Raw genomic sequence first — 57064 nt, 5'->3', positions numbered from 1 at the left:
CGCGCTCGGTGTGCCGCAGCATGATGTCGATCGGGCTGGCCTCGGACAAGCCCTTGATGTCGCCCCCGGCAGCAAACACCTGCCCGCCGCCGGTGAGCACGATCGCGCGTACGGATTCATCCGCGCTCAGCGTGGTGAACGCCTGCGACAGCGCCGCCTGCAGGCTCAGGCTCAGGGCATTGGTGGCATACGGCCGGTTCAGGCGCACGACCGCGACGCCGCCATCGAGTTGTTCGACCAGTACTTCCTGCTCAGCGGCTTCGGGCACGACTGACTCCTCGGGTCATTGTGATACGCGCCATCCTCGGCGATAGGCACTGCGCGGGCATCGTCCTTTTGGACGTGTGAGGGGCTGTGCAATTCGCCTAAATTGGCTCCCAACGCAACTTGTCTTCGGGGGCACCGATGGTGCAGCAATCAGAGTTCAGTGACCAGGTGGTGCTCGTGACCGGCGGCACCAAGGGCATCGGGCGGGCCATCGCGCAAGCCTTTCTCGCCGCCGGCGCCAACGTGATCGTCTGCGCGCGCACCGCACCGGCCGACTTGCCGCAGGCTGCGGGCCGCGAGGCCCGCTTCGTCGGCTGCGACCTGCGTGACACGGAGGCCGTGGCAGCGCTGGTGGCACGGATCCGATCCGAACATGGACGTCTCGACGTGCTGGTCAACAATGCCGGCGGCAGCCCGATGGCTGATGCGGCCACCGTTTCGCCGCGCTTTCATGAAGGCGTCATGCGGCTGAACCTGCTGGCGCCGCTGCACCTGGCGCAAGCCGCCAACGCCCTGATGCAGCAGCAGGAAACAGGCGGCGTCATTGTCTTCATCGGCAGCATCAGCGCCTTGCGTCCGTCTCCCGGCACTGCCGCCTATGGCGCGGCCAAGGCCGCCGTGCTGAGCCTGGTGGCTTCGCTGGCGGTGGAGTGGGCGCCCAGGGTGCGCGTGGTGGCGGTCAGCCCCGGCCTGGTTCGCACCGAGCAGTCTCACCTGCACTACGGCGACGAGTCCGGCATTGCGGCCGTCGGCGCCACCATCCCGGCCGGCCGCCTCGCGGAACCGGGCGAGATCGCCGAAGCCTGCCTGTACGTGGCGTCGCCGCGTGCGTCCTACATGAGCGGCACCAACCTGCTGCTGCATGGGGGCGGAGAGCGGCCTGCATTCCTGGTGGCGGCCACGGCCGGCCAGTCCCCAACCCACGCTGCGTGACACTGCCCGAGGCAGCGCGCGTACCCAACACAACGAGGAGCAATCTCTTGGCTGATCATGCATGGATGAACGACATCCGGGCGCTGGTAGGCAAGCAGTACGGCCGTGTCTACGCCTGGGATCCCGTCAATACCCCGATGGCGCGCCAGTGGTGCGAGATCATGGGCATCGAGAATCCGGTCTACGCCGATCCCGAGCGCGCCGCCGCGTCGGTGCACGGGGGCCTGGTCGCGCCGCCGGCCATGCTCCAGGCGTGGTGCGAAACGGGGCCGCTGCTGAACCACTACGCACCGGGATCCACCAGCGAGTATCCGTACGAGGCGCTCAAGCTGATCGAGGCGCACGGCTATCCGTCGGTGGTCGCGGTCAATTCCGACCTGGAATTCGATCGCTACCTGCGTCCGGGCGACAAGCTGTACTACACCACCCGCCTCGACGCCATCAGCGAAGAGAAGAGCACCGCGCTCGGCACGGGCTACTTCGTGACGTTCCTGATGACCTACCATGCGCAGCACAGCGCCGGCAGCAGGGCCGGGGACGAAGAGGTTGGCCGCCTGCTGTTTCGCGTGTTCAAGTTCCGCCCGGCCACCGTCCAGGCGAGTGCGCCGGCGGCGAGCCAGCCGGACGCAGCCGCGGCCGCCGGCAAGCCGGCGCCGCGCCGGCCCGCACCGGGCATCAGCGATGACACCCGCTTTTTCTGGGACGGCGCGCGTGAGGGCAAGCTGCTGATCCAGCGCTGCAAGGGCTGCGGCACGCTGCGGCACCCGCCCGGCCCGGTCTGCCCGTCCTGTCATTCGTTCGAATGGGACACGGTGCAGGCCAGCGGACGCGGCACCGTCTATTCCTTCGTGACGATGCACTACCCCGAGGTGGCGCCCTTCGACCACCCCAACCCGATCGCGCTGGTCGAGCTGGAGGAGGGGACCCGGCTGGTCGCGCAACTGGTCGGCGTGCAACCGGCCGGGATCGAGATCGGGCAGGCCGTGCAGGTCGAGTTCAACCGCTTCGACGGTGACCTCGTGCTGCCGCAGTTCCGCCCGGTCCAGGCCTGAGGCTCGCCATGAACTTCGACCTGACCGAAGACCAGCGCGCCTTTGCGCAGAGCGCCCAGTCCATCTTCGCGGACTATTGCGGCGACGAGCAGCTGCGGGCCCACGATCTGGAAGGGGCGCCCTATATGCAGGCGCTGTGGCAGCAATGCATCGCCGGCGGCCTGCATGCGATCACGGTGCCGGAGACCGCCGGCGGGCTTGGCCTCGGCATGACCGAGCTGATGGCCGTCCTGGAACAGCAGGGCCGCGCGCTGGCGCTGGTGCCGCTGTGGGAGCACCAGCTCGGGCAGACCGCCATTGCCGCCTTCGCGCCGGCTGACGTATGCGAGCGGCTGCTGCCCGCGGCGCTGGCCGGAGAGGCCTTGCTGACCGTGTCGCTGGCCGGACTGCAGGACCCCGGGAGCGTGCCGCGCGTGCACGATGACGGCAACGGCCTGCGCGTGCAAGGGCGCGTCTGCGCGGTGCCGCTGGGCGCCCAGGCTACCCATGCGCTGGTGGTGGCCGAGCACGCGGGCGAGCAGGGCCTGTTGCTCGTGGCGCTGGGGCAGGCCGGGGTCGCGCGCACCGAAGGCGTCGCGCAACACCGCCTCGCCGTGGCCGACCTGCATTTCGACGGCCGTGCCGGTGCCGGCGTCTGGCTGGGCGAGCGCGGGCTGCGCTGGCTGGAGCCGCGCGCGATTGCGTGCCTGGCCGCGCTGCAGCTCGGGGTCTCCGCGCGGCAGATCGAGCGCACCGTCGAGTACGTCAGCGAGCGGCGCCAGTTCGAGCGCCCGATCGGCTCGTTCCAGCTGGTGGCCGGTGAAATGGCGGATTGCCAGATCGCGCTGGAGGCAATGCGCGGCCCGCTGTGGCAACTCGTCTACCGGCTCGACGCCGGCCAGGGCGCCTTGCCGCAGGCCTGGTCGACCCGTGCCCTGGCCTGCCAGGCCGGCCACCGCATCGGCCATATGGCGCAACACGTGCACGGCGGCATGGGCGTCGACGTGACCTTCCCGATTCATCGATTCCTGCTCTGGAGCCGGGCCCTGGGCCTGGCGCTGGGCGGGGCGGAATACAACCTGGCCCGGCTGGGCGACTGGCTGGCGGACAACGATACCCTGGGCTGGAAATATGACCTCGCAGAAGACCAGACAGTTTGACGAAGTCAGCGTCGGCGATACCCTGCCGCCGCTGTCGATTCCCATCACCGTGCCGCAGATCGTCGGCGGTGCGATTGCCACGCGCGACTTCTTCCCGGGGCATCACGACCAGGAAGCCGCGCGTGCGCTGGGCTCGCCCCATATCTTCATGAACATCCTCACCACCAACGGCCTGGTGCAGCGCTATGTCGAAGACTGGGCCGGCATCGACGGACTGGTGCGGTCCATCCGCATCCGCCTGGGCATGCCCAATTATCCCGGCGACACCATGGTGTTCAGCGGCGAGGTCAGCGACAGGCGCGCCGAAGACCGCACCGTGGAGGTGACGCTGAAGGGCAAGAACGGCATGGGCAACCATGTCACCGGCACGGTCCGCGTACAGCTGCCCTGAGCGCGCAGGCAAAGGAGAGATAGAGATGAGCGATACATTGTTGCCGGGGCGCGCGGCCATTGCCGGGCTGGGTGCCACCGAGTTTTCCAAGAATTCCGGCCGTACCGAACTGCGTCTTGCCATGGAGGCCACGCTGCAGGCGCTCGGCGATGCCGGGATCGATCCGCGCGAGGTAGACGGTTTCTGCTCGTATGCCGTGGACAAGGTGCCGGAATACGAGATCGCGCGGCTGCTTGGCGCGCGCAACGTGAAGTTCTTCTCGCAGATTCCGCATGGCGGCGGCGCTGCCTGCGCGCCGGTCATGCACGCCGCGATGGCGGTCGCCTGCGGGGTGGCGAAGACCGTGGTGGTCTACCGCGCCATGAACGAGCGTTCCTGGTACCGCTTCGGTTCCGGCAGCTACGGCTTTGCCGCCACGCCCATCTTCGACAACGTGAACTACGGCTGGTACATGCCGCATGGCTTTCATACGCCGGCAGCATGGGTCGGCATGTTCGCGCGCCGCTACATGCATGCCTATGGCGCGACCAGCGAGGATTTCGGCCGCGTCTCGGTTGCCGCGCGCGATTTCGCCGCGACCAATCCGGCAGCCTTTTTCCATGGCAAGCCGATCACGCTGGCGGACCACCAGGCCTCGCGCTGGATCTGCGAGCCGTTGCGCCTGCTTGACTGCTGCCAGGAGTCGGACGGGGCGGTGGCGATGGTCATTACCTCGGTCGAGCGCGCCGCCGACCTGAAACAGAAGCCGGTCGTCATCAAGGGCGCGGCGCAGGGCATCGCGCCGGGCCAGCAGAGCATGACCTCGTTCTATCGGGACGATATATCCGGCCTGCCGGAGATGGGCCTGGTGGCGCGGCAGCTGTGGGCGCAAAGCGGCCTGTCGCCCGCCGATATCCAGACCGCCGTCATCTACGACCACTTCACGCCGTTCGTGCTGCCCCAGCTCGAGGAATTCGGCTTCGTTGCGCGCGGCGAGGCGAAGGACTTCGTGCGGGCCGGCCATCATGCCCGTGGCGGCAAGCTGCCGATCAACACGCACGGTGGCCAGCTCGGCGAAGCTTATATCCATGGCATGAACGGGATTGCCGAAGCGGTGCGCCAGGTGCGAGGCACCGCCGTCAACCAGGTCGGGAACGCGCGCAATGTGCTGGTCACGGCCGGCACCGGCGTTCCGACCAGCGGCCTGATCCTCGGCCAGGCCTGACGGGATAACGCCATGTTTGCAGACCTGACAGCAGAACAGCATCGGTTGCGGCACCAGGTGCGTGACTACTTCAATGCCTTGATGACGCCCGAGCTGCGCCTGCGCATGCGCGGTGCGGAAAGCGGCGAGGACTATCGCCGCCTGGTGCGGCAGATGGGCCGTGACGGCTGGCTGGCGGTTGGCTGGCCGAAGGAATTCGGCGGGCAGGGCTATGCCGCCACCCACCAGCTGATCTTCTTCGAGGAAGCCAATATCGCCGGGGCGCCGCTGCCCTTCGTGACCATCAGCACGGTCGGGCCGGCGCTGATGCAGTACGGCACCGCGGCCCAGAAGGCGCGCTTCCTGCCCGGCATTGCCGCGGGCGAGATCGTCTTCGCGATCGGCTACTCGGAAGCGGGCGCCGGCTCCGACCTGGCCGCGCTCAAGACCCAGGCGCGCTTGCAGGACGGCCGTTTCGTCGTCAGCGGCAACAAGCTCTGGACCTCGGGCGTGGAGTCCGCGGACTACGTATGGCTGGCGGCCCGTACCGATCCCGAGCTGCCGCGCCACAAGGGGGTCTCGATCCTGATCGTCGACACCCGCTCGCCCGGTTTCTCCCACACCATCATCGAGACCCTGAGCAATCCGACCGCGGCCACCTATTACGACGACGTCGCGGTGCCGGCGGACATGCTGGTGGGCGAGCTGCACGGTGGCTGGCGGCTGATCACGGCCCAGCTCAACCACGAGCGGCTTGGGTTGGGATCCTGGTCGGACAAGGTGGTGGCTCAGTTCCGCCGGGTGTTCCTTTGGGCGCGCACCCCGGACGAACAGGGGCGGCGCGCCATCGACCGGCCCTGGGTGCGGCGCGCGCTGGCCGAATGCTATGCGCGGCTCGAGGCCATGCGGCTGATCAACTTCCGCATCGCGGCCCAGCTTGAGGCAGGCCATGTCGAAGTGGCGCTGGCGTCCATCACCAAGGTATTCGGCTCGGAGAGCGCCATTGAGGTGTTGCGGCTGCTGACCGAAGTGGTTGGCAGCAGCAGCCTGGTACGCGCGGGCTCGGCGGCGTCGCTGCTGCTGGGCGAACTCGAGTATGAGACGCGCGCTGCCACCACGCTGACCTTTGGCGGCGGCACCAATGAGATTCAGCGCGAGCTGATCGCGCAGTTCGGCCTGCGGATGCCGCGTCCGCTGCGCTGACCCGTGGCAAGAAGAATCGAAGATCCGAAGATCCGGTTATGGGACCCGACCAGATGAATCACAATGTGATCAGGAAACAAGACGCGCAACAAGACGCGCGCGAGGCGCCGGCCTGGCCGTCGCGCGAAGAGACCCAGCGTAAGCTCGACCGGCGCAGCGCCATCGCGCAGCGCCATCGCAGCGATGACAGCCGGGGTGTCGCCGAGCGTTTCCAGCAGAGCGTGCGGGACCATGCCGGGCGGGTCTGCCTGCGTTACGGCGACACCACCTTCACCTACGCCCAACTGAATGCGCTCGCCAACCGGGTCGCGCACGCGGCCCATGCCCAGGGCGTGCGCTGCGGGGATACGGTGGCGATCTGCATGGAGAACCGGCCGGCCTTCTTTATCCTGCATCTGGGGTTGGCCAAGACCGGCGCGACGGTTTCCTTCCTCAATACCAATCTGCCCGGCAAGCCCTTGCGGCATGCGCTGCAGGCCACCAGTGCCCGGCTGGTCGTGGTGGGCGAGGAGTGCCTGGCCAGTTTCGACAACCCGGAGTGCCGCGAGTTGGTGCCATGCTGGCTGTGGCCCGACGATGAACGGCCGGCCAGCGAGGCATTGCGCGCGCTGTGCGCGCTCGACCTGGCGGCGCTGGCCGACGCGGCCCCGGACCACGACCCGCCCGCTGCCTGGCGCGCCGGCCTGATGGCAGGGCAGGCGGCCGTGCATATCTTCACCTCCGGCACGACCGGGCTGCCCAAGGCCGCCGTGATCAGCCACCAGCGCTGGCTGGTCACCGGCGACGTGATGCAGGCCACCATGGACGTGCGGCCCGACGATGTCTTCTACTGCTTCCTGCCGCTCTACCACGGCGCGGCGGCATTGTCGGCAGCGGCCACCGCCTTTGCCGCCGGTGCCAGCCTGGTGCTGCGGCGCAAGTTCAGCAGGCGGGAATTCTGGAACGAGGTGCGCCGCTGCCGCATCACCATCTGCCAGTACGTGGGCGAGATCTGCCGCTACCTGTTGAGCGAATCGCCGCGTGCCGACGACCGCACCCACTCGCTGCGTGCACTGGTTGGTGCCGGCATGTCGACGGAGACCTGGGAGGCCTTTGTGCGGCGCTTCGGCGAGCTCGACATCTACGAAGGCTGGGGTGCCACGGAAGCCAATGTCAACACGATCAATGTGGATAACCGGGTCGGGTCGTGTGGCCGGGTACCGTTCTGGAACAAGACCAGCCTGCGCATCGTGCGCTATGACGTCGAGACCGATAGCCACCCGCGCGATGCCAACGGCTTCATGGTCCCCTGCGCCCCGGGCGAAGCGGGCGAGGCGCTCGGCATGATCGAGGATGGCAATGGCAACCTGATCAGCCGCTTCGATGGCTATACCTCGGCCGAGGCGACCGAGCGCAAGATCCTGCGCAATGTGCTGGGTCCCGGCGACAGCTGGTGGGCGTCGGGCGACCTGTTGCGCTACGACGAGGACGGCTATTGCTTTTTCGTTGACCGTATTGGCGACACCTTCCGCTGGAAGAGCGAGAACGTCTCCACCACGGAGGTGGCGGACAGCCTGGGCGATCTGCCGGGCCTGGAATCCATCACCGTCTATGGCGTGGCGGTGCCCGGCATGGAAGGACGCGCAGGCATGGCGGCGCTGGTGATGCAGCCTGACCGCGCCTTCGATCCGGGCGCCTTCTATGCGCTGGTCCGCGAACGCGTGCCGCGCTACGCGGCGCCGGTCTTCGTGCGCATTGCCGCCACCGCGGACCTGACTTCCACCTTCAAACTGCGCAAGGTCGACCTGCAACGCGAGGGCTACGACCCCGCGCTGGTGCGCGATCCGCTCTATGTACGCGACGAGCGCGCCAGCACCTACGTGCCGGTCTCGGCCGATGCAGTCCAACGCGCGCTCGGCGCCTGAGGAGAACGATCATGGCCGAAATCCAGGACAGGCCCAGACGCCCCGCGCGGCCCTCCGCACTGACCTACCCGCTGGCGCCGCCGGCGCCGGACGGCAGCGTGGTCGAGGTGGCACCGGGCATCGGCTGGGCCCGGATGCCCATGCCGATGGCGCTGGACCATATCAATGTCTATCTGCTGCGCGATGACGATGGCTGGTATCTGGTCGACACCGGGCTGAGCACGCCCACGACGCGGCAGCTATGGGAAAAAATCGCGCGCGAGCACCTGCAGGGCCTGCCGGTCAAGGCCGTGCTGTGCACGCACTTCCACTATGATCATGCCGGCCTTGCGCACTGGCTGTGTGAACGGTTCGCGGTGCCGCTGTACATGACGTATGGCGAGTACTACATGCTGCGGGCGACGTACAATCCCCTGCCCGATCCGCTGCCGGGGCCGCAACAGGCCTTCTACAGCCAGGCAGGGATGCCCGGGGATGCGCTCGGCGCGATGCTCGCCGCACTGCGTTCGGACCCCTTCCTGCCGGCGCAGCCGATGGCGTTCCGGCGCCTGCGCGGCGGCCAGGCATTGCGGATTGGCGGGCGCCACTGGCGCGTGGTGATCGGTGAAGGGCACTCGCCCGAGCATGCCTGCCTGTATTGCGAGGAGGACCGGATCCTGATTGCCGGGGACCAGCTGCTCCCGGGCATCAGTTCCAACATCCAGGTCACCAGCGTGGAGCCCGAGGAGAACCCGCTGCAACAATGGCTGGAGTCGCTAGGCCGGCTGGAGCAGCTGGCGCCCGATACGCTGGTGCTGCCGTCACATCAGTCCGTCTTCCGCGGCGTGCACCCGCGCGTGCAGGAATTGCGCGATCATCATGCCCGGCATCTGGCGAGACTGCGGGCGTTCATCAATCGCGAGGAAGGCTGCAATGCCTACGAGGCGATGAGGTGGATGTTTCCGCACGTCAGCCAGCCCATGGATACCCTGCTGGCACTTGGCGAGACGATTGCCCATTTGTCATGGCTGCGTCATGACGGCGATGTGATGCGTACGCTGGATGCCGGTGGCGTCTACCGCTTCATCGCGCCTTCCGCACAGGCAGCCGACGGCGCTGGCGAGGCGCTGCTGCACAGTTGAGCCAGAGCGATTTGAGCCAGAGCGATTCGAAAGGAAACCAAGGTGAACCAGATCGAACCCGAGATCGAGCTGTTCCGCGCGCAGACGCGGCAATGGCTTGAGGAGAACTGCCCGCACCCGATGCGTACCCCCATCGTCGCCGACGACATGGTATGGGGCGGGACGAACGTGTCCTTCGGCAGCGAAGACCAGCGCCTGTGGTTCGAGCGCATGCGCGATCGCGGCTGGTTTGCGCCGGACTGGCCGGCCGAATATGGCGGCGGCGGCCTCTCGGCGGCGCGCGCGCGCGTGCTGGCCGAGGAAATGGCGCGCCTCGGCTGCCGCCAGCCGCAGTACAACCTGGGCGTCTGGATGCTTGGCCCGGTGCTGCTCAAGTACGGCACCGAGGCCCAGAAGCGCCAGCACCTTATCCCGATGGCGCAGGGCAGGGTGCGCTGGTGCCAGGGATTCAGCGAACCGAACGCCGGCTCCGACCTCGCCAGCCTGAGGACCGCCGCGCGCCGGGAGGGCGATGCGTTTGTCGTCAACGGCGCCAAGATCTGGACCTCGTATGGCGACAAGTCCGACTGGATGTACGCGCTGGTGCGCACCGATCCCGCTGCGCGCAAGCAGGAAGGCATCAGCTTCCTGCTGATCGACATGCGCAGCCCCGGTGTGACGGTCAAGCCGATCGAGCTGATCAGCGGCAAGTCCAGCTTTTGCGAGGTCTTTTTCGACGATGTGCGCGTGCCTGCCGAGAACCTGGTGGGCGAGCTCAATGGCGGCTGGACCGTAGCCAAGGCGCTGTTGCAGCACGAGCGCGCCGCCATGTCGAAGTTCGCCGAGGGCGGCGTGCCGTCGCACGACGCGCTCGAGGTCGCGCTGCCGTTGCTGCGCGATGCGCAGGGCCAGATACGCGAGCCGGTCTGGCGCGACCGGCTGGCCGGCCTGTTGATGGAGGCACACGCCTTTGCCCTGACACACCGGCGCGTCGGCGAGATGGCGCTTGCCGGCGACGACGTGAGCGGACCAGCGTCGATCATGAAACTGGTGCAGACCGAACAGGAGGTGGCCAAGCAGGAACTGCTCAGCCAGCTGATGGGCCAGCGCGCGCTTGGCTGGGAAGGCGACGCATTCAGCGAACGCGAGCGCGACATCTGCCGGCTGTGGCTGCTGAGCAAGGCCGAGACCATCGCCGGCGGGTCCTCCGAAATCCAGTTGAACATCATTGCCAAGCGGGTGCTTGGGCTACCCGCCTGATCGGCCGCCGGAAGAGAAGCCATGACGATGCGATTGAATGAAGAACAGCGCCTGCTGCGCGACAGTGCCCAGGCGTTCCTGGCGGCCCGGGCGCCGGTGACCGCGCTGCGCCGCCTGCGCGACACCCGCGACCCGCTTGGCTACGACCCCGCGCTGTGGCGCGAGGTGGCCGCGATGGGCTGGACCGCCGCAGTGGTGCCCGAAGCCTGGGGCGGGCTGGATTTTGGCTACAAGGGACTTGGCGCGGTGTTCGAGCAGGCAGGGCGCACGCTGGCGGCGTTGCCGCTGTTGTCGTCCGTCGTGCTTGGGGCCGGCCTGCTGCTGGAGGCCGGCTCCGACGCGCAGCGTGCGGCCTGGCTGCCCGGCGTCGTCGGCGCGCAACGGCTGCTGGCCCTGGCGCTGGAGGAGCAGCCACGCCATGATCCGACCGGCATCGCCACGCAGGCGGTACGCGCCGGCGATGGCTGGGAGCTGAGCGGCGAGAAGTGGCTCGTGCTGGACGGCCATGTCGCCGACTGCCTGATCGTGGTCGCACGCAGCGCAGGCAAGCCGGGGGACGCTGACGGTATCAGCCTGTTCCTGGTCGACCCGCGCGCGCCGGGCGTCAGCGTGGAGCGAACCTGGATGGTGGATGCGCACAATGCGGCAAGGGTGCGGCTGGAGCGCGCGCGGGTCGGTGCGGACGCCGTGCTGGGCGAGCCGGGCATGGGTCACGCAGCGCTGGAAACGGTGCTCGACCGCGCCCGCATCTGCCTGGCCGCGGAAACACTCGGCGTGGTGCGCGAGGCGTTCGAGCGTACCTTGGCCTACCTGCAGCAGCGGGTCCAGTTCGATGTGCCGATCGGCTCGTTCCAGGCGCTGCAGCACCGCGCCGCGCGCCTCTATACGGCGATCGAGCTGGCGCAAAGCTGCGTGGCCGCCGCGCTCGACGCCATCGACCGTGGCGCCGCGGACCTGCCGTTGCTCGCCAGCCTGGCCAAGGCCAGCACGGCTGATCTCAGCGAAAAGGCGCTGAACGAGGCTGTGCAGATGCATGGCGGCATTGGCGTGACCGATGAGCTCGATCTCGGCCTGTTCCTCAAGCGTGGCAGGGTCCTGCAGCAGTGCCTGGGCGACGGCGTGTACCATCGGGCCCGCTATGCCACGCTGAAGGGGTTTTGATGCCGGATGTGCATCCGGGTCTTCCTTCGCGGCGCGCATCGGCGCAATCATTGACGAGGCGACAGACCTCAAGGGGACTAATGCAATGAGTCATATCACCGAGTTGCTGGTGCAGGGACGGGCGCAGCTGACCGCGCCCGGCGCACCGTTCGAACTGGCGCAGGCCCATGTGCGCGGGCGCGATGTCGCTGTCTTCCGCCACGCGGCGCGCACCTTGCCGGAATTCCTGGCGGCCGGACGGGCCCACGGCGACAAGCCGTTCATGGTCTACGAGGACCAGCGCTGGAGCTTCGCCCGCTTCTATGCCGCCGTCGACGCACTGGCCTGGCAGCTGCGCGAAAAGCTGGGGGTCCGGCGCGGCACGCGGGTTGCGATTGCCATGCGCAACCGTCCCGAGTGGGCCGTGGCCTTCACTGCCGTGGCGGCGCTCGGCGGCGTGCCGGCGCCGGTCAACAGCTTCGGCCTGCGCGACGAACTGGTGGCCGCGCTGGGGCTGGTGGACGCCGAGCTGCTGATCTGCGACCAGGACCGCCTGGCACGCGTGGAGGGCGACCTCCCGCGCCTCGGTTGCCGCGCGGTGCTGGTCGACGGCGAGCCCGGCCCGGACAGCGCGGTGCTGTCGCTGCGGGCGCTGCTCGACGGCGCCCCCGCGGATGTCGGTCCGGCCGCACCGGCCACGGAGGTTTCACCCGACGACGACGCCCTGATCCTGTTCACGTCGGGCGCCAACGCCCAGGCCAAGGGCGTGTTGTCGAGCCAGCGGGCGGTCTGCCAGGCGCTTTTCAATATCGACTACATCGGCGCGCTCGCCGCGCTGAGCTCGCCCGAACTCATCGCGGGGCTCATGGCCCGGGGTGTCGCGCCCGCTGCGCTGACGGTGGTGCCCCTGTTCCATGTCAGCGGGCTGCATGCGCAACTGCTGGCCAGCCTGCGCCACGGCCGCCGCGTGGTCTTCATGCCGCGCTGGGATCCGGCCGCGGCACTGAAGCTGATTGCGGCCGAGCGCATCACCCAGTTCAACGGCGCGCCATCGATGGTGATGCAGTTGCTGGCCGAGGCGGGTTTCGACGATCCCGCCCGGACCGGCAGCCTCGCGGGCATAGGCTTTGGTGGCGCAGGCCTGCCGCAGCGTGTGATCGACGACGTGCTCGGCAGGCGGCCCGATTGCATTGCCGGCGTCGGCTTCGGCCTCACCGAGACCAACGGCGTCGGCGCCGGGGTCTCGGGCGACGCCTTCCGCTTGCGCCCCAACAGCGCGGGCACCGTGTCACCGATCATCGAGTTGCGGGTCTGCGACTTCGACGGCAGCGAGTTGCCGCCAGGCGAGCGGGGCGAGATCTGGCTGCGCGGCGTGACCGTGATGAATGCGTACTGGCGCAACCCGCAAGGCACGGCCCAGGCCATGCACGATGGCTGGTTCCGCACCGGCGACGTCGGTTATGTCGACGCGGAAGGCTATCTCTTCGTGGTCGACCGGATCAAGGATGTGATCAACCGCAATGGCGAGAAGATCGCGGCCGCGGAGATCGAATCCTGCCTGCTGCAGCATGCCATGGTGCGTGACGCCGCCGTGTTTGCGCGGCCGGATCCCGATACCGGCGAGGCGGTGGTCGCGGTGGTGGTGGCCCGGCTTGATGGCGGCATCACCGCGGCTGAACTCCAGGCGCATGTGCGTGCGCATCTCGCCGCGTACAAGGTGCCCGCGCAGATCCACATGCGCAGCGAGCCGCTGCCGCGCAATCCGGCCGGCAAGCTGCTCAAGCCGGTGCTGAAGGCGCAATACCTGGCTGCTGGAGGATAGCGGTAGCCACATGCGGTGGCCGCCACAGGCCATCGCGCCACGCGCTTCCGTGCCGCCCGGGCGGGAGCGAACTCGGCGCTCGCTGAGTGCTCGCCATGCCCGGCCATGGCATGAGGCGTCATACGTATGACGCCGTTCACGTCGCCCCCAACGGGTAACGTCAGGGCAACGTCAGCCCTTCCCACTCCTGCATGACCCAACTGCCGGCGCCCCGGTGAGCCGGCGCATCGCATGGCATCGGCCAGTGCCTGCGCGACTTGCCTGGATCGGGTCTCTGCCTAGTCCCTACAGACGATGGATAGCGCTCGCCCTCGACCAACAATGCAGGCATCGCTGATGTACTCGTCGACGCCGCACGGATGACGGCGTGCGCGCAAGCGGCAGCGATCGAATCCAATTAGTGCGTAACCGCAAGGAGACTGTGATGCGTCGTACGATGTTGCACACCCCGCTGGCCATGGCGGCCCTGTTGATCACGATGTCAGGCCACGTGGTGGCCAAGGCGCCGCCCGCCGAAGTTGAAAAGCTTGGCAAGGAGCTGACCTGCGTGGGTGCGGAGAAGGCCGGCAACAAAGCGGGCACCATCCCCGAGTTCACCGGCAAGTGGCTGGGCACGCCGCCGGGCATCAGCTACCAGAACGGCACGGGCCAGCATCCGGTCGATCCCTATGCCAGCGAGAAACCGCTGTTCGTGATCACCGCCGAGAACCTGACGCAGTACGCCGACCAACTGTCGGACGGACAGAAGGCCATGTTCGCGAAGTACCCCAAGACCTTCCGCATGCCGGTCTATCCGGGGCATCGCGACTTCCGCTACGACGACTCGATCTGCGCCATCGCACGCAAGAATGCGCTCGAAGCCGAGCTGATCGACGACGGCATGGCGGTCAAGGGGAGCAAGGGCGCGGTCCCGTTCCCCATCCCGAAGAGCGGGCAGGAAGCGCTGATGAACAACCTGCTGCCCGCACGCGCCTGGACCGAGAAGGTCACGCGCGATACCGCCAACGTGAACCCGGATGGCAAGATCACCTGGGGCCGTGCGCTCAACATGAACCTGGACATGACCAACGATCCGGCGCAGCGCGGCCAGCCGCTGGAAGGGATCATGGCCTACAGCCAGAATCGCACGCTCAAGCCAGAGCGCGACAAGGGCGCGATCGCCAATTCGGCCGAACCGCTCAATTTCGCGCACAACAAGCGCCTGGCCTGGTCGTATGACCCGGGCACCCGCCGCGTGCGGCAACTGCCTGAGTATGGCTTCGACCAGCCGACCGCTGGCACCAGCGGCAAGATGACGATCGATTCCGACCGCCTCTTCAACGGCTCGCCGGAGCGCTACACGTTCAAGCTGATTGGCAAGCGCGAGATGTACATCCCGGCCAACGCCTACAAGATCCACGGCAATGAGGTGAAGTATGCGGACCTGGTCAAGCCCGGCCACGAAAACCCCGATTACATGCGCTATGAGCTGCGCCGGGTCTGGGTGGTGGAAGGCAAGCTCAAGGAAGGCTTCCGCCATGTCTACGGCCGGCGCGTGCTGTTCCTGGACGAGGACACCTGGCAGGCAGTGATGTCGGACTTCTACGATACCCGCGGCCAGCTCTGGCAGTTCGGACTGATCAACTACTACTACGCCTATGACATGAAGGCGTGGCAGGCAGGTTCGTCGTTCTACCACGATCTCAATTCCGGCTCCTACCTTGCGTACAACCTGTTCCAGGAGGCACCGCTGGGTCCGATCCTGAACAAGGGTGACCTGACGGCAAGCATGTTCACGCCGGAAGCGCTGCGATCCATCGGCAACTGAGCCTTCCGGGGAGGAGGAAACCATGAAAGAACGGCTGATAGCCGGTGCTGCCGCTACGGTAGCCGGATTTGCCCTGGCGAGTCCGGCCTATGCCGGCGATTCCATTGAGTTTGACAACGGGGTCAAGCTCGACTGGCGCCTGAGCACCACCTACACGGTGGGTGCGCGTGTGGAAGGGCAGTCCGGCCTGCTGACGGGGGCAAAGAACGCCGGCGCCAATGACGGGGACAATAACTTCAGGAAGGGCGCGCTGACCGCGAACCGGGTCAGCGCGCTGCTTGAAACGGCACTGAGCAAGGGGGACAGTGGCCTGGTGTTTTCCGGCAGCACCTTCTACGACAATGTCTACCACCGCGGCAACGACAATCCGGGCCCGGTCAACAAGGCAGGTTCGGTCGACTCGTTCACCGGCGACGCGCGTTATTACCATGGCGGGTATACGCGGCTGCTCGACCTGTATGGCTATACGTCATTCGACGTGGGCGATTCAAGCCGCGCCACGGTTCGCCTCGGGCAGCACGTGGTGAGCTGGGGCGAGGCCCTGTTCTTTCCCAGCATCTCGCTGGCACAGGGGCCGGCGGATGGCACCAAGACCGGCATCCCGGGCACCGAGACCAAGGACCAGCTGCTGCCCGAGGACCAGATCTCCGGCACGTTGCAGCTGACACCGAAATGGTCTGTGCTGGCGCATTACCAGTTCAATTTCCACGAGACCCTGGCACCGGCTCCGGGCTCCTATCTGAACAGCTCAGACGGCGTCGGCCCGGGCGGCGTCTGCCTGTCGCCCTACATCAACGGCAAATGCTCGTTCGGCTCGCGCCTGGGCGATATCCGTCCGCCCAACGCGCAGCAGTGGGGCGTGGGCACGCGCTATCGCATCACCAACGAGACCGAGCTGGGGCTGTACTACCTGAACTACCAGGACCGTACGCCCATCCCGGAGATCAATGCCTTTGCGCCGGGCGGGACCTACCAGATCCGCTATTTCGACAACATCAAGCTGACTGGCGCCACGTTCAGCACCACCTTCGGCCCGCTGACCATGGCGGGGGAGTTCTCGTACAAGCAAGGCGCGCCGGCGCTGGTCAACACCGTGGTGAATCCCGCCACGGGCGCCACCATCGCCAACCCGACCCGCGCCAACGTTGCCCAGCTCAACCTCAACACCTTCGCCAACCTCGGGCGCACGCCGTTGTCCGACCAGACCACGTTCCTCGCCGAGGTGGCCTGGGTCAACGTGGCGAACGTCGATGCGCGCAAGGCGCCTGGTGTCGATGCGCTCGGCAGCGCCGCCGCCTTCTTCCCGGCCAGCAACCAGCTCAGCTTCACCAACAACGGCGTGGCCGCATCCGCGACGCTGATCCTGGGCTACCCTGGCTTGTTCGGCGACTGGGACATGAGCGTACCCATCTCTTATGCCCAGCAGATTGCGGGACGCACGCTAACCGGGGGCGTGGGCGGGCAGGGTGACAAGCGCTTCAGTATCGGCGCCAACTTCACCTACCGCAGCAACTTCCAGATCGGGCTGACGTATCTGGGCTTCTTCGGGTCTCCGTCGCTGGATCTGGTGCATCAGCGGTTGCTGACGGACCGGGACCAGATCTCGTTGACGATGAAGTACGCGTTCTGACGGAAGGGCCTGGACGGTTCCTGCTGCCGGCAATGTACCTTCGAGCTTTCGCTCGAAGGTACATTGCCGGATTTTTTTAGTGGACCGCGCCGTCACTGTGCGGTCATGACTTAAATGGGTGCGGCATGCTGCACTACCTGGGGAGCTGGGCGCGAGCATGCCGGGTGGCTGCACTGGGCTGGCGCCCCAGCAATTGGCTTGACGCGAGCTGAATTTTGTGCCCCAATATCGGGGTACAATTTTGGTGGCCGCCATGCAAACCTTCACCATCCGCGAACTGCGCGAACGCTCCGGTGACCTCAGTCGCGAGGCTGAGGAGGGGCGGCTTGCGCTCGTCACCCGCCACGGGCAACCGCTGTTCGTCAGCGTGCCCTTCACAGACGAGCTGTTGCAGATGGGCGTCCACACGGCGCTGGCCGTCAACCTGTTCAAGAGCGGCGATATCACCTGCGCGCGCGCGGCCAAACTGGCACGGATGAGTCTGCCGCAGTTTCTGGCGCATCTAAGCGCACAAGGCATCGCCGTTGTAGATTACGATCCCGCTGAGCTGGTGCAGGAACTCGCCGCCTTCGATGCGGCGCAATGAGTCGGCCCGTCGTCGTTTCCGATTCCGGGCCGCTGATCGCGCTGGCCGGTTGTGGCCATCTGGAACTGCTCGTTGCCGTTTTCGATGCCATTCATGTCCCGCAGGCAGTGTTGGACGAAACCACGACGGATCGGTCGCGTCGAGGCGCCACCGATATCGTTGCCTTCGTGCAGACCCATGCACAGGTGCATCCCAATCGCAATGATGCCATCTACGCCGCAACAGCCAGTTACCTCGACGAAGGCGAAGCGCAGGCGCTGAGCTTGGCGCACGCGCTGGGGTGCGGCGTGTTGATAGATGAACGCCGTGGCCGCCAGACCGCTGCCCGCCAGGGAGTGCAGTTATTCGGCGTGTTGGGTGTGCTGCTGCAAGCCAAGCGCATCGGCAAGATTGAGCGCATCGCTCCGGCGCTGGATCGGATGCAGGCGAACGGATACCGCATTTCCCAGGCGCTCTTTGCCCAGGCTATGAAGCTCGCGGGGGAACCAAGCTAAATTCTCAGACGGACAAATTGCCGAAATCGCGCCTCAAAGCCCGAATCGGGAATGCCCATTGCGTTGACATTGACCCTGCCAATGTTAGCGAGCCAAATTCACTTCGAACATCGACGGGCACAACAAAGGCGACATCTTCGTTCAGGGCCGTGGATCGAACTCATGCTGCGTCGGGCCGCGCAAGCGCTAGCGAGGCCACCCTGGCGGAAGCCCAGGCCACGGCGCTGACACCGGCGCCGGAGGGCGAAGGGCGGTGACCGTCCCTTCTGCGCCCTTCGGGCGCTCCGGGGCAAAAGACTGAACATTGTGCCGAAGCGGTCGTTCGCGCCCTTCGGCAAGTTGTGAAAACAAGGCCCGTCCCGGAGCTAGAATCGTGAATCGACCAGATGATCTGGCTATGCCTGCGTCGTTAGTAGAATTTTCGTGCGTTACGGTAACTCGTCGACCTAGGGTCCCACAAAGCCTTTGAAGGATTCCCGCTGCCAGGACGTGCATGTCTGGGTTTGTCGCGCACTAGGTCAGTATCGTGGAGGACCACTCAGGCTGAGGAAAGGTTGGATGGATTTGCTGTAGCCATGTTGAATGCCGGACGAGAAGAAACCACCGCAGTCCGACTTCCTGATGCAAGGCCCGCATTCCGTCGCATACTCGTTCTTCCAGTCAGAGATGGACTTGACGTAGGAGGGCTCGACGTCACGATTCACAAGGCACAGCGGATGGTTATACACGGATGTCCTTAGGCCATATCCAATAGCAAATTGACCGAAAGGCCGAAAGGCGAGTTTCAGCCATTTGTCGAGGCCGGGCGAACGTCGCTTCCTGGCCGACAGCGGTCGTGCGCTGTCCGGGGCTTCTGGACCATACCTCTGGAGCAGCCGCGCCCCCATCGGGCTGCAAGGCAATCCAGCCAATGCCGGATTTCTAGTCCAGCAAAAGCGCACGTAGTCCAGCTGATTCCAATTCCCTACAGAGCGCAAGGAAAACCTGCAGGCGCCGGGCGGCAGGGAGTGCGCGGCGCCTTTTGATTTTCAGATACCAGCCACTATAATGACAGTTATCATATATTTTCTAACATAACAGCTATTTAAATGCTCTTTAAGCTGGCAACCCCCCAGGAAGTCGCGGGCGAACTCGGACAGCGCCTGCGGACACGTCGTCTGTCCCTCAATCAGTCACAGTCGGAGACGGCCGCGCGGGCCGGTGTTTCGCTTGGCGCGCTGCGCAATCTCGAGCGGACCGGGCTCGTTACCGTCGAGGTCCTGCTGCGCGTGGCCACCACTCTGGGGGTCATCCAGCAGCTCGAGCCGGTGTTCGTCACCCGCCCGGCCAGTATCGAACAGATGGAAGCCGCCAGCCACTTGCGCCGCCGCGCCGGCCGCAAAAAAGGATGATGCATGAAGAGGCTTACCGTGATGTACGCCGGCTGGGGCGAACGCTTCCCGCTGGCGCAGCTGGCCGACGACGGACGCGATCTGCTGTTTCAGTACACCCCGGAGGCACTGGCCCGCGGGCTCGAACTGTCGCCCTACAACCTCCAGCTCTCCCGCGAGGCGTATCGCGATTTTCCGCAGCACCAGCAACGCCTGCCGGGCCTCGTGAGCGACGCGCTGCCGGACGGCTGGGGCCTGTTGATGATGGACCGGCTCTTTCGCAAAAACGGCATCGATATCGCCACCGTTTCGCCGCTCGACCGGCTCGCCTTCATCGGGGAGCATGCGATGGGCGCGCTGGCATTCGAGCCGCCGTCCCCGCAGGCGCTTGAGAAACGCGACGTCGATCTGCTCCAGGTCGCCAACAGCGTGCGCAGCGTCCTGTCCGGCGACGGCGAGGACATGCTGCGCGACCTCGCGCTGATGGGCGGCTCCCCGCAAGGCGCCCGCCCGAAGGTCCGCGTGAACCTCGATCGGACCAGCGGCATCGCCTCGCGAGCGGAAGATGGACCGGGCACGCCGTGGCTCGTCAAGTTCCCCGGGCAGAACGAGGACCCGGAGGTCTGCGCGATCGAACACGTCTATGCGGACATGGCCCGGCGGGCCGGCATCCCGATGCCGGCGACGCACTTCTTCGCCCTCGCCAAGGACCTGACCGCGTTCGGCATCGAACGCTTCGACCGCGAAGACGGCATGCGCGTCCCGGTGCATACGGTTTCCGGTCTGGCGCAAGCCGACTTCCGGCACCCGGCACTCGACTACCTGTCCGTGCTCAGGCTCACGCGTTTCCTGACGGCCGACGAGCGCGAAGTCCTCGACATGTACCGGCGCTGCGTGTTCAACGTGGTCTTCCACAACCGGGACGACCACTCGAAAAACCTGTCGTTCCTGATGCGTCGCGATGGCAGGTGGTGTGTCGCGCCGGGATACGACCTCACGTTCAACGAGGGGCCGGACGGCTACCACCAGATGGACGTCTGCGGCGAAGCACTGCGAATCGAGCGATCGCACCTGATCGATCTGGCGTCGAAGGCCGGTCTTAAAAAGGACGAAGCCGTGGCGGTCCTCGACCAGGTGTGCGAGGCTGCGGAATATTTCCCGCACGCCGCGCAGAGCATGCCGATCAAGCTCTCGACCTGGAGCCGCATCGGCGCGAAGGTCGCGCACTCGCGCAAGCTGGTCGGCACGCAGGCGTAAGCCGCTAGCTTCGTTGCCTGCCCTATTCTGCTGTTTCCGATAAGACAAAGCCTCGCCGGCGTCCGAAGAACGCCGGCGAGGTTCCCGCGATGTTGTCAGCGCAACCCGGACGGCACGGCCTCCGGCAAACGCACCTCGCGTTTCGCGCGCACATCCAGCCAGCAGGCCAGGGCGGGCAGCAGGAAGATCGCTCCCAGCACATTGACCAGGAACATGAACGCCAGCAGCACACCCATATCCGCCTGGAACTTGAGTGCCGACAGCGCCCAGGTGCCGACCCCGATCGACATGGTCAGCGCCGTAAACACCGCGGCGGTGCCGCGCTGGCGCATGGCTTCGAAGAACGCCTCGCGCAGGTTCGCGCCATTGTGTTCGATTTCATGCTGCAGCCGCTCATAGAGGTAGATGCCGTAGTCGACGCCCACCCCGACGCCAAGCGCGATCACCGGGAGGGTGGCCACCTTCAGGCCGATGCCGAGCAGTGCCATCAGCGCATTGCAGAGGATGGACACGACGGTCAGCGGCACGATGATGCAGAGCACCGCCTTCCAGGAGCGGAAAGTCAGCAGGCACAGCAGCGAAATGGCGCCGAAGATGGAGGCCAGCATCTGGATCTCGGCATGCTCGACGGCTTCGTTGGTCGCCGCTGCCACGCCGCCGTTGCCGCCGCCGAGGCGGAAGGTGACGTTGGGCGTATGCTCCTGGGCAATAAAGCGCTGCACTTCGCTGACCACGTGCTTGAGCGTGGCGCCCTGGTGATCCTTCAGGAAGACCACCAGGTTGAGCGTGGCGCAGCCCTCGTCATTGAGGCCCAGGTCCGGGTTGGCGGCATGGGCGCCGGTGCGCAGCGCCGCCTCGGAGCGAGGCAGGCCGCCCCAGCGCGGGTTGCCCTCGTTATTGCCCGCCACCGCCCGCCTGGCCAGCCCGGCAACGGTCGCGACCGAGCGCACGCCATCCACGCCGCGCATGAACAGGTCGAAGCGCTCGACCGCGTTCATCACCGGCCAGTTCAGGCAGGCCTCGTCGAGATTGCTGGTCTCCGCGTAGACCGAGAGCGTGTCCATGCCGATCGAGTACTGGCTGGCGATCTGGGCATTGTCGCGGTTGTAGCGCGAATCCGCGCGCAGCTCCGGCGCGCCGGCGCCGATATCGCCGGTTTGCAGGTGGCGTGAGAAATGCACGCCTGCCGCCAGCAGTCCGAGCGCGACCGCGATGGTGACAAGCCCGGCACCGGGCTCGGCGAGCGCCGAGAGCTTCCACCATTTCCCGGTCCGCGCCGCCTGCGCCGCCGGCGGGCGGCCGGACGCCGCGGCCTTGCGGGACACCAGCGAAAGCGCGATCGGCAGCATCACCTTGTTGGTGACGATCATCAGCATCACGCCAAGGCAGGCAGTCATCCCGAGTTCATGCACGATCGGGATATCGATCAGCATGATCACCATGAAACCCAGCGCATTGGTGAGCAACGCCAGCGTGCCGGGAATCGCCAGCTTGCGGAAGGCCTGCCCGGCGGCCTGCTGCGGCGTCATGCCGGCGGCCACATCCCGCTTCCAGGCATTGGTCATCTGCACCGCATGCGAGACGCCAATCGAGAAGATCAGGAACGGCACCAGCACCGACATGGGATCGATGCCGTAGCCCAGCAACGACAGGATGCCAAGCAGCCACACTACGGGCAGCAGCGCCACCAGCAGCGCCACCACGGTCAGGCGCAGCGAGCGCGAATAGCCCCACAGCATCAGGGCGGTCACGCCGAACGCGATCAGGAAGAAGGTCATCACCGTGGTCATGCCCTGCATCACATCCCCGACCACCTTGGCAAAGCCGACGATATTGATCTCGATATCAGGGCTGGCGAAGCGCGCACGGATCTCGTCCAGCCTGCGCGCCACCGCGCCATAGTCAAGCTTGTTGCCGGTCTGCGGATCGACTTCCAGCAGGTCGGCCCGCACCATGGCGGCTTTCAGGTCGTTCGACACCAGGTTGCCGATCTGGCCGGACTTGCCGATATTGCTGCGCACCTGCGCAAGCCCGTTGGCGTCGGCGGTGAAGCGCGAGGGAATGACCACCTCGCCGACAAACCCGTTCTCGGTCACCTCGACGTATTTGACGTTGGGCGTAAACAGCGAATAAACCTGGGCACGGTTGACCCCGGGCGTGAAGAAGACTTCGTCGGTGACGGCATGCAGGACCCGGAGGAATTCGGCGTTGTAGATGTCGCCCTTGCCCTTCCAGCGGACATTGACCAGCACCCGGTTGGCGCCGGAGAAACTATCGCTGTGCTTGAGGAACGCGCTCATGTACGCATGCCGCAGCGGGATCAGCTTGTTGAACCCGGCGTCGAAGCGGGTGCGGGTGGCCGCATAGCCGAGCGCCAGGGTCAGGGCGAGCAGCAGCAGCCCGATCGGCATGCGCCAGCGGATCAGCCCCTGGGCGCAGGCGGCGATCAGGCGCTCCAGGCGGGTACGCGGCTTGGTGGAGAGGTCAAGGCTCATTGAGAGGCTCCGGAAGCAGGCCGGCCGGCGCCGGCGGTATTGACGAACTGCGCGGATTTCTGCGTCAGGCCGATGTCGCTGGCGAGCAGCCAGCCGCCAGGGGTGCGCAGCAGGTCGGTGAAGGTGGCGCGGGCGCCGCCGCGGGCCACGGTGAAGTGCTGGCCATCGTCCGCGCTGTCGAACACCATGCCGTTCTGGCCGGCCAGCAGCAGGTGTCCCTCAGGCGTGCGGGCACTGCCGAACAGCGAAGCCCTTGCCGGCAGCGGCACCTCCGTCCACTGGCCGGCGCTGCCACCATCCGCGGTGCTGCGGTAGACATGGCCGCGCATGCCATAGACCAGCCAGCCGTCGTGGTCGAGCGCAACCGCGCCATAGAAGGAACCGTCATAGAAAGGCGGCGTCGTGCGCCAGGTCTCTGCGCCATCGTCGGAGCGCAGCACCAGCCCGCGCTCGCCGACGATCAGCCAGTGGCGCCCGTCGGGGGCGCCGACGATGCGGTTAAGGTGGCGGTCTTCCACACCGGGCAGCGATACCTTGCGCCAGTGACGGCCGTCGTCGTCGGAACGCATCACGCGGCCGAAGGCCCCGACCGCCAGCCATTGGCCGGCGGGCAGGCGCGCCACGCTCATCAGCGGCTCCCCGCCGTCGGCGTCGAATGCCGCCTCCTGCCAGGTGGCGCCGCCATCCTCGCTGCGCAGGATCCAGCCTTCGTGCCCGACGGCGATGCCGGTGCGGTTGCCGGCGAAGACGACCTGCGTGATCAACGCATGGCGTTGGGCCGGCATGCCGGCGTCGCGCCAGTGCGCGCCCTGGTCGGCGGAGTAGAGGAGGTGGCCCGCCTCGCCGCCAGCCACCAGTCCCTCGGCCGAACGCGCCAGCGTATTGATGTGCATGCGTTCCACCGCGATGCGGCTGGGTTGCAGCGGCGGCGTGCCGCGCGGTGAAAAGGCATAAGCCGCGGCGGCTGCTGTCACGGCCGTCACGGCCAGGCCGACCAGTATTCGCATTGTCTGTCTCCTTCTGTCGAGCTGCGGCCGGAGGCCTTCGCTCACATTGTCTTGATCGCATTCTTTCCGACTGGCGCGCGAGAACATCGTCCGAAAGGGTTATGCGGCGACCGTGGGCACGGGATAACCTGCAGCCATCGGGTCGCCGCGAACGGCAGGGCGGCACCGGTAGGGGGCTGCAGGGCAGGGATTACCCTGTACCATTTGCCGGGGGTTCCATGGGTTGCGTCCCGGGTGCAGCGATGCCGGGAGACAAGGCCGGCGAACAAGGCCGGTGAACAAGGCCGACGAACCAGGCCGAGGAGATACGGAGATGGGATTGAGAGGCGAAGCCGCGCTGGTTGGCGCGGCGCAGTACAAGCCGGAAAAGTACGCGACCGCGCCGCGCATGTTCCACCTGCAGCAGGTCGCGGAACTCGCCGGCATGGCGTTGGCCGATGCCGGCATGGCATTGGAAGAGATCGACGGCCTAGTGGTGACCGGACCGCACTTCCACGAGGCGGGCAGCTTCGTGCCGGCCATGGTGGGCGAGTATCTCGGCGTGCGCCTGAATTTTGCCGAGGTGGTGGATCTCGGCGGAGCCAGTTCGGTGGGCATGGTCTGGCGTGCCGCCGCGGCGATCGAACTCGGCTTGTGCGAGAGCGTGCTGTGCGTGATTCCGGCGCGCCTGGCGCCGGAAGGGGCCAGTGACGATCATGCCCGCGAAGTGATGCGGGCCTCTCGCTACGGTGGCCACAGCACGCGTTTTGGCGCCCCCGAAGCCGAGATGGACCTGCCCTACGGCCATATGGCGCAAAACACCGGCTACGCCATGATCGCGCAGCGCTATGCCGCGGTGCATGGCTACGACGCCGGGGCCATGGCGGGCATCGCCGTCGCGCAGCGCTTCAATGCCTGCCACAACCCGCAGGCCATGTTCCACGGCCAGCCGCTCACGATCGACGATGTGCTGAACTCGCGCATGGTCGCGGACCCGCTGCACGTGCTGGAAATCGTGATGCCGGTGGCGGGCGGCGCGGCGGTCATCGTGACTCGCGCCGACCGCGCGCGCAGTTGCCGGCACCGCGCAGTGCAGGTGATCGGCTGCGGCGAGCATGTGCAGACCAAGTCGCCCACCTATGCGCGCGACATGCTGGCCACCCCGATCGGCCCGGCCTCGCGCAAGGCCTTCGCCATGGCCGGCCTGCGTCCCACGGACATGCATATGGCGCAGATCTACGATTGCTACACCATTACCGTGCTGCTCACGCTCGAGGATGCGGGCTTTTGCGAGAAGGGGCAGGGCATGCGCTTCCTGCGCGAGCACGACTTCACCTTCCGCGGCGATTTCCCGATGAATACCCACGGCGGCCAGCTCAGTTTCGGCCAGACCGGCTCTGCCGGCGGCATGACACAGGTGATCGAAGCCCTGCACCAGGTCCAGGGCCGGGCCGGCGAGCGCCAGTTGCAGCGGCATGACCTGGCCTATGTCTCCGGCACCGGCGGCGTGATGAGCGAACAGGGCGCCTTGATCCTGAGGGGAGCGTAATGATGAAAGTGATGATGAACTGGAACAAGCCACTACCGCAGCCGACACCGATTTCCGCACCGTTCTGGGATGGGCTGAAGGCACACCAGGTCAAGCTGCAGTGCTGCGAGGACTGCGGGCACTGGGTGTTTTTTCCGCGCGCGCACTGCCCGCACTGCGCCTCCCAACGGCTGGCCTGGCGCCAGGTGTCCGGCGAAGGCACGCTGTACACCTGTACCGTGGCACGGATCCCGACCTTGCCGGAATTCACCGACGAGATGCCGCAACGGCTGGCGGTGGTGGAACTCGACGAGGGGGTGCATCTGAACACGACCCTGGTCGGGCTCGACGAGGCACAGATCCGCATCGGCATGCGGGTGCGTCCGGTGTTCGACGAGCGGCCGGGCGAGGTAACGCTGCTGCGCTACACCGGCGCCGACTCGGACCATCCCGCGGTGCTCACGGCGGCGGTGCAGCCGGAAGCACCGGAGCCGCCCGCGCAGGCCCCTTCCGCGCCGCGGCGCCAGATCTCCTGCAAGGACCTGGACGCGATGCGCGCACTGGTCTCGGAGGCGTTCTCCGGCTGGTCCAACAGCATCCCGGTCACGCAGTCGCTGATCGACCAGTTCGCCGAACTCAGCGGCGACGACTACTGGCTGCATACCGACCCCGTGCGCGCGCGCGCGGAGAGCCCGTTCGGCACCACCATCGCCCATGGCGCGCTCGTGCAGGTATTGATGAGCCGGCTCAAGGTGCCAATGGATTATGAAATCGCCGGCTGCAACACCATGGTGAACTATGGCTCCGACCGGCTGCGCTTCCCGACGCCGGTGCCAGCGGGCTGCCATATCCATGCACGCTATCGGGTCAAGGCGGTGGAGGCAGTCAAGAGCGGCGTGCAGATGACGATGGAATTCAATATCCATGTCGTCGGCCAGGATCGCCCGTCGGTGATCAACGACCTGGTCGTGCTTTACATGTAGCCGCGCCGCCGCCCGGCACGGCGGCACCGTCGCCACGGTGTAGTCAAGGGAGCCTTTTGATGGATTTCCAACCCGATGCCAGCCTGGACGCCTTCCGTGAGGAAGTTCGTACCTTCCTGCACGAGCAGCTTCCCGCCCGACTGGTGAACCACCGGGAGAGCGTGCGCGCAGCACCTGCCGACCTGAGGCAATGGCAGCGCACTCTCGATGCCCACGGCTGGGGCGCACCGTACTGGGCCGCGGAGCATGGCGGCACCGGCTGGAGCGTGCCGCAGCGCATGGTGTTCGACGAGGAGTGCACCGCGGCCGGAGCGCCCGCGCAGGACGTGTTCGCGCTCAAGCTGCTGGGCCCGGTGCTGAACCACTTCGCCACGCCCGCCCAGCGGGCCGAGCATGTGCGCCCGATCCTCGCCGGCGAGCGCCTCTGGTGCCAGGGCTTCTCCGAACCAGGGGCAGGCTCCGACCTGGCGGCGCTGCGCACCCAGGCAGTGCGCGAGGGGGCGCACTATGTCGTCAACGGCCAGAAGATATGGACCAGCCATGCCCACCACGCGGACTGGATCTTCCTGCTGGTGCGCACTGGCTCCACGGGCAGGAAGCAGGCGGGCATCAGTTTCCTGCTGGTGGACATGAAGACCCCCGGCATCACGGTACGGCCCATCGTCAGCATCGACGGCTGCCATCACCTGAACGAGGTCTTCTTCGACGAAGTGCGCGTGCCGGTGGACAACCTCGTCGGCGCCGAGGGCGAGGGCTGGAAGATCACCAAATTCCTGCTCAACAATGAGCACGCCGCCAATGCCGACCTGCCCACCTTGCTGCGGCTGCAGCGGCAGCTGCGCGAACTGGGCTACGCGCAGCGCGTAGGGAGCGGCTCGCTGGCGCAACATCATGCTTTCGCACTGCGGCTGGCCCGCCACGAGGCGGAGCTGCGCGCGTTATCCATGCTCGGGCAACGCGTCGCGGCGATGGAGGAGGACCACAGCCTGGCCGCGCATGCGATGGGCTCGATCCTGAAGATCCGTGGCACCGAGTTGCAGCAGAAAATGAGCGAGCTGGCGGTCGAGGCCCTGGGGGACCATGGTGCCGTGGCCTACGCGCCGGCCACGGCGGGCACCACGACCGCAGAGGCGCTGCCGATGGAGGCCATGGCCGGGGGCATTGCCGCCGAGATGTTCTTCCGGCGTGCCGCCACCATTTACGGCGGCACCAGCGAGGTACAGCGAGGCATTGTCGCCAGAATGATGTTCCAGCTCTGACCCAAGATCCGCCAAGATGAACTTCAACCTGGAAACGGACCAGCAGTTGTTGCAGGACAGCGTGCGCCGCTTTGTCGAAAAGGCGTATGCCTTCCACACGCGCGCCGCGATGGTCGCCGCACGGCAGACCGGCGGACCACAGACCTGGCGGATCCTTGCCGAGCAGGGCTGGCTGGCCGCCGCGCTGCCTGAAGCCTGCGGCGGCCTCGGCGGATCTGTCCTGGATACGGCCCTGATCGCGCAGGAGTTTGGCCGCGGCCTGGTGATCGAACCCTATCTTGGCTGTGCGGTGCTGGCGGCGCAGACGCTGGCCGCCGCCGCGACGCCCGCGCAATGCGCGCAGTTGCTGCCGCCGCTTGCGCACGGGTCGCAGCGGCTGGCGCTGGCTTACAGCGAGGCCGGCTCGCGCGGCGATCCCGCCGTGTCATCGCTGAGCGCTTCAGTCGCCGAAGGCGGCTACCGCCTGCACGGGACCAAGACCCTGGTGCTCGGGGCAGTGGGGGCCGACGCGCTGATCGTATCGGCGAGAATCGCCGGCGCCGATGCGGCCGAAGGCGCAGGGGACCCCGCCGGCATCACACTCTTCCTGGTCGATGCGGAAAGCCCCGGCCTCAGGCTGCGGCCCTTGCCCCTGCACGATGGAAGATGGGCGGCCGAACTGCAGTTGGATGGCGTGCACGTGCCGGCCGCCGCCGTGCTGGGCGAGCCTGGCGGCGGCCTCCCGGCCTTGCGCCACGGACTGGCGCATGCGGTGGCGGCGCTGTGTGCGGAGCTGGTCGGCGCCATGGAGAAGGCGATCGGGATCACGGCCGACTACCTGAAGGTCCGCCACCAGTTCGGTGTGCCGATCGGCAGCTTCCAGTCGCTGCAGCATCGCCTTGCCGACATGGCCGCGGAGCTGGAAGTCGCCCGCTCGATGCTCTATGTGCTGCTCGCCTCGATCCAGTTGGACAATGCGCACGCGCGCGACCTGACGGTATCGCAGGCGAAGGCCCTGATCGGCCGCGCGGCCCGGACCGTTTGCGCGCAGGCCATCCAGCTGCACGGCGGCATCGGGATGACCGAGGAATGCCCGATCGGGCACTACTTCCGGTACGCCGTCGTGGCGGACATCCTGTTCGGCAGCAGTGACTGGCACGAGGCTGCCTGCGCGTCGGCATTGGCAGGTTGATCGCTCCGAAGGCCGCGGCTTGTTTCCCTGTGTTCCCTGTGTTCCCTCTCCCGCAGGCGGGAGAGGGACGCCAACACTTCAGTCCGTGAACGCGACCGAGCAATCGCCAAGGCCTTCGATCCGCATGGTGAAGCGATGACCGGCGGCAGCCGGCACCAGCGGCGCCAGCGCGCCGGAGAGGATCAGTTCGCCCTGCCGCAGCGCAATGCCGAAGCGGCCCAGGGTGTTGGCCAGCCAGGCCACCGCCTCGGCCGGATGCCCTTGCACTGCCGAGCCCAGGCCCGAGCCGGCCGGGACGCCATCGCGCCACAGCTGCATCGATGCCGCGGCCAGGTCGAGCACGCGCGGGTCGGCATGGGTATCGCCGACGACGAAGATGCCGCAGGAAGCGTTGTCCGCCACGGTGTCCTGGATACGGATCTTCCAGTCGTCGATGCGCGAGTCGACGATCTCGAAGCAGGGCGCGACCCATTCTGTCGCGTCCAGCACTTGCTCGCGCGTCACGCCGGGACCCTGCAGGTCGGCCTTCAGCAGGAAGGCGATTTCGCCTTCCGCACGGGGCTGGATCAGGCCGGCGGCCCTCAGGCTGACCGTTGCGCCGCTGGGATATTGCATGGCGTCGGTGAGAAAACCGAAGTCGGGCTGGTGGACATCGAGCATCTCCTGGACCGCGCGCGAGGTCACGCCGATCTTCTTGCCGATCACGCGCTCGCCTTGCTGCTCGCGGCGGCGCAGCATGTGCAGCGAGATATGGTAGGCGTCGTCGATGGTGATGTCCGCGTGCCGGCCACTTAGCGGCGCGACCGTGCGGCGCCCGCGCAGGGCTTCGAACAGCGCGTCGCCGAGCGCCGCAATCGAGGTGGGGTCGAGATGATCAGCCATGTTGCAGGAAATCCAGGCAGGTGCGGTTGAATATATCGCGGTGCTCGACCTGGACCCAGTGGCCGCAGCGGTTGACCAGCACCACGCGTACGGCAGGGCAGTGCGCCAGCAGCTTGTTGGCGCCGGAGGCCGGATTGAACTGGTCGTCGACGCCCCAGAAGCCCAGCACCGGGCAGCGCAGCTCGTGCAGGCGCGCGGTCATGTCGGGCACCTTCAGGATCGAGCGCGCGGCCTGCGTCTGCATGGCGGCGATGGGCGCCCGCTCTGCGAGAATGTCATCGGTGAGCTGGGACGGGTCGAACAGCTGCATGCGCATGACCGCGCGCATGGCTTCCACGCCGGTCTGGCCAGACTGGTAGACGGCGAACATATTGGCGACCCCCGGCATGGCCAGGTACGTGTCGAGCGCCTCGACGCCGCCCGGCGCCATCAGGATCAGGCGGCTCACATCGTCCGGGTAGGCCAGCGCATAGCCGAGCGCCACCGCCCCACCCAGCGAATTGCCAAGCAGCACGACATCGCGCAGGCCGAGCGCGTCCACCAGGCCCTTGAGGCCTCGGATGAACAGGTCGAGGTCATACTGCTCCAGGTCAGGCTTGCTCGACAGGCCGTAGCCAGGCAAGTCCGGCACGATGGCACGAAAGCCAGCGGCCGCGAATGCCGGGTAGTTGCCCTTGAAGTTGCTGTAGCCGCTGGCGCCGGCGCCGGCGCCATGCAGGAAGATCACCGGCTGGCCGCTGCCTGCTTCGTGATAGTGGATACGCTGGCCGTGGCCAATGTCGGCATAGTGCCCTTCGGGAATGGGGAGGGGTGTGTGCATGGGAGCGACAAGGGTGGAAGTGGAAACCATGATCTGCGCGCCATGGGGGCGCGGCATCGTCCGGAAGGACCAGGGCCTGTTCGCCTATGGAACGTATCCCTCTTGCCCTCCGGACAGATCCTGGGGCCGTTCACGGCGCCGGCCATAGCATGGGCAGGCCGGGATCGCTGGCTGCCACCAGACGCTTGAGCAGGTTGCGCAGCGCGGCCGTCTCGATCGGCCCGAGACGTTCGGCCAGCTCGGCCTCGGTCTGCCTGGCCGCTGCCAGCACCTGCAGGATGGCGGCGCGGCCGGACCCGGTCAGTCGGTAGCGTGCGGCGGGCTCCGCTGCGAGCAGGTCGCGCGCGCACAGTCCCGCCAGCATGGCGGCGCCGGCATCGCAGCCGGTATAGGCCATGTGCTGCGCGATATCGCCGGCGCTGAGCGGCGCGCGGACCGCCAGCAACGACAGCACGAAGAACTCGGTATCGGACAGGTCCTGTCGCGCCAGCACGCGCCGGAAGCCCGCCATGAACTGGTAGTGGCCGCGGCCCAGCAGATAGCCGAGCATGTCTTCGGAGTAGGGGTGGTTGGCTGCCACCTCGGCAATGTCAGCCGGATTGGCCGGATCCGCGCCGGCTTCGGTCGCGATGGCGCCGGCCATGCGCACCGCCAGCGCATAGTCGCCGGTCACATAGAGCAGCGGCGGCCGCTCGCTGCGGTCGTAGGCGATCACCTGCCCGACGAAGATGACGTGATCGCCGCCGTCGTACTGGAACAGCGTGCGGCACTGGAAGCGGGCGCTGCAGCCGCGCAGCAGCGGCGTGCCATCGCGGCCCTCGTCCAGTGCGAGGTCCGCGAACTTGTCGGTGCCGGCGCGGGCGAAGCGGCTGGACAGGGCATGCTGGTGGTTGGCGAGGATATGGACGTTCCAGTGCTGCGCCGCGCTGAACGCGGGCTGGCTTTTGGCGTTCCTGGCCAGGCTCCACAGCACCAGCGGCGGGTCCAGCGATACCGAGTTGAAGCTGTTCGCGGTGATGCCGATGGGGCTGCCATCCGGCGCGCACGTCGTCACGATGGTGACTCCGGTGGCGAACATGCCCAGGGCGTGGCGGAAGTCTTTCGGATCGAAGCTGCTGTCCATGGTACGGCTCCTTGAGGCGCGATGGAGCTGGCAGCTTGCCGCCCCGGGCGCGAGCCCGAATCCCTCACTCGGACTAGCGGCGCGGTCGCAGCGGCCGCCATGCTGTCCAGTCTGTCCGGAAGCGCTTTTCCCTGCCGCCGGTCCTGTCCGCAAGTCCGTTAGTCCGTTCAGACGATGATGGGGCAAAGGCGCGATGGGAGCATGTTTGCACACCAGGGGCCGGCAGGTGCCGGGCTTCATCGACAGTACGACGCGAAGGAAGGAGCAGACATGAGCGCGCATCGAGAGGATTACCAGTCGGACCAGGCCGCGGCGCTGATTGCGCGGGCACGCGCCATCGTGCCGCGCCTGGCCGAGCGGGCGGCAGCGGCGGAACACGCCGGCATGGTGCCGGCCGAGAGCGTGCGGGAGATTGCCGAAGCCGGCTTGTTCCGCATCCTGCAGCCCAGGCGCTGGGGCGGGTTCGAGCTGGATCCGCGCGTGTTCTACACCGTGCAGATGACGCTGGCCGAAGGCTGCATGTCCACGGCCTGGATCTACGGTGTGATCGGCGTGCACAACTGGCAATTGCCGCTGTTCCCCGAGCAGGCCCAGCAGGACGTCTGGAGCGACGACAGCAGCACGCTGATCGCCTCGACCTATATGCCGACGGGCAAGGCGGTCAAGGTCGATGGCGGCTATCGTTTCTCGGGGCGCTGGGGCTTTTCCAGCGGCGTGGACCATGCCGAGTGGATCCTGCTGGGCGGCCTGCTGCCGCGCGAGGACGGCGTCGACGGGCTGGAGCACACCACGTTCCTGCTGCCCAAGGCCGACTTCCGGATCGAGCGGAACTGGGACGTGCTTGGCCTGCGTGCCACCGGTAGCCACGATATCGTGGTCGAGAACGTCTTTGTGCCGGAACATCGCACGCAACGCACCAACAACCATAGCGACGCCGGCTGCCCGGGGCGCGCGACCAACCCCGGCTGGCTCTACCGCATACCCTTCACCCAGGTGTTCCAGCGCGCGGTGTCGAGCGCCTGCATCGGCGCCTTGCAGGGGGCCCTTGACCACTTCCGCCAGCGCGCCGCGGCGCATGTCGGCAAGCACGGCGCCAGGACCGCGGACGACCCCAATGCGCAACAGGCCGCCAGCGACGCTATGATCGCCATCGACCAGCTCAGGCTGGTGCTGATGCGCAACTACGAGCAGGTGGCCGAATGCGCGCAGCGCGGAACCACCATGCCGGTGGAAGATCGCCTGCTGCAGCGGGCCCAGTCGGCGCTGGTGCCGAAGCTCTGCGCCGATCGCGTCGATGACCTGCTGCGCGCCTGCGCGGGCTCCGGCCTGTACAAGGTCAATCCGATCGAACGCATCTTCCGCGATATCCACCAGGCGCGCGGCCATGTGGCCAACAACGCTGACGCCTACACGCGGTCCTATGGCGCGGTCGCGCTGGGGCTGCCCAACGCCGATCCCTTCGTCTGAGCGCGGCGAGACCATGGATGTGCGGACAGAAGCCGGCGCGGGAGCCGGCCAGCCAGGCGGAGACACAATGGCAGACCAGGAATTCGATGTAGTGGTGGTGGGCTCGGGCGCAGGCGCCATGCTGACGGCGATCCGCGCGGCCGATGCGGGCCTGCAGGTGCTGGTGGTTGAAAAGGCGGAGGTGGTCGGCGGCACCTCGGCCACCTCGGGCGGCGGTATCTGGATCCCGGACAACCACGATATGGGCCGGGCCGGCCTGCGCGACAGTATCGACGCCGCATTCACCTATGTGAAGGCATGCGCGCGCGGCATGGCCAGCGATGACCGCGTGCTGGCCTACGTGGAGACAGCGCGCCACACGGCCCGCTACCTGGCGCAGATCGGCGTGCCTTATCGCAGCATGCCGAAGTATTCCGACTACTACCCGGAAATGGCCGGCGCGCTGCCGGGCGGGCGCACCATGGATCCGCTCGATTACGATGCGCGGCGCCTCGGCGTCGAGGGGCTGCTGCAACTGCGCCCGACCAATCCCGGCCAGCTGATCATGGGCCGCATGCACATCAACGCCTTCGAGGCGCGATCGATCCTCGCGCGCGAGCGCAAGGCCAAGCTGCTGATCCTGTGGATCATGCTGCGCTACGCGATCGATTACCCGTGGCGCCGGTGCACCACCCGCGACCGCCGCCTGACCGGCGGCCAGGCCTTGCTGGGCGGCTTGTGGGCGGCGCTGCGCAAGCGCAAGGTCACGGTGTGGCTGAAGGCGCCGCTGCAATCGCTGCACTTCGATGGCGAGCGCATCGGCGCCGTCACGCTCGAACGCGATGGCGAGCGGGTGCGGGTCAGGGCCCGGCGCGCCGTGATGCTGGCCGCCGGCGGTTTCGAGCGCAACCAGGCAATGCGCGAGCAATACCTGCCGCACCCCACGGAACAGGCCTGGACCGCAACGCCGCCGGGCTGCAATACCGGCGACGCCATCCAGGCCGGTGCCGGGGTCGGCGCGGCGCTGCACCTGATGGGCCATACCTGGGGCGTGCCCACCATGGCGGTGCCGAAGGAGGACAAGTTCCGCGGCATCTTCGTCGAGCGTTCACTGCCGGGCTGCATGGTGGTCAATGCGCACGGCGAGCGCTTCGTCAACGAATCCTGCCCCTATCCGGAATTCCAGCAGGCCATCTATGCCGAGCACATGCGCATGCAGGGCGCGATACCGGCATGGATCGTCTTTGACGCGGATTTCCGCCGCAAGTACCCGATCGGTCCGATGGCGCCGGGCGAGGCGCTGCCCGACAGCCGCCTGCGCAAGAGCTGGCTCGGCCAGGTGTACTGGAAAGATGAGACGCTCGAAGGACTGGCGCGCCAGATCGGAGTCGACCCGGCCGGCCTGGTGGCCAGCGCCGCGCGCATGGGCGACTACGCGCGCACCGGCAAGGACCCCGAGTTCAACCGGGGCGGCAACGTCTTCGACCGCTACTACGGCGATGTCGGCGTCTCGCCCAACCCGAACCTTGCGCCGATCGCCAGGGGTCCGTTCTATGCGATGAAGCTCTACCCCGGCGAGATCGGCACCAAGGGCGGCCTGCTGACCGACCGCGATGCGCGGGTGCTCGACAGCGCGGGCGAGCCGATTCCGGGCCTCTATTGCATCGGCAACAACTCGGCCTCGGTGATGGGGCCGTCCTATCCGGGCGCCGGCTCCACGCTCGGCCCCGCGCTGACCTTCGCGTTTCGCGCGGTGGCCGACATGACCGGGCACCCCATCGCGCTGGAGCGCACCGATCTGCTGGAGGTCCGGCCATGACGGCCGCGATGCCTGCCACGGCCGCGCCGCCGGCGCGCTATCACGCGCTGCGGGTGCGTGCCGTGATCGATGAAACCGAGGAAGCGCGCTCGCTGGTGTTCGAGGTGCCAGCGGAACTGGCCGAGGTGTTCCGCTATCGCCCCGGCCAGTTCCTGACACTGCGGCTGCCCTCGGCCCATGGACACCTGCTGCGCTGCTATTCGATGTCGAGCGCGCCCGCGCTGGATGACGCGCCGCGTGTCACCGTCAAGCGCGTGCCGGGCGGGCGCGGCTCGAACTGGATCTGCGACCGGGCCGGCGCGGGCGAGACCATCGAGGTCATGCCGCCGGCCGGCGTGTTTACACCGCGCTCGCTGGAGCAGGATTTCCTGCTGTTTGCCGCGGGCAGCGGCATCACGCCGGTGTTCTCGATCCTGCGCGCCGCGCTCGCCGCGGGCAATGGCAGTGTATTCCTGTGCTATGCCAATCGCGACGAGCGCTCAGTGATCTTCCGCGAGGCGCTGCGCGAGCTGGCCGCGGCGCACGGCGACCGGCTTCAGGTGGTGCACTGGCTTGACTCGTTGCAGGGCATTCCCGCTATCGCGCAACTGGCCGCCATGGCTCGGCCGTGGCGGCACGCCGAGGCCTTTATCTGCGGGCCGGCGCCGTTCATGGATGCCGCGGTGGCGGCGCTGGCCGCGCTCGGCATGGACGACACACGCATCCACGTGGAGCGCTTCGCCTCGCTGCCCGACGAGGGCTCGCCACCGCCGGCCGCCGACACGCCAGCCGCGGGGGTGGAGCAGGCGGAGCTGGAGATCTGGCTGGATGGCCAGCGCCATACCGTTGCGTGCGGCGGCAACGAGACCCTGCTGGAAGCCGCCTTGCGCGCCGGCCTGCAGCCCCCTTACTCCTGCCAGGCGGGCATGTGCGCATCGTGCATGTGCCGGGTCACGGCGGGCGAGGTCCATCTGCGCCATAACGAGGCGCTGGGCCAGAACGACCTGGCGCGGGCCTGGACCCTGAGCTGCCAGGCAGTGCCGCTGACCGCCAGGGTCAGCGTGAAATTTCCGGAGTGAGTGGGATGGACGAATATCGTGGGGAGCAGGCCGAAACCTTGCCCCAAACCTTGCCCCAGGCCGTGCGCCGGGCAGCGCAGCGCTTCGGGCAGCGCACTGCCATCGTCGATGGCGAGGTGCGCCTGAGCTATGGGGAGCTGGCCCAGGGCAGCGAGCGCGTGGCGCGGGCGCTGATCGCGCTTGGCGTGGCTGCCGGTGACAACGTGGCAATCTGGGCGCCCAACCTGCACGAATGGATCCTGGCCGCCTGTGGTGTGCATGCGGCGGGGGCGGTGCTGGTGCCGGTGAATACGCGCATGAAGGGCCAGGAAGTTGCCGAAATCCTGGCCCGCAGCCGGGCCCGGGTGCTGTTCTGCATCGGCGATTTCCTGGGCCAGCATTACCCGGACCAGCTTGCCGGCCTGTGGCCCGCCACGCTGGAACATCTGGTGGTGATCCGCGGCAGCGGGGACGACGGCCGCACGCTGGGCTGGCAGGCGTTCCTGGCGCATGCGGCGGACGTGCCGCCCGCGGCCGTGCACGCGCGCGAACAGGCGCTGGGGCCTGGCAGTGTGTCAGACCTGATGTTCACCTCCGGCACCACCGGACAGCCCAAGGGGGTGCTGGCGTGCCACGGCGCCGCCATTCGCGCCTTTACGGCCTGGGCCGGGGTGGTCGGGCTGGAGGAAGGCGATCGTTACCTGATCATCAATCCCTTCTTCCATACCTTCGGCTACAAGGCCGGGTGGCTCGCGGCGCTGCTGCGCGGCGCCACCATCTACCCGCACCAGGTTTTCGATGCCGGCAGCGTGTTGCAGAAGATATCGGATGCGCGCATCAGCTTCCTGCCGGGTCCGCCGACGCTGTTCCTGTCGATGCTGTCCCATCCGTGCCTGCGCGAGTACGACACCGGATCCCTGAAGGCATGCTGCACCGGGGCGGCCACCGTGCCCCCGGTGCTGATTACGCGCCTGCGCGAGGAACTGGGGTTCAGCAAGGTCACCACGGCCTACGGGCTGACCGAATGCGGCGGCTGCGCCACCGTGTGCGATCCGGACGACAGCGCGGAAACCATCGCGTCCACCTGCGGCAAGGCGTTGCCGGGGACTGAAGTGCGCTGTGCCGACGCCGACGGACGTACGGTGCCACCCGGCACAGCCGGGGAAGTGCTGGTGCGCGGCTATCACGTGATGCCTGGCTATTTCGAGGACGCCGCCGCCACGCAGGAGACCATCGATGCGCAGGGCTGGCTGCATACCGGCGACATCGGCGTGATGGACGAGCGCGGCTACCTGCGCATCACCGACCGGCTCAAGGACATGTTCATTGTCGGCGGCTTCAACTGCTATCCGGCCGAGATCGAGCGCGTGCTGGCCGTGCATCCGTCGATTGCCCAGGTGGCGGTGACCGGCGTGCCGGACCCGCGCATGGGCGAGGTTGGCTGCGCCTGCGTGATCCTGCGCCATGGCGCCACGCTGGCCGAATCCGAGCTGGTTGCCTGGGCGCGTGAGCGCATGGCCAACTACAAGGTGCCGCGTTACCTGCAGGTGTTCGACACGTTCCCGCTCAATGCCTCCAACAAGGTGCTCAAGCGCGAACTGACACGGCTCGCCGCCGACCGTTTGCAGGGCGCTTGCAGCTAGTTACCTGCCCCGTGGATGGCCTGGCCCGCCGGTTCCGCACCCTAGTCTCATCGGACGATGATGGGCCGGCAGCCCCCCCGTACTCTTGCTGCAAGCATGGCGGTCCGCCGCCATGCCGATCGCGACACGATCCACACACAGCAGGAGGAGATTCGATATGCGACTCGCGGGCAAGGTGGCACTGGTGACGGGCGCCGGGCAGGGTATGGGGCGGGCAATTGCGCGCCTGTTTGCGCAGGAAGGGGCGGCGGTGGCCGCCGTTGATCTGAACCTCGCCGCGGCGCAGGAGACCATCGGCGGTATCCCGGCCGAGGCGGGCTGCAGCGCACATGCGGTCAATGTGGCCGACAGCGCGAGCGTCAGGGCAGTGTTCGATGCATTGGTCGCCCAACACGGCCGCATCGATATCGTGGTCGCCAATGCCGGTACGGGCGCGGTCGACTCGCTCGCCGGCACCACCGACGAAAACTGGGCGCGGGTGATCGGCGTGAACCTGACCGGCGCCTTCCATGTGTGCCGCGAAGCGGCGCGCACCATGACCGCCGCGGGCGTGCGCGGCAGCATCATCCAGGTGTCCAGCACCGCCGCGCTCAACGGCGACGGCCCGGCACACTATTGCGCGTCCAAGGCCGGCGTGATGGGCCTGACCCGCAGCGCCGCGCGTGAACTGGCGCCGGCCGGCATCCGCGTCAACACCATCGTGCCGGGGCCGACCAATACCCCGATGATGCAGGGCATTCCGGACGAATGGACCCAGGCGATCGTCAAGGCGGTGCCGCTCGGCCGCATGGGCGAGCCCGATGAGGTGGCGCGCCTTGCCCTGTTCCTGGCGGGCGACGAGAGCAGCTTCATCACCGGACAGAACCTTGCCGTCAATGGCGGCCTGGCCTTTATCTGAGGAGCCGGCGATGAGAAATTCAAGCAGCAAGCGCCTGGCAGGCAAGGTGGCCTTCGTTTCCGGCGGCAGCGCCGGGATCGGCGCCGCGACGGTGATGCGTCTTGCCGAGGAGGGGGCGCACGTGGTGTTCTGCGGGCGACGCCCGGAGCCGCTCCAAGCGGTAATGGCCGCCGTCGAAGCGGCGGGCGGCCGCGCCGAGGCGGTGCAGGCGGATGTCAGCGACGAAGCGGCCTATACCGCGGCGATCGAGGACGCTGCCCGGCGCCACGGCCGGCTGGACATCCTGGTGAACAACGCCATGGCATTCTCGTGGGGCCCCATCGAGGAGACTTCCACCGAGACCTGGCGCTCCAACTTCGTCACGTCGGTCGACGGGACGTTCTGGGGCACCCGTACCGCCATGCGCCTGATGAAGGCGCGCGGCGGCGCCATCATCAATGTGTCGTCGATCTGCGGCACGCTGGGCACGCCGCAGATGGCAGGGTACTCGGCCGCCAAGGCGGCGGTCATCAATTTCTCCCGCAGCGCGGCCGCCGAAGGGGCTGCCGATGGCATCCGCGTCAACGTGGTGATTCCCGCCGTGGTGGAAACGCCGGCCACCGCAGGCATGCTGGCGGACGCCGCGGTACGGCGCAGCACGGAAGCGCTGATCCCGATGGGCCGCGTGGGGCAGCCGGCGGAACTGGCCAATGCCATCCTGTTCCTCGCCAGCGACGAGGCGTCGTACGTGACGGGCGCCGCGCTGCCGGTCGACGGTGGACGTTCCGCGCTGCTGGTCACGGCATTGGGCTGAGGAGCGTACATGGATTCGCTGACACCGGAAGCCACACTGCAAGCCCGGCTCGACCGGCTGGAATCGCTCGAGGCCATCCGCCAGCTGGCCGGCAAGTACGCGCTCTCGCTGGACATGCGCGACCTCGACGCGCATGTCAACCTGTTCGCGCCGGACATCCGCGTGGGCAAGGACAGGGTCGGCCGCGAGCATTTCAAGGCCTGGCAGGACGATACGCTGCGCGGGCAGTTCACCGGCACCTCGCACCACCTGGGCCAGCACATCATCGAATTCATCGATGCGGACCACGCCACCGGCGTGGTCTATTCGAAGAACGAGCATGAGTGCGGCGCCGAGTGGGTCATCATGCAGATGCTCTATTGGGACGACTATGCGCGCATCGACGGCCGCTGGTATTTCCGCCGGCGCCTGCCTTGCTACTGGTATGCGACGGACCTGAACAAGCCGCCGATCGGGGACATGAAGATGCGCTGGCCAGGGCGGGAGCCGTACTCCGGCACCTTCCATGACCTGTTCCCGAGCTGGATGGAATTCTGGGCCGCGCGCCCCGGCAAGGACAGCCTGCCCCAGGTGGCGCCGCCCGCGCCGCTCGAACAGTTCCTGGCCACCATGCGCCGGGGCACGCCCGCGCCGCGCATCCGCGTGCGCTGAACAACGGCCCGGAGGCGGTCCGCTCCGGCCGCCTCACTGCCTGGCTTTCCCGCCCGATCCGTTCAGCCAGGGCGCGCAAGGCGGACGCCGGCAGATCTCCCCACTCCCATAAAGACGGTAATCATGCCTGAATCCCTGTTCGAACCCGTGCAGCTCGGCGAGCTGCGACTGCGCAACCGGGTCGTGATGGCCCCCATGACGCGCAACCGCGCCGATGCCAGCGGCGTGCCCACTGCGCTGATGGCGCAGCACTACGGCGCGCGCGCCGATGCCGGCCTGATCGTGGCCGAAGGCACCTGGCCCAGTGCCGCCGGGCAGGCTTATTGCCGCCAGCCCGGCATTGCCACCGCGGCGCAGGTGGCCGGCTGGCGCGCGGTGACCGACGCGGTGCACGCGCGCGGCGGCCTGATCGTGCTGCAGGTCATGCACGCCGGGCGCATCGGCAGCCGTCACATCAAGGCGCCCGGCGCGCAGACCGTTGCGCCGTCGGCGCTGGCCGCGCGCGGCGAGGTCTTTACCGATTCCGTGGGCATGCAGCCGTTCGACATGCCGCGCGCGCTCGCCACCGACGAAGTCCGGCTGGTGGTGGAAGAGCACCGGCAGGCCGCCGTGCGCGCACGCGAGGCGGGTTTTGACGGCGTCGAGCTGCATGGCACCAGCGGCTACCTGCCGATGCAGTTCCTGTGCGCCGGCACCAATCTGCGTGACGACATCTATGGCGGCAGCGCGGGCAACCGCAGCCGGTTCGCGCTGGAGTGCCTGGCGGCCATGGCGGAGGCAATCGGTCCCGGCCGGGTCGGGCTGCGGATCAATCCGGGCAATACCTACAACGACACCAGCGACGACGACCCGCTGGGCAGCCATGCCTGCCTGATCGAGCATGCCGCGCGGCTGAACCTGGCCTACCTGCATGTCATGCGCGCGCCCACGCCGGCGCTCGACGCCTTCGCGCTGGCGCGCGATTGCTTTGGCGAACGCCTGATCGTCAATGACAGGCTGGAGGCCCCCGACGCGGCGCGCATGATCGCGCGCGGCGAGGCCGCCGCCGCGTCGTTCGCGCGGGCCTTTATCGGCAACCCCGACCTGGTGCGGCGGCTGCGCGAGGGGCTGCCGCTGGCGGGATTCGACCGCAAGACGCTCTACACCGCGGGCGCGGCGGGGTACACCGACTATCCCTGCGCAGCGTCCGCGCAGAACCGCTGAAATCCAGTCCTGGCCGGGCCTGGCGGGCGATTTCGTTAGTCCCAACGGACGATGCCGGCAAGGCTCCCATCCCGATAATTAGTCATGAGACCTAACGGGAGGCAATGCAGATGATGGATATACGTGGCCTGGCCTACGTGGTGGCGCAAGCGAGCGACCTCGGGCAGTGGCAGTCCTACGCTGAGGACGTGCTGGGCGCAATGACGGTGCCAGCGCCCGATGGCAGCCTGTACGTCAAGTTCGACGAGCGCCAGTTTCGCATTGTCGTGAGCCCCGGCGCGCGCAACCGCTATGTGGCGTCGGGCTGGGAGGTGGCGGATGCCGCCGCCTTCGAGGCCGCGCTGGCTGTGCTCGAACAGGCAGGCGTTGCTGTCGAGATCGCCGACAGCCGGCAATGCGCGCTGCGTTGCGTGCAGCAACTGGCAAGCTTCGCCGATCCCTCCGGCAACCACCATGAAATCGTCTGGGGCTTTCGCTCCGACTTCGCGCACTTTGCCTCGCCGGCAGGGGTATCACGCTTCGTGATGGGCGAGATCGGCATGGGACATGCCGTGCTGCCGGCGCCCGCATTTGGCGAAACGGTGCGCTTCTGCCGCGAGGTGATGGGGTTCGGCCTGTCGGACATCTTCAACTTCAAGCCCTCCGGCGACAACGGCCCGAGCGTGCCGATCCATTTCCTGCACTGCAACAACGGCCGTCACCACAGCCTGGCGCTGGCGGCCTTCCCGGTCGAGAGCGGTTGCGTGCACATCATGCTCGAGGTCGAATCGATGCCCGAGGTCGGCCGCGCGCTTGACCGCATGGCGGCCCACGGCGTGCGCCAGAGCGCCACCCTGGGGCAGCACACCAATGACCGCATGATCTCCTTCTACATGAAGTCGCCGTCGGGCTTCGATATCGAATACGGCTTTGGCGGCGCGGTGGTGGACTGGCAGCAGCACCTGGTGCACGAGTTCTCCCGGGTCAGCCTGTGGGGCCACGATTTCTCCGTCGGAGCACAGGGGTAAGCCATGGCAGACAAACAGATGACCGCGCAGCAGGCCGTTGCGCGTATCGAAGACGGCATGATCGTCGGGATCGGCGGCTGGGGGCCGCGGCGCAAGCCGATGGCGCTGGTGCGCGAGTTGCTGCGCTCGCCCGTGCGCGACCTGACGGTGGTGGCCTACGGCGGTGCCGATGTGGGCATGCTCTGCGCGGCGGGCAAGGTAAAGAAGCTCGTGTTCGCCTTCGTCTCGCTCGACTTCATTCCGCTGGAGCCGTACTTCCGCGCGGCGCGCCAGGCGGGCAGCCTCGACGTCATGGAAATCGACGAGGGGATGCTGATGCTGGGCCTGAAGGCGGCCGCCATGCGTGTGCCGTATATCCCGACCCGTATCGGGCTCGGCACCGACGTGCTCAGGCACAACCCGGAAATCCGCGTGGTGGCATCCCCCTACGACGACAAGGACTGGGTGGCCATGCCGGCGTTGCCGCTGGACATTGCGCTGTTGCACGTGGACCGTGCCGACGCGCGCGGCGTGTGCCAGGTCAAGGGCCCGGACCTCTATATGGACGATCTGTTTGCGCGCGCCGCCCGTGCGACCTATGTCAGTTGCGACGAGTTGGTCGACGGCAGCCATTTCGAGCAGGCCGACGAGGCCCGCTATGTGTTCTGGGAGCGCGCGCAGACCACCGGCGTGGTCCATCTGCCTGGCGGCGCGCACCCGAGCGCCTGCGCGCCGCTGTACGGCTTCGATGCCGCGCACTTCAAGACCTACGCCGCCAGCGCGCGCGAGGCCGGTGGCTGGCAACAGTACTACGACGAGTACGTCGCCTGTGGCGAAGCCGAGTACCTGCGGCGCGTGGGTGGCGTCGAGTCGATCCGTAAATTGCCGCTACCGGTGTTCTGAGAGGGCCTCAAGATGAATGAAGTCACTTTGGTCGATCGCGCGATCTGCGCCGCGGCCCGTGCCTGGCAGGACGATGGCGAAGTGCTGGCCACCGGCATCGGCATCGTGCCGCGGCTGGCCGCCTCGCTGTGCATGGCGTCGCTGAACCGCGACCTGATGATGACCGACTCCGAAGCGTGGCTGGTCCGCGAGCCGGTGCCGCTGGGCCCGCGCGGCGACTATCAGGTGCGGCGCGAGAGCTGGATGGGCTTTGCGCGCATCTTTGACAACGTATGGGGTGGCAAGCGCCACGCCATGGTCGGGCCGACCCAGATCGACCGCTTCGGGCAGGCCAATATCTCGATGGTGGGCAGCGATTACCGGCAACCCAAGGTCCAGATGCTGGGCGTGCGGGGCTTTCCCGGCAATTCGATCAGCCACGCCAACTCATTCTTCGTGCCGGCCCACAGCCCCAAGGTGTTTGTCGCGGGCGAGGTCGACATGGTGGCGTCGATCGGCTACAACCCGGCGCGCCTGCCGCGTGGCTACGGCATGGACGAGATCGATATCCGTCTGGTGGTCACCAATCTCTGCGTGATGGATTTTGGCGGGCCCGGCCACGCGCTGCGCTTGCGCTCGCTGCATCCCGGCATATCCGTCGCGCAGGTCCAGGAGGCCACCGGCTTTCCGATCGCGGTCCCGGCCGACGTGAGCCAGACGCCCGCGCCCACGCCGGAGGAACTGGCCCTGCTGGCGCGGCTCGATCCCCACAACCTGCGGGCGACGGCGTTGGGCGCCTAGTCGCGGTTCCACTCCCGGGTCCGTTCACGGGTCCATTCACGGGTCCATTCACGGGTCCATTCACGGGTCCGTTCGCGGACTGATTGCCGGGTCATTCGGCGGGTTCCGCCAGCAGGAGACAGACATGAGTTTTTCATTACCTTCATCCGACCAACTGGTCACCCGCACCGACGAGTCTGTCTATGAGACGGATACGCCGGTGCTGTATGCAGTGCGTGACGGCATCGCCAGCGTGACGATGAACCGGCCCGGGTTCAACAACGCGCAGAACTCGCAGATGACCTACGCGCTGGACGCGGCGTTCCGCCGCGCCGTCGACGACGATGCCGTGCGGGTGATCGTGCTGCGCGGCGCCGGCAGGCACTTCAGCGCGGGCCATGACATCGGCACGCCGGGACGCGACGTCGACAAGTCGTTCGAGCGCGCGCATTTGTGGTGGGACCATACCAACAAGCCGGGCGCGGAATTCAACTATGCGCGCGAGCAGGAAGTCTATCTGGGCATGTGCCGGCGCTGGCATGCGCTGCCCAAGCCGACCATTGCCATGGTGCAGGGCGCCTGCGTGGCCGGGGGACTGATGCTGGCCTGGGTGTGCGACCTGATCGTGGCGGCGGAGGGTGCCTTCTTCCAGGATCCCGTGGTGCGCATGGGCATCCCCGGGGTGGAGTATTTCGCGCATGCGCATGAGCTGAATCCGCGCGTGGCCAAGGAGTTCCTCTTTCTCGGCGAGCGCATGGACGCGGGCCGCGCCCATGCCATGGGCATGGTCAACCGCGTGGTGCCGGCGGACCAGCTCGAAGCCGCGGTCTATGACATGGCGGCGAAGATCGCGCGGCAGCCGCGCCTGGGCCTCGCCCTGACCAAGCAGGTCATCAATGGCGTGGAAGAGCTGCAGGGCCTGCGCGCCACGATGGACATGGCGTACGGCTATCACCACCTGGCGCATGCACACAGCCAGGTGCTGGGCGAGGGACCCCTCGGTGGCCACGATGCGCGGTCGATGGTATCGGCCAATAAACAGGCGGCGGCTCCTGGCGCGGGAGAGCGGTCGTGAGTGCCGCAGGAGCACAGCACAACCCGCTGCATATGCCGCTGCACACGCCGCTGTGCGAGCTGCTGGGCTGCCGGTATCCGGTGATCCAGACCGCGATGGGCTGGGTGGCGGGCGCCGAGCTGGTGGCCGCCACCTGCAATGCGGGTGGCTTTGGCTTCCTGGCGGGCGCCACGATCGCGCCCGAGCGGGTCGAGGCGGAAATCGTGCGGGTCAGGGAACTGACCGGCGACAAGCCGTTCGGCCTCAACTTCCATATGTTCCAGCCCAATGCCCGGCAACTGCTCGATCTGGCGGTGCAGCACCGGGTGCGCGCGGTCAGCTACGGGCGTGGCCCTGACAAGCAGACCATTGGCCGCCTGCGTGACGCCGGCATCGTCTGCATGCCCACCGTCGGCGCGCTCAAGCATGCGCTGAAGGCTGTGGAACTTGGCGCCAACGTGGTCACGGTGCAGGGCGGCGAAGGCGGCGGCCATACCGGCTCGGTGCCCACCACGGTGCTGCTGCCGCAGGTGCTGGACGCCGTGCAGGTGCCGGTGGTTGCCGCCGGCGGCTTCTACGACGGCCGCGGCCTGTTGGCGGCGCTGGCCTACGGGGCGCAGGGCATTGCCATGGGCACGCGCTTCCTGATGACCAGCGACAGCGGCATCCCGCCGCAGACGCTGCAGCGCTATCTGGACGCCCGCGACCCGGAGCGCATCCGCGTTTCCCTGCTGGTCGACGGGATGCCGCAGCGCATGATCGAAAACGAATACCTGGCCGCGCTGGAACAGGCATCGCCACTGTCGCGCGTGCTGCTGGCGCTGCGCAGCGCCTTTGCATGGAAGGCGCAGACCGGAATGTCGGCCGGCCAGGCGCTGTCGGTGCTGTGGCAGGCGCTGCGCTCCGATGCGGCCTCGGTGGCGCAGACCGTCATGGCGGCCAACGCGCCGATGCTGCTGCAGCGCTCCATGGTCGATGGGCGGCCTGCCGAGGGGGTGATGTCGGCCGGGCAGGTGGCCGCGCTGATCGGGCAGCTGCAATCGTGCCGCGAGGTCATAGAGGGCATCGTTGCACAGGCCTGCGCGCGCCGCGACGCGCTGGCGCCGTGAACCAAGGCAATTCATACGAGGTACGACATGTCCGAGCAGTTTTCATCCGAGGTGCATGACAACGGCGTGGCGGAAGTGGTGCTGCGGCACCCGCCGGTCAATGCCCTGAACAACGCCGGCTGGCACGCGCTGGCCGCCGAAATCGAAGCGCTGGGAGAGCGCGCCGACGTGCGCGTGATCGTCATCCGCGCCGAAGGCCGCGGCTTCTGCGCCGGCGTGGACATCAAGGAGCTTGCCGCCAACCAGGGGCTGATCGTTGCGGTCAATGCGGGCAACTACGCCACGTTCCGGGCCGTGCACCGCAACAAGGTACCGGTGCTCGCCGCCGTGCACGGATTCGTGCTCGGGGGCGGCATCGGCATCTGCGGCGCCGCCGACTTTGTCATCGCGGCCGACGATGCGAGCTTCGGCTTGCCGGAGGTCGACCGCGGCGCCATGGGCGGGGCCGCCCACCTGCAGCGCATGTTCGGCATCCAGAAGACGCGCTACCTGTTCTACACCGGCGCGATGATCGGCGCGGCCGAGGCGCTCGCGCTGGGCGCGGTGGAGCGGGTCGTGCCGGGCGAGGCGCTGCGCGCCACCGCGCTGGAGATCGCCGCGCGCATCGCGGCCAAGAGCCCGGCCATGATCCGCATCGCCAAGGAGGCCCTGGCCGGGATCGAGGACGGCAATCTGGAAGACAAGTATCGCTGGGAGCAGGGCTTCACGCTGCAGGCCTATATGAGCCCGGATTCCGCCGAAACACGCCAGGCATTCGTCGAGAAGCGCGGCGCGGCATTCTGAAGACAGGGAACAAGAACGGAAAGGGGGGGCAATGAACCTGAACAATACGCGGGAACAGGTGGCGTTCCGTCAGGAGGTGCGGGAATGGCTGCGCGAGCATGTGCCCACGGCACCCTTGCAAAGCTATGACACGCGCGTCGGCTTCGAGCAGCATCGGGCATGGGAGGGCGTGCTGGCCGAGGGCGGCTGGAGCAGCGTGACGTGGCCGGGCGCATTGGGCGGGCGCGATGCCGGCCTGATCGAGTGGCTGATCTTTGAAGAGGAATATGCGGCGGCCGATGCACCGCTGCGGGTCAACCAGAACGGCATCCTGCTGCTGGGGCCGACCCTGATGGAGTTCGGCACCGCCGAGCAGAAGGCGCGCTTCCTGCCGCGCATGGCACGCTGCGAGGACATGTGGGCGCAGGGCTGGTCGGAGCCGAACGCCGGCTCCGACATGGCCGCGATCAGCAGCAAGGCAATCCGGCACGGCGAGCGCTACGTACTGAACGGCCAGAAGACCTGGTCCACGCGCGCGATCTTTGCGAACTGGCTGTTCGGCCTGTTCCGCAGCGACCCGGCATCGCAACGCCATCACGGCCTGACTTACCTGCTGGTACCGCTGGACGCGCCCGGCATCACGGTGCGCCCGATCAAGGCGCTCAATGGCAAGGACGCATTCGCCGAGATCTTCTTCGACAACGTCGAGGTGCCGGTGGAAAACCGCGTCGGCGAGGAAGGCCAGGGCTGGCACGTGGCGATGGCCACGGCCGGCTTCGAGCGCGGCCTGCTGCTGCGTTCACCGGCCCGTTACCAGCGTACCGCCGAGAAGCTGATCCAGCTCTATCGCCAGCGCCAGGCCGCCGCGGATCTGGACCCCATGCTGCGCGATGCCGTGCTGCGCGCCTGGATGGGGGCGCAGGCCTACGGACTGGCCGCTTACCACACCGTGGGCCGCTTGCGCCAGGGCGCCACGATCGGCGCGGAGGCAAGCACCAACAAGATCTTCTGGTCGGAGCTCGACCTGGATATGCATGAAACCGCGATGCGCATCCTGGGCCCGGAGGCGGAGCTGCTGCGCGCGGCAGACACACCGGCCGCCCATGACTGGCTCGAGGGCTTTCTGTTCGCGCAGGCCGGTCCGATCTACGCCGGCACCAACGAGATCCAGCGCAACATCATTGCCGAGCGCGTGCTTGGCCTTCCCAAGAACTGAGCGGAGAGCTACCGATGGACTTCACCTTTTCCGCGGACCAGATTGCCTTTCGCGAGGCAGTCAGCCGCTTCCTGATGACCGAGGCGCCGCCCGAGCTGCTGCGCGAGATCTGGGAAACCGAAAGCGGCCGCTCGCCCGAGCTGTTCAGCAAGATCGCCGCGCAGGGCCTGAGCGGAATGTCCGTGCCCGAGGCGGAAGGCGGGATGGGCCTGAGCGACGTGGATTGGGCGCTGATGACGCAGGAGCTGGGTTACTACGCACTGCCCGACGCGCTGGCCGATACCGCCTATGTCGGCGCCGGCATGCTGGCCGGGCTCGAGCCTGGCCACCCAGCGCGCGCGCGCTGGCTGCCTGGTGTGGTGGATGGCGGCTGCCGGATCTCGGTAGGGCACCCGGTCAATGCCCTGGTGGCGGATGCGCACATGGCCGATGTCCTGTTGCTGCCGCATGCGGTGCCGGGTGGCACGGAGCTGCACGCGGTGCCGCGCGATGCGGTCGAACTGGTGCAGCCGCAGGCCAGTGTCGACGCATCGCGCCGTCTTGCCGCGGTGCGGTGGAGCCCTGGCCCCGCGACCCGGGTGGCCGCGGGTGAGGCCGGCCAGCGCCTGTGGAGCCACGCGCTGGAGCGCGGGGTGATCAACGTGGCGGGCCAGCTTGTCGGGCTGGCGCAGCGCATGCTCGACATGGCGGTCGACTACGTGGCGCAACGCAGGCAGTTCGGCAAGCCGATCGGTGCATTCCAGGCCGTCAAGCACCATCTGGCCGACGTGGTCACCCGCATCGAATTTGCCAGGCCGGTGCTGTATCGCGCCGCCTATGCGCTGGCCCACGACGAGCGCCACTGCGCGCTGCTGAGCTCGCATGCCAAGCTGGCCTGCGCCGATGCCGCCTGGACGGCGGCGCGCAAGGCGATGCAGGTGCACGGCGCGATGGGCTACACCTGGGAGGTCGACCTGCAGATGTTCGCCAAGCGGGCCTGGGCGCTCGATGCGGCGTGGGGCGATCGCGGCTTCCACAAGGCCCGGGTCGGCGCCGCGCTGTTCGCCGACGACGCCCCGCTGGGCCCGACGGCATCATTCAACCCCTGAACCCGGAGACCATACCGTGGCAGAAGCCTATATCGTGGACGCCCTGCGTTCACCCACCGGAAAACGCCGCGGCTCGCTCGCGGCCATGCACGGCGCCGACCTTGGCGCGCACGTGATCGAGGCGCTGGTCGCGCGCAACCCGATTCCCGCCGATGAGTATGACGACGTGATCTTTGGCTGCGTGGATACCATCGGCGCACTGGCCGGCGACATTGCCCGCACGGCGTGGCTGGCCGCCGGCATGCCGATGGTGGTGCCGGGCACGACCGTGGACCGTCAGTGCGGCTCGTCGCAGCAGGCCATCCACTTCGCTGCGCAGGCGGTGATGAGCGGCACGCAGGACGTGGTGCTGGCCGGCGGCGTGCAGACCATGTCGAGCATTCCGATCTCGTCGGCGATGCTGGCGGGGCAGCCGCTCGGGTTTACCACGCCGTTTGCGCAAAGCCGCGGCTGGCAGGCGCGCTTTGGCGATGCGCCGGTCAACCAGTTCTATGCCGCGCAGCGCATCGCCGACCATTGGGGGATCTCGCGCGAGGCGATGGAAGCCTTTGCGCTGGAGAGCCATCGGCGCGCGCTGCATGCCATGGCCGAAGGCCGCTTCGCGCGCGAGGTGGTACCGGTGCCCGGCATGCTCGACATGGACGAGACCGCGCGCGCCAGCACGCTGGAGAAGATGGCCGACCTGGCTCCGGTCGATCCGGACTATCCGAAGATCACGGCGGCGGTATCGAGTTCCACCTGCGATGCGTCCGCCGCCGTGCTGGTGGTATCGGAGGCGGCACTGAAGCGCTACGGGCTTACCCCGCGCGCGCGCATCCACCACCTGAGCGTGCGCGCAGACGATCCGATCTGGCACCTGACCGCGCCGATTTCCGCAACGGAACACGCGCTCAAGCGCTGCGGCATGCGGCTGCACGATATCGACCTGGTCGAGATCAACGAGGCCTTTGCGTCGGTGGTCATGGCCTGGCTGAAGGAAACGGACTATCCGCACGCGCGCACCAACGTCAATGGCGGCGCCATCGCGCTGGGCCATCCGCTGGGCGCATCCGGCGCGAAGCTGATGACCACGCTGCTCCATGAGCTTGAGCGCAGCGGCGGGCGCTTTGGCCTGCAGACCATGTGCGAAGGGGGCGGGCAAGCCAACGTCACCATCATCGAGCGGCTGTGAGCCGCTTCCCAAGTATTCTCAGGCGCCGATCCGGGCGCTTGCATCCACACGCTGACCGATCAAGCTCCACATGACTCTCTGCAAAGACCGTACCGTCATCATCACCGGCGCCGGCGGGGGCCTCGGCCGCGCCTACGCACTCGCCTTCGCCGACGCGGGCGCCAATGTCGTCGTCAACGATATCCGGGCCGAGGCTGCCGCTGCCGTGGCCGCCGAAATCCGTGCCGCCGGCGGCAGCGCGCTGGCCGACCACGGCGACATCACCGGCGTGGCCGGCGCGCAGGCCATCGTCGATGCCGCGCTGGCGGCCTTCGGCGAGGTCCACGTGCTGGTCAACAACGCCGGCATCCTGCGTGACCGCATGTTCCTGTCGCTCTCCGAGGAGGATTGGGATGAGGTCATGCGCGTTCATCTCAAGGGCCATTTCTGCCTGGCCAATGTGCTGGCGCGGCGCTGGCGCGACGCCGCCAAGGCCGGCGCGCCGGTCGATGCCCGCATCATCAATACGAGTTCGGGCGCCGGCCTGCAGGGATCGGTCGGGCAGTCGAACTATGCCGCGGCCAAGGCCGGCATTGCCGCACTGACACTGGTGCAGGCGGCGGAACTGGCGCGCTACGGCGTCACCGCCAATGCGCTGGCCCCCGCGGCGCGCACATCCATGACAGAAGGCGCCATGCCGGAGATGGTGAAGAAGCCCGACAGCGGCTTCGATGCGTGGGACCCGGCCAATGTCGCGCCGCTGGTGGTCTGGCTGGGCAGCCCGCTGTCCCGCCATGTGAGCGGCCGCTGCTTTGAAGCAAAGGGTGGCGAACTGTCCATGGCCGACGGCTGGCGCACGGGGCCCGCCGTTGACAAGGGCGGGCGCTGGGAACCCGGTGAACTGGCCGGGGTGGTCGAGCAGCTGATCGCCGCCAGCGTTCCGCCCCAGAAGGTGTATGGCACCTGAACGCCTGAACGCCTGAACGCCTGAACGTCTGCAAGGGCCACGGCGCGTCGTCCGTCAGGACGATGCCGCCGCAATCCGCCCGCGCCAAGATGCACGCATTGCAACGGATACTGCCTGAGGCAACCGAAATGAACTCCGCCCCCGACTATGTCGCCCCCCACGGCCTGCTGCGCGGCAAGTCCGTCCTCGTGACGGCTGCCGCCGGCGCCGGCATCGGCTTTGCGGTGGCGCGCCGCGCCGCCGAGGAAGGCTGCCGCGCATTGTTCGTCTCCGACGTGCATGAGCGGCGCCTGCACGAAGCAGTCAACACCATCCGCGAAGCCACCGGCTTGCAGCAGGTCTACGGCCAGTTGTGCGATGTCAGCCAGGAGGCGCAGGTGCAGGCGCTGGTGTCCGCCGCCCATGCGCAGCTTGACGGGATCGACGTGCTGGTCAACAACGCCGGCATGGGCACCAGCTGCCGCGTCGTCGACATGGACGACGACGAATGGAGCAGGGTGGTCGATATCACGCTGGGGGGCACGTTCCGCATGACGCGCGCGGCGCTCAGGGTGATGCAGCCGCGTGGCCGTGGCGTGATCGTCAACAACGCCTCGGTGCTGGGCTGGCGCGCCCAGGTCGAGCAGGCCCACTATGCCGCGGCCAAGGCCGGGGTGATGGCGCTGACGCGTTGCGCGGCGATGGAGGCCGCCGAGTATGGCATCCGCATCAATGCGGTGGCCCCGTCCATCGCGATCCATGCCTTCCTGAAAAAGTCCGCCGCGCCGGAACTGCTTGAGCAGCTGGCAAGCCGCGAGGCGTTCGGGCGTGGCGCGGAACCCTGGGAGGTGGCCAATGTGATGGTGTTCCTCGCCAGCGATTACGCCTCTTACATGACCGGCGAGACGATCTCGGTCAGTTCCCAGCACGCGTGAGGGCAGCCATGACCATCTGCTTCGATGCCGTGGCGGCCGTGCTGGACGCGCGCGGCCAGGATCTTGGCGTGACCGGCTGGATTACGCTGGGCCAGGAACGTATCAGCCAGTTCGCCGACGCCACCGGGGATCACCAGTGGATCCATGTCGATCCGGAACGCGCCCGCGAAGGCCCGTTCGGCGGCTGCGTGGCGCATGGCTACCTGACGCTGGCGCTGGCCAACCTGTTCCTGCCGCAGCTGGTGCGTTATGAGCGCTTGCGCCTCGGCGTCAACTACGGATGCGACCGCGTGCGCTTTCCGGCGCCGGTCAGGGCAGGCGCGCGGGTGCGCGGACACGGACAGGTAGTGGGCGCCGAAGCGGTCGGGGACGGCGTCCAGGTGACGGTGCGCATCACCGTGGAGGTCGAAGGCACCGATAAGCCTGGCTGCGTGGCCGACACCATCAGCCGCCTGTATTTCGAATAACGCGGCAGGCGCCTGGCCGGCATGCTCCGGCCATACGGGCGCGGCACCGCCACCGCACCAACCCGCACCAACCCGCACCAACCCAACCCGAGGTTCATCATGCAAGAAGCCGTTATCGTTTCCACCGCGCGCACGCCGATCGGCAAGGCTTTCCGTGGCGCCTTCAACGACACCGAGGCGCCCGTGCTGGGCGGGCATGTCATCCGCGCCGCGCTGGACAAGGCCGGGGTAGCGGGCGAGGAGGTCGACGACATCGTGCTTGGCATTGCCGCGCAGCAAGGCACGCAGGGCTATAACCTTGGCCGTCTGTGCGCGTATACGGCGGGACTGCCGGACAGCGTGGGCGGCATGACGATCGACCGCATGTGTGCCTCGGGGCTGGTCAGCATCGCTGCCGCGGCAAAGAGCATCATGACGGGCGAGCACACCATTGCCGTGGCGGGGGGCCTGGAGTCGATCTCGCTGGTGCAGAACCCGCACAAGAACAGCTATCGTGCCCAATCCCAGGCGGTGCTGGCGGCGGCGCCCGCGGCCTATATCCAGATGATCGAGACCGCCGAGGTGGTGGCCGCGCGCTACGGCATCCCGCGCACCGCGCAGGATGAGTATGCCCTGCGCAGCCAGCAACGGACGGCGGCCGCGCAACAGGCCGGGCTGTTCGACGATGAGATCGTGCCGCTGGCCAGCACGCGCGCGCTGTTTGACAAGGCCGGCAACGCGGCCGGCAGCGAGGCGGTCAGGCTGGCGCGTGACGAAGGCAACCGGGCCGACACGACGCTGGAGAGCCTGGCTGCGCTCAGACCCGTCTGGAAGGGCGGCGAATGGGCAGCGCAAGGCCTGCATATCACCGCTGGCAATGCCTCGCAGCTCTCCGATGGCGCCTCGGCCTCGGTGCTGATGTCGGCCAGGGAAGCGGCGCGCCGCGGGCTGCGGCCGCTCGGCGCTTACCGTGGCATGGCGGTCGCCGGCTGCCGGCCGGAGGAGATGGGCATCGGCCCGGTGTTCGCGATTCCGAAACTGTTGTCAGCGCACGGGCTGACCGTGGGCGATATCGGGCTGTGGGAGATCAATGAAGCCTTTGCCTGCCAGGTGATCTATTGCCGCGACCGTCTTGGCATTCCGGCCGACCGGCTCAATGTCAACGGGGGCGCGATTGCAATCGGGCATCCCTTCGGGATGTCGGGGGCGCGGCTGGTTGGCCATGCGCTGCTGGAAGGGCGTCGCCGTGGTGTCCGCTACGTGGTGGTCAGCATGTGTGTCGGCGGCGGAATGGGCGCCGCGGGCCTGTTCGAAGTACGCTAGCCACGGCTGGCTGCGGAGCGCGCGATGGTCAGGCGGACCGCCTTGCAGGCGGATCAGACGAGGACGAGCATCATGCGTGCCGCCGAGGGCGCGTTCTGCGCCGCCGGCTTTGCCGGGACCACGCTGGAAGATATCGCCCGCGTGGCAGGTGTGACCCGCGGCGCGGTCTACTGGCACTTTGAGAGCAAGCAGCACTTGCTGGAGAACGTGTGCCAGGCCGCCGTGCTCTCTTTCGATGAAGCGTTCGCCGCGCCTGCGGCAGGCTCGCCGTTGCAGGCGCTGGCGGTGACCGCCGAGGTGTTCTTCCAGACCGTTGCCGGGCGGCACGATGCGCGACAGCGCAGCACGCTGCTCTTCAAATGGGGGGAGCAGGGCGGCGCCGACATCATCCGCGACAAGCGCATCGCATTGAGCGCACGCCTGCGTGCCCATGCGGGCGGGTGCCTGGAGCTGGCGGTGGCGTCGCGGCTCCTGCCGGCCAGCACCAATATCCTCACCGTGGCGCTGGCCTATGAGGCCTATGTGTTCGGGGTACTGGAAAGCTGGCTGTTTGCGCCAAGCTTCGACCTGGCCGGGCGCGCGGAGGAACTGGCCGGCAAGGCCATCGGTCTGGTGCGGGCATGAGCGCGGCGACAATCCGGCCCGCCGAGGCAGCCGAGCCGTGGCTCACGGCCTCTGCACCGGCCCGGCGGGCAATGCCTGCGGCATGCGGTGCCGGGAACGCCAACACCGGGGCGCTGGCGCGGCAAAGGCTTCTCGCCCAGGTGCGCCGGCTGACCGAGCAGCTCAAGCGCCGTGCCGAGCGCGCCGGCATCTTCGCGCGGGTCACGCCCGATGGCCTGGCCAGGGCGGAATTGCAGCGGTGCCTGGAAGAAGCCGGGCAGCATGCGGGTCAGGGCGCCGCATGCCGATGCCTGGTCCTGCTGGCGTGCGCCGTGGATGGCGGCACGTCCATCAGCATCGAGGTGTTCGAGAAATGCCGGGAGCTGGCCGAGCGTTCGTCCGATCCCGCCTTGCGTGCGCTCTTCTTCACCTGCGCACGCCGCATCGTGCTCGGCGAGCCGGTAAAAGTGCAAATTCCCGGGAACCCGTCCTTAGTCCCTACGGACGATGCCCGGCGGGCTGAGGGCGGAAAGAATAAATTGCGGGGCTGCCGGCAGTCTGGGCAGTCCACCTGACGCCCCGGGCCTCATTTGCAGTCAGGCCAGGGGCCGCGCAAAATGATGCCAGCGTGCGGGCCGAACTGCCATTTCCCATGCGTTCCAGGGAAAACCCCAGTGCCGGCGCCAGGTAGGGAACAGGCCCCAACGAGATCAATCGAGACACAGCCAGGAACCATCATGCCTGATTCACTCGCGCCGGAAGCGCTGCCAGCGCTCGATCAATACGAATACCTCGACATGGACGCCATGGAGATGGCGGCCGCGGTCAGCATGGGCGAACTGGAGCCCGCTGCCTTGCTCGCCGCGGCCATGGCGCGCTGCGATGCCGTCGACCCCATCGTGCGCTCGGTCAACATGCGCCACGACGCGCATGCCCGCGCGCACCTGCGGCAACTCGGCAGCGCCGGCCTGCTCGGGACGGCACCCCTGGCCGGCGTGCCGATGCTGATCAAGGACATGAACACGTACCTGGCCGGCACGAAGACTACCAACGGCAGCCGTTTTCTCGCGCAGGGCGCGGCCGCCACGCATACCAGCACGATTGTCCACCGCTACGAAGAGGCCGGCATGCTGGTGTTCGGCAAGACCACCACACCGGAGTTCGGGCTCGCGACCACCACGGAATCCGCGCTGTGGGGCCGAACCCGCAATCCATGGAACCTGGGGCGCAGTGCGGGCGGGTCATCGGGGGGTGCGGCGGCGGCCGTGGCGGCCGGCATCGTGCCGGTTGCCCATGCAACCGATGGCGGCGGATCGATCCGGATTCCGGCTGCGTATTGCGGCGTGTTCGGCCTGAAGCCGACCCGCTATCGCACGCCCCAGGGGCCCGGCGCATTCGAAGGCTGGTTCGGGGCAAGCTGCGGCCACGTGGTCTCGCGTACGGTCCGCGATTCGGCGCTGGTGCTCGACGTCAGCCACGGGCGCGAACGTGGCAGTCCGTACTGGCTGCCTGCCGTGCCGAGATCGTTCGTGGAATGCCAGGCCGAGGATCCGGGCCCGCTGCGCATCGGCCTGGTGACCGCTGCGCTGACCGGCGTGCCGCTCGACCCGGAGATTGCCGCGGTCCTGCAGGAAACGGCCCGCCTGCTGGAGGCAATGGGACATCGGATCGAGCCGGCGCGGCTGCCGGTCGACCCGGCCAGCCTGTTCAGCGCGCATGGCGCCGCCTGCGGCGCGGCGCTGGTCACGGCGATCCGCGATCGCGAGGCCGCGGCGGGGCGCGAAGCCACGGCGGACGACCTGGAGGCGATCACCTTCGAGCTCTACCAGCGCAACAAGGCGAGCAGCGCCGAGAACCTGTTCCGGGCGCGCCGCACCTTTGACCAGGTGGCATTGGCCATGGACCAGATGATGGAGCGGTACGACGTGCTGCTGTCCCCGGTCACCGCCGGCCAGACGCCGGTCCTCGGCGATTTCGGGCTCGACCAGCCCTACGCGTCCTATGCCACGAAGATGATGGGCAGCGCCGCCTTCACCGTGGTGGCAAACGTCAGCGGACAGCCGTCGATGTCGTTGCCCAGCGGTTTCACGGCCGACGGCATGCCGGTCGGCATGATGTTCACGGCCGCCTTGTGCCGCGAGGACATCCTGTTCTCGCTGGCCGGGCAGATCGAAAGGGCCCGTCCATGGAGCTTGCCGCCCGCCGGCTGGGAACGCAGCATGGCGGCCACGGATCTTCCCCGCGCCTGAACACGGTCGGTTCCCACCCGGCGCGGCCGACGCGCACGCATCCACCCAATCTTAGCGAGCCACTGCCATGAAGCACGAAGTCCCCGGTGCGCGTCAGCGCTACACCCTGCTCCTGTTGTTTCTCGTCACGGTCATCAACCTGATTGACCGGCAGGTGATAGGCGTGGTGATCGAGCCGATCAAGCACGAGTTCCACGTCTCCGACGCGGCGATGGGCCTGCTGACCGGGCTTGCCTTTTCCGTAGTCTATTGCTGTTGCG

At 67.7% G+C, this 57064-nt stretch carries 52 protein-coding genes (2 of these 52 running past the window's edge); 46 read left to right on the top strand and 6 right to left on the bottom strand.

The genetic code is table 11. From position 1 onward, the window contains the following. Positions 1–268, bottom strand: the 5' portion of a protein-coding gene (locus tag AC1DQ3_RS08225) for an enoyl-CoA hydratase (RefSeq protein ID WP_477119684.1). The gene continues 518 nt to the left of window position 1, outside the view; the window shows 268 of its 786 coding nt (coding positions 1–268); it begins with the start codon at positions 266–268; its stop codon lies off the left edge, out of view. 137 nt (positions 269–405) lie between these two features. Between AC1DQ3_RS08225 and AC1DQ3_RS08220 the strand changes: the two genes are divergently transcribed. The 17 genes from AC1DQ3_RS08220 to AC1DQ3_RS08140 all read left to right on the top strand — a co-directional run bounded on the left by AC1DQ3_RS08220 (position 406) and on the right by AC1DQ3_RS08140 (position 20538). Continuing rightward, on the top strand, positions 406–1200 hold the full coding sequence (locus tag AC1DQ3_RS08220; protein ID WP_477119683.1) for an SDR family oxidoreductase: 795 nt from the start codon (positions 406–408) through the stop codon (positions 1198–1200). A 47-nt stretch (positions 1201–1247) separates the two neighbouring features. Further along, entirely contained in the window at positions 1248–2252 is a 1005-nt protein-coding gene (locus AC1DQ3_RS08215) for a bifunctional MaoC family dehydratase N-terminal/OB-fold nucleic acid binding domain-containing protein (protein ID WP_477119682.1), read from the top strand. 8 nt (positions 2253–2260) lie between these two features. Beyond that, positions 2261–3391 (top strand): acyl-CoA dehydrogenase family protein, encoded by a 1131-nt coding sequence (locus AC1DQ3_RS08210; protein WP_477119681.1) that lies wholly within the window; start codon positions 2261–2263, stop codon positions 3389–3391. Next, a complete protein-coding gene (locus AC1DQ3_RS08205) occupies positions 3363–3782 on the top strand; it encodes a MaoC family dehydratase (protein WP_477119680.1) in 420 nt (139 codons plus the stop codon). Before AC1DQ3_RS08210 ends, AC1DQ3_RS08205 begins: the two co-directional genes overlap by 29 nt. A 25-nt stretch (positions 3783–3807) precedes the next feature. Next, on the top strand, positions 3808–4986 hold the full coding sequence (locus AC1DQ3_RS08200; protein WP_477119679.1) for a lipid-transfer protein: 1179 nt from the start codon (positions 3808–3810) through the stop codon (positions 4984–4986). 12 nt (positions 4987–4998) lie between these two features. After that, complete coding sequence (locus tag AC1DQ3_RS08195) at positions 4999–6168, top strand: acyl-CoA dehydrogenase family protein (protein ID WP_477119678.1); 1170 nt, start codon at positions 4999–5001, stop codon at positions 6166–6168. A gap of 65 nt (positions 6169–6233) precedes the next feature. Next, the gene (locus tag AC1DQ3_RS08190) at positions 6234–8072 is read left to right on the top strand and encodes a long-chain-acyl-CoA synthetase (protein ID WP_477119677.1); all 1839 of its coding nucleotides are present in this window, start codon (positions 6234–6236) and stop codon (positions 8070–8072) included. 11 nt (positions 8073–8083) lie between these two features. Then, positions 8084–9193: an MBL fold metallo-hydrolase gene (locus AC1DQ3_RS08185; protein WP_477119676.1), complete on the top strand. Its 1110-nt coding sequence runs from the start codon at positions 8084–8086 to the stop codon at positions 9191–9193. 42 nt (positions 9194–9235) lie between these two features. Beyond that, the gene (locus AC1DQ3_RS08180) at positions 9236–10432 is read left to right on the top strand and encodes an acyl-CoA dehydrogenase family protein (RefSeq protein ID WP_477119675.1); all 1197 of its coding nucleotides are present in this window, start codon (positions 9236–9238) and stop codon (positions 10430–10432) included. Positions 10433–10453: 21 nt separating this feature from the next. Next, the gene (locus tag AC1DQ3_RS08175) at positions 10454–11593 is read left to right on the top strand and encodes an acyl-CoA dehydrogenase family protein (protein WP_477119674.1); all 1140 of its coding nucleotides are present in this window, start codon (positions 10454–10456) and stop codon (positions 11591–11593) included. An 85-nt stretch (positions 11594–11678) separates the two neighbouring features. After that, on the top strand, positions 11679–13394 hold the full coding sequence (locus AC1DQ3_RS08170; RefSeq protein WP_477119673.1) for a class I adenylate-forming enzyme family protein: 1716 nt from the start codon (positions 11679–11681) through the stop codon (positions 13392–13394). 424 nt (positions 13395–13818) lie between these two features. Continuing rightward, on the top strand, positions 13819–15201 hold the full coding sequence (locus AC1DQ3_RS08165; protein WP_477119672.1) for a DUF1329 domain-containing protein: 1383 nt from the start codon (positions 13819–13821) through the stop codon (positions 15199–15201). A 22-nt stretch (positions 15202–15223) separates the two neighbouring features. Next, positions 15224–16831: a DUF1302 domain-containing protein gene (locus AC1DQ3_RS08160; protein WP_477119671.1), complete on the top strand. Its 1608-nt coding sequence runs from the start codon at positions 15224–15226 to the stop codon at positions 16829–16831. 253 nt (positions 16832–17084) lie between these two features. Further along, the gene (locus AC1DQ3_RS08155) at positions 17085–17417 is read left to right on the top strand and encodes a UPF0175 family protein (protein ID WP_477119670.1); all 333 of its coding nucleotides are present in this window, start codon (positions 17085–17087) and stop codon (positions 17415–17417) included. Then, a complete protein-coding gene (locus AC1DQ3_RS08150; protein WP_477119669.1) occupies positions 17414–17911 on the top strand; it encodes a PIN domain-containing protein in 498 nt (165 codons plus the stop codon). The genes AC1DQ3_RS08155 and AC1DQ3_RS08150 overlap by 4 nt, the downstream gene beginning before the upstream one ends. Before the next feature lie 1088 nt (positions 17912–18999). Further along, a complete protein-coding gene (locus tag AC1DQ3_RS08145) occupies positions 19000–19302 on the top strand; it encodes a helix-turn-helix domain-containing protein (protein ID WP_477119668.1) in 303 nt (100 codons plus the stop codon). Between the two features lie 3 nt (positions 19303–19305). Next, positions 19306–20538, top strand: a complete 1233-nt coding sequence (locus tag AC1DQ3_RS08140; RefSeq protein ID WP_477119667.1) for a type II toxin-antitoxin system HipA family toxin — start codon at positions 19306–19308, stop codon at positions 20536–20538. A gap of 95 nt (positions 20539–20633) precedes the next feature. Here AC1DQ3_RS08140 and AC1DQ3_RS08135 read toward each other — a convergent pair whose 3' ends face one another. Then, positions 20634–23033 (bottom strand): efflux RND transporter permease subunit, encoded by a 2400-nt coding sequence (locus tag AC1DQ3_RS08135; RefSeq protein ID WP_477119666.1) that lies wholly within the window; start codon positions 23031–23033, stop codon positions 20634–20636. After that, a complete protein-coding gene (locus tag AC1DQ3_RS08130) occupies positions 23030–24040 on the bottom strand; it encodes a WD40/YVTN/BNR-like repeat-containing protein (RefSeq protein ID WP_477119665.1) in 1011 nt (336 codons plus the stop codon). Before AC1DQ3_RS08130 ends, AC1DQ3_RS08135 begins: the two co-directional genes overlap by 4 nt. 313 nt (positions 24041–24353) lie before the next feature. On the opposite strand from AC1DQ3_RS08130, the gene AC1DQ3_RS08125 reads away from it, so the two are divergent. Genes AC1DQ3_RS08125 through AC1DQ3_RS08110 form a run of 4 tightly spaced genes read left to right on the top strand, consistent with a single transcriptional unit; the run spans position 24354 to position 28960 of the window. Further along, positions 24354–25568, top strand: coding sequence for a thiolase family protein (locus AC1DQ3_RS08125; protein WP_477119664.1), 1215 nt, complete (start codon positions 24354–24356; stop codon positions 25566–25568). After that, positions 25568–26530, top strand: a complete 963-nt coding sequence (locus AC1DQ3_RS08120; protein WP_477119663.1) for a bifunctional OB-fold nucleic acid binding domain-containing protein/MaoC family dehydratase — start codon at positions 25568–25570, stop codon at positions 26528–26530. Before AC1DQ3_RS08125 ends, AC1DQ3_RS08120 begins: the two co-directional genes overlap by 1 nt. A gap of 59 nt (positions 26531–26589) precedes the next feature. Continuing rightward, a complete protein-coding gene (locus tag AC1DQ3_RS08115; protein WP_477119662.1) occupies positions 26590–27789 on the top strand; it encodes an acyl-CoA dehydrogenase family protein in 1200 nt (399 codons plus the stop codon). A 16-nt stretch (positions 27790–27805) separates the two neighbouring features. Further along, on the top strand, positions 27806–28960 hold the full coding sequence (locus AC1DQ3_RS08110; RefSeq protein WP_477119661.1) for an acyl-CoA dehydrogenase family protein: 1155 nt from the start codon (positions 27806–27808) through the stop codon (positions 28958–28960). Positions 28961–29038: 78 nt separating this feature from the next. Here the strand turns inward: AC1DQ3_RS08110 and AC1DQ3_RS08105 are convergent, their stop codons facing one another. From AC1DQ3_RS08105 to AC1DQ3_RS08095, 3 genes are all read right to left on the bottom strand, one after another. Continuing rightward, positions 29039–29842, bottom strand: coding sequence for a fumarylacetoacetate hydrolase family protein (locus AC1DQ3_RS08105; RefSeq protein WP_477119660.1), 804 nt, complete (start codon positions 29840–29842; stop codon positions 29039–29041). After that, a complete protein-coding gene (locus AC1DQ3_RS08100; RefSeq protein ID WP_477119659.1) occupies positions 29835–30692 on the bottom strand; it encodes an alpha/beta fold hydrolase in 858 nt (285 codons plus the stop codon). The genes AC1DQ3_RS08105 and AC1DQ3_RS08100 overlap by 8 nt, the downstream gene beginning before the upstream one ends. Before the next feature lie 100 nt (positions 30693–30792). Continuing rightward, the gene (locus tag AC1DQ3_RS08095; protein WP_477119658.1) at positions 30793–31785 is read right to left on the bottom strand and encodes a flavin reductase; all 993 of its coding nucleotides are present in this window, start codon (positions 31783–31785) and stop codon (positions 30793–30795) included. Positions 31786–32055: 270 nt separating this feature from the next. Between AC1DQ3_RS08095 and AC1DQ3_RS08090 the strand changes: the two genes are divergently transcribed. From AC1DQ3_RS08090 to AC1DQ3_RS07970, 25 genes are all read left to right on the top strand, one after another. Next, complete coding sequence (locus AC1DQ3_RS08090) at positions 32056–33252, top strand: acyl-CoA dehydrogenase family protein (protein ID WP_477119657.1); 1197 nt, start codon at positions 32056–32058, stop codon at positions 33250–33252. Positions 33253–33319: 67 nt separating this feature from the next. After that, positions 33320–35050 (top strand): FAD-dependent oxidoreductase, encoded by a 1731-nt coding sequence (locus tag AC1DQ3_RS08085; protein WP_477119656.1) that lies wholly within the window; start codon positions 33320–33322, stop codon positions 35048–35050. Beyond that, positions 35047–36108 (top strand): 2Fe-2S iron-sulfur cluster-binding protein, encoded by a 1062-nt coding sequence (locus tag AC1DQ3_RS08080; protein WP_477119655.1) that lies wholly within the window; start codon positions 35047–35049, stop codon positions 36106–36108. The genes AC1DQ3_RS08085 and AC1DQ3_RS08080 overlap by 4 nt, the downstream gene beginning before the upstream one ends. 5 nt (positions 36109–36113) lie before the next feature. Continuing rightward, entirely contained in the window at positions 36114–37730 is a 1617-nt protein-coding gene (locus AC1DQ3_RS08075; RefSeq protein ID WP_477119654.1) for a FadD3 family acyl-CoA ligase, read from the top strand. 157 nt (positions 37731–37887) lie between these two features. Beyond that, a complete protein-coding gene (locus AC1DQ3_RS08070; protein WP_477119653.1) occupies positions 37888–38628 on the top strand; it encodes an SDR family NAD(P)-dependent oxidoreductase in 741 nt (246 codons plus the stop codon). 10 nt (positions 38629–38638) lie between these two features. Then, positions 38639–39421, top strand: coding sequence for an SDR family NAD(P)-dependent oxidoreductase (locus tag AC1DQ3_RS08065; RefSeq protein WP_477119652.1), 783 nt, complete (start codon positions 38639–38641; stop codon positions 39419–39421). A gap of 9 nt (positions 39422–39430) precedes the next feature. Continuing rightward, positions 39431–40072, top strand: coding sequence for a nuclear transport factor 2 family protein (locus AC1DQ3_RS08060; protein ID WP_477119651.1), 642 nt, complete (start codon positions 39431–39433; stop codon positions 40070–40072). Positions 40073–40195: 123 nt separating this feature from the next. Next, on the top strand, positions 40196–41275 hold the full coding sequence (locus tag AC1DQ3_RS08055) for an alkene reductase (protein ID WP_477119650.1): 1080 nt from the start codon (positions 40196–40198) through the stop codon (positions 41273–41275). Positions 41276–41385: 110 nt separating this feature from the next. Then, on the top strand, positions 41386–42282 hold the full coding sequence (locus AC1DQ3_RS08050) for a VOC family protein (RefSeq protein ID WP_477119649.1): 897 nt from the start codon (positions 41386–41388) through the stop codon (positions 42280–42282). Between the two features lie 3 nt (positions 42283–42285). Beyond that, entirely contained in the window at positions 42286–43164 is an 879-nt protein-coding gene (locus AC1DQ3_RS08045) for a CoA transferase subunit A (protein ID WP_477119648.1), read from the top strand. A gap of 12 nt (positions 43165–43176) precedes the next feature. Beyond that, positions 43177–43944, top strand: a complete 768-nt coding sequence (locus AC1DQ3_RS08040) for a CoA-transferase subunit beta (protein WP_477119647.1) — start codon at positions 43177–43179, stop codon at positions 43942–43944. A gap of 124 nt (positions 43945–44068) precedes the next feature. Then, positions 44069–44998, top strand: a complete 930-nt coding sequence (locus tag AC1DQ3_RS08035) for an enoyl-CoA hydratase (RefSeq protein ID WP_477119646.1) — start codon at positions 44069–44071, stop codon at positions 44996–44998. A gap of 32 nt (positions 44999–45030) precedes the next feature. Continuing rightward, complete coding sequence (locus AC1DQ3_RS08030; protein WP_477119802.1) at positions 45031–46086, top strand: NAD(P)H-dependent flavin oxidoreductase; 1056 nt, start codon at positions 45031–45033, stop codon at positions 46084–46086. Between the two features lie 27 nt (positions 46087–46113). Further along, a complete protein-coding gene (locus AC1DQ3_RS08025) occupies positions 46114–46869 on the top strand; it encodes an enoyl-CoA hydratase family protein (RefSeq protein ID WP_477119645.1) in 756 nt (251 codons plus the stop codon). A 31-nt stretch (positions 46870–46900) separates the two neighbouring features. Then, positions 46901–48064 (top strand): acyl-CoA dehydrogenase family protein, encoded by a 1164-nt coding sequence (locus AC1DQ3_RS08020; RefSeq protein WP_477119644.1) that lies wholly within the window; start codon positions 46901–46903, stop codon positions 48062–48064. A 14-nt stretch (positions 48065–48078) separates the two neighbouring features. After that, entirely contained in the window at positions 48079–49152 is a 1074-nt protein-coding gene (locus AC1DQ3_RS08015; RefSeq protein ID WP_477119643.1) for an acyl-CoA dehydrogenase family protein, read from the top strand. Between the two features lie 16 nt (positions 49153–49168). Then, entirely contained in the window at positions 49169–50323 is a 1155-nt protein-coding gene (locus AC1DQ3_RS08010) for an acetyl-CoA C-acetyltransferase (protein WP_477119642.1), read from the top strand. A gap of 70 nt (positions 50324–50393) precedes the next feature. Then, positions 50394–51269, top strand: coding sequence for an SDR family oxidoreductase (locus AC1DQ3_RS08005; protein ID WP_477119641.1), 876 nt, complete (start codon positions 50394–50396; stop codon positions 51267–51269). Between the two features lie 128 nt (positions 51270–51397). Further along, positions 51398–52183 carry an SDR family oxidoreductase gene (locus AC1DQ3_RS08000; RefSeq protein ID WP_477119640.1) on the top strand — a complete coding sequence of 262 codons (786 nt, stop codon included), beginning with the start codon at positions 51398–51400 and terminating at the stop codon, positions 52181–52183. 8 nt (positions 52184–52191) lie between these two features. Continuing rightward, on the top strand, positions 52192–52650 hold the full coding sequence (locus AC1DQ3_RS07995; RefSeq protein ID WP_477119639.1) for a MaoC family dehydratase: 459 nt from the start codon (positions 52192–52194) through the stop codon (positions 52648–52650). 99 nt (positions 52651–52749) lie between these two features. Then, complete coding sequence (locus tag AC1DQ3_RS07990; protein WP_477119638.1) at positions 52750–53952, top strand: acetyl-CoA C-acyltransferase; 1203 nt, start codon at positions 52750–52752, stop codon at positions 53950–53952. A 72-nt stretch (positions 53953–54024) separates the two neighbouring features. Beyond that, a complete protein-coding gene (locus AC1DQ3_RS07985) occupies positions 54025–54576 on the top strand; it encodes a TetR family transcriptional regulator (protein ID WP_477119637.1) in 552 nt (183 codons plus the stop codon). Then, positions 54573–55130 carry a hypothetical protein gene (locus AC1DQ3_RS07980; RefSeq protein WP_477119636.1) on the top strand — a complete coding sequence of 186 codons (558 nt, stop codon included), beginning with the start codon at positions 54573–54575 and terminating at the stop codon, positions 55128–55130. The genes AC1DQ3_RS07985 and AC1DQ3_RS07980 overlap by 4 nt, the downstream gene beginning before the upstream one ends. A gap of 162 nt (positions 55131–55292) precedes the next feature. Further along, positions 55293–56804: an amidase gene (locus tag AC1DQ3_RS07975; protein ID WP_477119635.1), complete on the top strand. Its 1512-nt coding sequence runs from the start codon at positions 55293–55295 to the stop codon at positions 56802–56804. A gap of 67 nt (positions 56805–56871) precedes the next feature. Next, positions 56872–57064, top strand: partial view of a spinster family MFS transporter gene (locus AC1DQ3_RS07970; RefSeq protein ID WP_477119634.1) — the 5' end (the start) only. The gene runs 1169 nt beyond the window's last position; the window shows 193 of its 1362 coding nt (coding positions 1–193); it begins with the start codon at positions 56872–56874; the stop codon falls past the right edge of the window.

This window comes from Cupriavidus sp. 01T418 (assembly GCF_056398885.1).
The sequence above is the reverse complement of the archived record's forward strand: the minus strand, read 5'-3'. Positions and strand labels throughout refer to the sequence as shown.

Excerpts from the sequence above, each read along its gene's own strand:
- AC1DQ3_RS08220 (WP_477119683.1), top strand. The coding sequence starts at position 406 with ATGGTGCAGCAATCAGAGTTCAGTGACCAGGTGGTGCTCGTGACCGGC.
- AC1DQ3_RS08210 (WP_477119681.1), top strand. The coding sequence starts at position 2,261 with ATGAACTTCGACCTGACCGAAGACCAGCGCGCCTTTGCGCAGAGCGCC.
- AC1DQ3_RS08205 (WP_477119680.1), top strand. The coding sequence starts at position 3,363 with ATGACCTCGCAGAAGACCAGACAGTTTGACGAAGTCAGCGTCGGCGAT.
- AC1DQ3_RS08200 (WP_477119679.1), top strand. The coding sequence starts at position 3,808 with ATGAGCGATACATTGTTGCCGGGGCGCGCGGCCATTGCCGGGCTGGGT.
- AC1DQ3_RS08195 (WP_477119678.1), top strand. The coding sequence starts at position 4,999 with ATGTTTGCAGACCTGACAGCAGAACAGCATCGGTTGCGGCACCAGGTG.
- AC1DQ3_RS08185 (WP_477119676.1), top strand. The coding sequence starts at position 8,084 with ATGGCCGAAATCCAGGACAGGCCCAGACGCCCCGCGCGGCCCTCCGCA.
- AC1DQ3_RS08175 (WP_477119674.1), top strand. The coding sequence starts at position 10,454 with ATGACGATGCGATTGAATGAAGAACAGCGCCTGCTGCGCGACAGTGCC.
- AC1DQ3_RS08170 (WP_477119673.1), top strand. The coding sequence starts at position 11,679 with ATGAGTCATATCACCGAGTTGCTGGTGCAGGGACGGGCGCAGCTGACC.
- AC1DQ3_RS08165 (WP_477119672.1), top strand. The coding sequence starts at position 13,819 with ATGCGTCGTACGATGTTGCACACCCCGCTGGCCATGGCGGCCCTGTTG.
- AC1DQ3_RS08160 (WP_477119671.1), top strand. The coding sequence starts at position 15,224 with ATGAAAGAACGGCTGATAGCCGGTGCTGCCGCTACGGTAGCCGGATTT.
- AC1DQ3_RS08155 (WP_477119670.1), top strand. The coding sequence starts at position 17,085 with ATGCAAACCTTCACCATCCGCGAACTGCGCGAACGCTCCGGTGACCTC.
- AC1DQ3_RS08150 (WP_477119669.1), top strand. The coding sequence starts at position 17,414 with ATGAGTCGGCCCGTCGTCGTTTCCGATTCCGGGCCGCTGATCGCGCTG.
- AC1DQ3_RS08145 (WP_477119668.1), top strand. The coding sequence starts at position 19,000 with ATGCTCTTTAAGCTGGCAACCCCCCAGGAAGTCGCGGGCGAACTCGGA.
- AC1DQ3_RS08140 (WP_477119667.1), top strand. The coding sequence starts at position 19,306 with ATGAAGAGGCTTACCGTGATGTACGCCGGCTGGGGCGAACGCTTCCCG.
- AC1DQ3_RS08135 (WP_477119666.1), bottom strand. The coding sequence starts at position 23,033 with ATGAGCCTTGACCTCTCCACCAAGCCGCGTACCCGCCTGGAGCGCCTG.
- AC1DQ3_RS08130 (WP_477119665.1), bottom strand. The coding sequence starts at position 24,040 with ATGCGAATACTGGTCGGCCTGGCCGTGACGGCCGTGACAGCAGCCGCC.
- AC1DQ3_RS08125 (WP_477119664.1), top strand. The coding sequence starts at position 24,354 with ATGGGATTGAGAGGCGAAGCCGCGCTGGTTGGCGCGGCGCAGTACAAG.
- AC1DQ3_RS08120 (WP_477119663.1), top strand. The coding sequence starts at position 25,568 with ATGATGAAAGTGATGATGAACTGGAACAAGCCACTACCGCAGCCGACA.
- AC1DQ3_RS08115 (WP_477119662.1), top strand. The coding sequence starts at position 26,590 with ATGGATTTCCAACCCGATGCCAGCCTGGACGCCTTCCGTGAGGAAGTT.
- AC1DQ3_RS08110 (WP_477119661.1), top strand. The coding sequence starts at position 27,806 with ATGAACTTCAACCTGGAAACGGACCAGCAGTTGTTGCAGGACAGCGTG.
- AC1DQ3_RS08105 (WP_477119660.1), bottom strand. The coding sequence starts at position 29,842 with ATGGCTGATCATCTCGACCCCACCTCGATTGCGGCGCTCGGCGACGCG.
- AC1DQ3_RS08100 (WP_477119659.1), bottom strand. The coding sequence starts at position 30,692 with ATGGTTTCCACTTCCACCCTTGTCGCTCCCATGCACACACCCCTCCCC.
- AC1DQ3_RS08095 (WP_477119658.1), bottom strand. The coding sequence starts at position 31,785 with ATGGACAGCAGCTTCGATCCGAAAGACTTCCGCCACGCCCTGGGCATG.
- AC1DQ3_RS08090 (WP_477119657.1), top strand. The coding sequence starts at position 32,056 with ATGAGCGCGCATCGAGAGGATTACCAGTCGGACCAGGCCGCGGCGCTG.
- AC1DQ3_RS08085 (WP_477119656.1), top strand. The coding sequence starts at position 33,320 with ATGGCAGACCAGGAATTCGATGTAGTGGTGGTGGGCTCGGGCGCAGGC.
- AC1DQ3_RS08080 (WP_477119655.1), top strand. The coding sequence starts at position 35,047 with ATGACGGCCGCGATGCCTGCCACGGCCGCGCCGCCGGCGCGCTATCAC.
- AC1DQ3_RS08075 (WP_477119654.1), top strand. The coding sequence starts at position 36,114 with ATGGACGAATATCGTGGGGAGCAGGCCGAAACCTTGCCCCAAACCTTG.
- AC1DQ3_RS08070 (WP_477119653.1), top strand. The coding sequence starts at position 37,888 with ATGCGACTCGCGGGCAAGGTGGCACTGGTGACGGGCGCCGGGCAGGGT.
- AC1DQ3_RS08065 (WP_477119652.1), top strand. The coding sequence starts at position 38,639 with ATGAGAAATTCAAGCAGCAAGCGCCTGGCAGGCAAGGTGGCCTTCGTT.
- AC1DQ3_RS08060 (WP_477119651.1), top strand. The coding sequence starts at position 39,431 with ATGGATTCGCTGACACCGGAAGCCACACTGCAAGCCCGGCTCGACCGG.
- AC1DQ3_RS08055 (WP_477119650.1), top strand. The coding sequence starts at position 40,196 with ATGCCTGAATCCCTGTTCGAACCCGTGCAGCTCGGCGAGCTGCGACTG.
- AC1DQ3_RS08050 (WP_477119649.1), top strand. The coding sequence starts at position 41,386 with ATGATGGATATACGTGGCCTGGCCTACGTGGTGGCGCAAGCGAGCGAC.
- AC1DQ3_RS08045 (WP_477119648.1), top strand. The coding sequence starts at position 42,286 with ATGGCAGACAAACAGATGACCGCGCAGCAGGCCGTTGCGCGTATCGAA.
- AC1DQ3_RS08040 (WP_477119647.1), top strand. The coding sequence starts at position 43,177 with ATGAATGAAGTCACTTTGGTCGATCGCGCGATCTGCGCCGCGGCCCGT.
- AC1DQ3_RS08035 (WP_477119646.1), top strand. The coding sequence starts at position 44,069 with ATGAGTTTTTCATTACCTTCATCCGACCAACTGGTCACCCGCACCGAC.
- AC1DQ3_RS08030 (WP_477119802.1), top strand. The coding sequence starts at position 45,031 with ATGCCGCTGCACACGCCGCTGTGCGAGCTGCTGGGCTGCCGGTATCCG.
- AC1DQ3_RS08025 (WP_477119645.1), top strand. The coding sequence starts at position 46,114 with ATGTCCGAGCAGTTTTCATCCGAGGTGCATGACAACGGCGTGGCGGAA.
- AC1DQ3_RS08020 (WP_477119644.1), top strand. The coding sequence starts at position 46,901 with ATGAACCTGAACAATACGCGGGAACAGGTGGCGTTCCGTCAGGAGGTG.
- AC1DQ3_RS08015 (WP_477119643.1), top strand. The coding sequence starts at position 48,079 with ATGGACTTCACCTTTTCCGCGGACCAGATTGCCTTTCGCGAGGCAGTC.
- AC1DQ3_RS08005 (WP_477119641.1), top strand. The coding sequence starts at position 50,394 with ATGACTCTCTGCAAAGACCGTACCGTCATCATCACCGGCGCCGGCGGG.
- AC1DQ3_RS08000 (WP_477119640.1), top strand. The coding sequence starts at position 51,398 with ATGAACTCCGCCCCCGACTATGTCGCCCCCCACGGCCTGCTGCGCGGC.
- AC1DQ3_RS07995 (WP_477119639.1), top strand. The coding sequence starts at position 52,192 with ATGACCATCTGCTTCGATGCCGTGGCGGCCGTGCTGGACGCGCGCGGC.
- AC1DQ3_RS07990 (WP_477119638.1), top strand. The coding sequence starts at position 52,750 with ATGCAAGAAGCCGTTATCGTTTCCACCGCGCGCACGCCGATCGGCAAG.
- AC1DQ3_RS07985 (WP_477119637.1), top strand. The coding sequence starts at position 54,025 with ATGCGTGCCGCCGAGGGCGCGTTCTGCGCCGCCGGCTTTGCCGGGACC.
- AC1DQ3_RS07980 (WP_477119636.1), top strand. The coding sequence starts at position 54,573 with ATGAGCGCGGCGACAATCCGGCCCGCCGAGGCAGCCGAGCCGTGGCTC.
- AC1DQ3_RS07975 (WP_477119635.1), top strand. The coding sequence starts at position 55,293 with ATGCCTGATTCACTCGCGCCGGAAGCGCTGCCAGCGCTCGATCAATAC.